Annotated in this window: 38 protein-coding genes and 1 pseudogene (2 of these 39 cut by a window edge); 5 read left to right on the forward strand and 34 right to left on the reverse strand. The window is 28.9% G+C overall.

Going from position 1 to position 57,671, the window contains the following annotated elements; all coding sequences use genetic code 11:
* Window positions 1-318 carry the 3' end of a LicD family protein gene (locus tag ACMC9J_RS01220; RefSeq protein WP_019265383.1) on the forward strand. Its footprint begins 516 nt before the window's first position, so only the last 318 of its 834 coding nucleotides appear in the window; its start codon lies beyond the left edge, outside the window; its stop codon occupies window positions 316-318.
* Here ACMC9J_RS01220 and ACMC9J_RS01225 read toward each other — a convergent pair.
* Window positions 306-1,601: a surface carbohydrate biosynthesis protein gene (locus ACMC9J_RS01225; RefSeq protein ID WP_427003407.1), complete on the reverse strand. Its 1,296-nt coding sequence runs from the start codon at window positions 1,599-1,601 to the stop codon at window positions 306-308. The two genes, ACMC9J_RS01220 and ACMC9J_RS01225, sit on opposite strands and share 13 nt — an antisense overlap.
* A 3-nt stretch (window positions 1,602-1,604) precedes the next feature.
* On the reverse strand, window positions 1,605-2,300 hold the full coding sequence (locus tag ACMC9J_RS01230; protein ID WP_019265381.1) for an IspD/TarI family cytidylyltransferase: 696 nt from the start codon (window positions 2,298-2,300) through the stop codon (window positions 1,605-1,607).
* Between the two features lie 250 nt (window positions 2,301-2,550).
* Here ACMC9J_RS01230 and ACMC9J_RS01235 point away from each other — a divergent pair, with 250 nt between their 5' ends.
* Window positions 2,551-2,979: a hypothetical protein gene (locus ACMC9J_RS01235; protein WP_427003408.1), complete on the forward strand. Its 429-nt coding sequence runs from the start codon at window positions 2,551-2,553 to the stop codon at window positions 2,977-2,979.
* Here ACMC9J_RS01235 and ACMC9J_RS01240 read toward each other — a convergent pair.
* The 26 genes and pseudogenes from ACMC9J_RS01240 to ACMC9J_RS01365 all read right to left on the reverse strand — a co-directional run bounded on the left by ACMC9J_RS01240 (window position 2,976) and on the right by ACMC9J_RS01365 (window position 49,299).
* The gene (locus ACMC9J_RS01240) at window positions 2,976-3,116 is read right to left on the reverse strand and encodes a hypothetical protein (RefSeq protein WP_019265757.1); all 141 of its coding nucleotides are present in this window, start codon (window positions 3,114-3,116) and stop codon (window positions 2,976-2,978) included. The two genes, ACMC9J_RS01235 and ACMC9J_RS01240, sit on opposite strands and share 4 nt — an antisense overlap.
* Before the next feature lie 424 nt (window positions 3,117-3,540).
* Window positions 3,541-4,506 carry an NAD(P)H-dependent glycerol-3-phosphate dehydrogenase gene (locus ACMC9J_RS01245; RefSeq protein ID WP_019265378.1) on the reverse strand — a complete coding sequence of 322 codons (966 nt, stop codon included), beginning with the start codon at window positions 4,504-4,506 and terminating at the stop codon, window positions 3,541-3,543.
* Window positions 4,507-4,551: 45 nt separating this feature from the next.
* Window positions 4,552-5,601 carry a pseudaminic acid synthase gene (pseI, locus tag ACMC9J_RS01250; protein ID WP_427003409.1) on the reverse strand — a complete coding sequence of 350 codons (1,050 nt, stop codon included), beginning with the start codon at window positions 5,599-5,601 and terminating at the stop codon, window positions 4,552-4,554.
* A gap of 3 nt (window positions 5,602-5,604) precedes the next feature.
* The gene (locus tag ACMC9J_RS01255) at window positions 5,605-7,002 is read right to left on the reverse strand and encodes a GNAT family N-acetyltransferase (protein WP_427003410.1); all 1,398 of its coding nucleotides are present in this window, start codon (window positions 7,000-7,002) and stop codon (window positions 5,605-5,607) included.
* Window positions 6,999-7,829: a cytidylyltransferase domain-containing protein gene (locus ACMC9J_RS01260; protein ID WP_427003411.1), complete on the reverse strand. Its 831-nt coding sequence runs from the start codon at window positions 7,827-7,829 to the stop codon at window positions 6,999-7,001. The genes ACMC9J_RS01255 and ACMC9J_RS01260 overlap by 4 nt, the downstream gene beginning before the upstream one ends.
* A gap of 4 nt (window positions 7,830-7,833) precedes the next feature.
* Window positions 7,834-8,985 (reverse strand): UDP-4-amino-4,6-dideoxy-N-acetyl-beta-L-altrosamine transaminase, encoded by a 1,152-nt coding sequence (pseC, locus tag ACMC9J_RS01265; RefSeq protein WP_094516197.1) that lies wholly within the window; start codon window positions 8,983-8,985, stop codon window positions 7,834-7,836.
* Window positions 8,986-9,981, reverse strand: a complete 996-nt coding sequence (gene pseB / locus ACMC9J_RS01270) for a UDP-N-acetylglucosamine 4,6-dehydratase (inverting) (RefSeq protein WP_303999824.1) — start codon at window positions 9,979-9,981, stop codon at window positions 8,986-8,988.
* A 230-nt stretch (window positions 9,982-10,211) separates the two neighbouring features.
* Window positions 10,212-28,148 (reverse strand): isopeptide-forming domain-containing fimbrial protein, encoded by a 17,937-nt coding sequence (locus ACMC9J_RS01275; protein WP_427003412.1) that lies wholly within the window; start codon window positions 28,146-28,148, stop codon window positions 10,212-10,214.
* A 698-nt stretch (window positions 28,149-28,846) separates the two neighbouring features.
* Window positions 28,847-30,337, reverse strand: coding sequence for a sodium-dependent transporter (locus tag ACMC9J_RS01280; protein WP_427003413.1), 1,491 nt, complete (start codon window positions 30,335-30,337; stop codon window positions 28,847-28,849).
* 31 nt (window positions 30,338-30,368) lie between these two features.
* Complete coding sequence (locus ACMC9J_RS01285) at window positions 30,369-31,865, reverse strand: sodium-dependent transporter (protein ID WP_427003414.1); 1,497 nt, start codon at window positions 31,863-31,865, stop codon at window positions 30,369-30,371.
* A 233-nt stretch (window positions 31,866-32,098) separates the two neighbouring features.
* On the reverse strand, window positions 32,099-32,635 hold the full coding sequence (locus ACMC9J_RS01290; RefSeq protein WP_304129432.1) for a nucleic acid-binding protein: 537 nt from the start codon (window positions 32,633-32,635) through the stop codon (window positions 32,099-32,101).
* Window positions 32,628-33,356 (reverse strand): ImmA/IrrE family metallo-endopeptidase, encoded by a 729-nt coding sequence (locus ACMC9J_RS01295; protein ID WP_019265368.1) that lies wholly within the window; start codon window positions 33,354-33,356, stop codon window positions 32,628-32,630. The genes ACMC9J_RS01290 and ACMC9J_RS01295 overlap by 8 nt, the downstream gene beginning before the upstream one ends.
* A gap of 1 nt (window position 33,357) precedes the next feature.
* Window positions 33,358-33,705, reverse strand: a complete 348-nt coding sequence (locus ACMC9J_RS01300; RefSeq protein WP_019265367.1) for a helix-turn-helix domain-containing protein — start codon at window positions 33,703-33,705, stop codon at window positions 33,358-33,360.
* A 525-nt stretch (window positions 33,706-34,230) separates the two neighbouring features.
* Window positions 34,231-35,517, reverse strand: coding sequence for an ATP-binding protein (locus tag ACMC9J_RS01305; protein ID WP_427003415.1), 1,287 nt, complete (start codon window positions 35,515-35,517; stop codon window positions 34,231-34,233).
* 205 nt (window positions 35,518-35,722) lie between these two features.
* Window positions 35,723-36,067: pseudogene (locus ACMC9J_RS01310) on the reverse strand (stage II sporulation protein M); the annotation flags it as partial.
* A gap of 188 nt (window positions 36,068-36,255) precedes the next feature.
* Window positions 36,256-38,526 (reverse strand): protein kinase domain-containing protein, encoded by a 2,271-nt coding sequence (locus ACMC9J_RS01315; RefSeq protein ID WP_427003416.1) that lies wholly within the window; start codon window positions 38,524-38,526, stop codon window positions 36,256-36,258.
* An 81-nt stretch (window positions 38,527-38,607) separates the two neighbouring features.
* Window positions 38,608-39,702 carry an AAA family ATPase gene (locus ACMC9J_RS01320; protein WP_427003417.1) on the reverse strand — a complete coding sequence of 365 codons (1,095 nt, stop codon included), beginning with the start codon at window positions 39,700-39,702 and terminating at the stop codon, window positions 38,608-38,610.
* On the reverse strand, window positions 39,695-40,450 hold the full coding sequence (locus tag ACMC9J_RS01325; RefSeq protein ID WP_427003418.1) for a DUF6414 family protein: 756 nt from the start codon (window positions 40,448-40,450) through the stop codon (window positions 39,695-39,697). Before ACMC9J_RS01325 ends, ACMC9J_RS01320 begins: the two co-directional genes overlap by 8 nt.
* A gap of 438 nt (window positions 40,451-40,888) precedes the next feature.
* Entirely contained in the window at window positions 40,889-41,128 is a 240-nt protein-coding gene (locus ACMC9J_RS01330; RefSeq protein WP_427003419.1) for a hypothetical protein, read from the reverse strand.
* A gap of 1,275 nt (window positions 41,129-42,403) precedes the next feature.
* The gene (locus ACMC9J_RS01335) at window positions 42,404-42,667 is read right to left on the reverse strand and encodes a hypothetical protein (RefSeq protein ID WP_427003420.1); all 264 of its coding nucleotides are present in this window, start codon (window positions 42,665-42,667) and stop codon (window positions 42,404-42,406) included.
* An 871-nt stretch (window positions 42,668-43,538) separates the two neighbouring features.
* Window positions 43,539-44,486, reverse strand: a complete 948-nt coding sequence (locus ACMC9J_RS01340) for an ornithine cyclodeaminase (RefSeq protein ID WP_427003421.1) — start codon at window positions 44,484-44,486, stop codon at window positions 43,539-43,541.
* A 35-nt stretch (window positions 44,487-44,521) separates the two neighbouring features.
* Window positions 44,522-45,643: a 2-aminoethylphosphonate aminotransferase gene (locus ACMC9J_RS01345; RefSeq protein WP_427003422.1), complete on the reverse strand. Its 1,122-nt coding sequence runs from the start codon at window positions 45,641-45,643 to the stop codon at window positions 44,522-44,524.
* Between the two features lie 4 nt (window positions 45,644-45,647).
* Window positions 45,648-46,778, reverse strand: coding sequence for a phosphonopyruvate decarboxylase (aepY, locus tag ACMC9J_RS01350; RefSeq protein WP_427003423.1), 1,131 nt, complete (start codon window positions 46,776-46,778; stop codon window positions 45,648-45,650).
* A gap of 6 nt (window positions 46,779-46,784) precedes the next feature.
* A complete protein-coding gene (gene aepX / locus ACMC9J_RS01355) occupies window positions 46,785-48,092 on the reverse strand; it encodes a phosphoenolpyruvate mutase (protein WP_427003424.1) in 1,308 nt (435 codons plus the stop codon).
* A 1-nt stretch (window position 48,093) separates the two neighbouring features.
* On the reverse strand, window positions 48,094-48,819 hold the full coding sequence (locus ACMC9J_RS01360) for a phosphocholine cytidylyltransferase family protein (RefSeq protein ID WP_427003425.1): 726 nt from the start codon (window positions 48,817-48,819) through the stop codon (window positions 48,094-48,096).
* 96 nt (window positions 48,820-48,915) lie between these two features.
* The gene (locus ACMC9J_RS01365; RefSeq protein ID WP_427003426.1) at window positions 48,916-49,299 is read right to left on the reverse strand and encodes a LicD family protein; all 384 of its coding nucleotides are present in this window, start codon (window positions 49,297-49,299) and stop codon (window positions 48,916-48,918) included.
* 159 nt (window positions 49,300-49,458) lie between these two features.
* On the opposite strand from ACMC9J_RS01365, the gene ACMC9J_RS01370 reads away from it, so the two are divergent.
* The gene (locus ACMC9J_RS01370; RefSeq protein WP_427003427.1) at window positions 49,459-50,325 is read left to right on the forward strand and encodes a LicD family protein; all 867 of its coding nucleotides are present in this window, start codon (window positions 49,459-49,461) and stop codon (window positions 50,323-50,325) included.
* Between the two features lie 5 nt (window positions 50,326-50,330).
* On the opposite strand, the gene ACMC9J_RS01375 is transcribed toward ACMC9J_RS01370, so the two are convergent.
* From ACMC9J_RS01375 to ACMC9J_RS01385, 3 genes are read right to left on the reverse strand one after another with little or no spacing between them, the layout of a single operon-like run.
* Window positions 50,331-51,647 (reverse strand): Gfo/Idh/MocA family oxidoreductase, encoded by a 1,317-nt coding sequence (locus ACMC9J_RS01375; protein WP_427003428.1) that lies wholly within the window; start codon window positions 51,645-51,647, stop codon window positions 50,331-50,333.
* On the reverse strand, window positions 51,647-52,723 hold the full coding sequence (locus ACMC9J_RS01380) for a pyridoxal-phosphate-dependent aminotransferase family protein (protein ID WP_427003429.1): 1,077 nt from the start codon (window positions 52,721-52,723) through the stop codon (window positions 51,647-51,649). The genes ACMC9J_RS01375 and ACMC9J_RS01380 overlap by 1 nt, the downstream gene beginning before the upstream one ends.
* Window positions 52,724-52,780: 57 nt before the next feature.
* Window positions 52,781-53,821: a LicD family protein gene (locus ACMC9J_RS01385; protein WP_427003430.1), complete on the reverse strand. Its 1,041-nt coding sequence runs from the start codon at window positions 53,819-53,821 to the stop codon at window positions 52,781-52,783.
* 180 nt (window positions 53,822-54,001) lie between these two features.
* Between ACMC9J_RS01385 and ACMC9J_RS01390 the strand changes: the two genes are divergently transcribed.
* The gene (locus tag ACMC9J_RS01390; protein WP_303999237.1) at window positions 54,002-54,721 is read left to right on the forward strand and encodes a class I SAM-dependent methyltransferase; all 720 of its coding nucleotides are present in this window, start codon (window positions 54,002-54,004) and stop codon (window positions 54,719-54,721) included.
* A gap of 16 nt (window positions 54,722-54,737) precedes the next feature.
* On the opposite strand, the gene ACMC9J_RS01395 is transcribed toward ACMC9J_RS01390, so the two are convergent.
* From ACMC9J_RS01395 to ACMC9J_RS01405, 3 genes are read right to left on the reverse strand one after another with little or no spacing between them, the layout of a single operon-like run.
* Window positions 54,738-55,124 (reverse strand): hypothetical protein, encoded by a 387-nt coding sequence (locus ACMC9J_RS01395; protein ID WP_427003431.1) that lies wholly within the window; start codon window positions 55,122-55,124, stop codon window positions 54,738-54,740.
* Window positions 55,125-55,134: 10 nt separating this feature from the next.
* A complete protein-coding gene (locus ACMC9J_RS01400; protein ID WP_427003432.1) occupies window positions 55,135-56,109 on the reverse strand; it encodes a glycosyltransferase family 52 in 975 nt (324 codons plus the stop codon).
* 2 nt (window positions 56,110-56,111) lie between these two features.
* The gene (locus tag ACMC9J_RS01405) at window positions 56,112-57,164 is read right to left on the reverse strand and encodes a glycosyltransferase family 8 protein (protein WP_019265353.1); all 1,053 of its coding nucleotides are present in this window, start codon (window positions 57,162-57,164) and stop codon (window positions 56,112-56,114) included.
* Window positions 57,165-57,248: 84 nt separating this feature from the next.
* On the opposite strand from ACMC9J_RS01405, the gene ACMC9J_RS01410 reads away from it, so the two are divergent.
* A protein-coding gene (locus ACMC9J_RS01410; RefSeq protein WP_368500037.1) for a hypothetical protein crosses the window boundary here: on the forward strand, window positions 57,249-57,671 show its 5' portion. It continues 69 nt past the right edge of the window; the window shows 423 of its 492 coding nt (coding positions 1-423); its start codon is at window positions 57,249-57,251; the stop codon falls past the right edge of the window.

Here is a 57,671-nt window from a genome sequence, read left to right on the forward strand (position 1 = left end):
GGGCATGGCTTTTTAAAACTATTTAATATTTCAAGAGAATCCTTATTTGATAAAACCCATAAATTATTGGATAAATATAATGATAAAGACTGCAAATATGTTTGTGATATTTCAGCTCTTCACCATCCGCAAATTTATAAAATAAGTGATTTCAAACCTGGAAAAACAATAATGTTTGAAGATGTTGAAGTTCACTGTCCAAATAATCTTGACAGCATTCTTACACAAATTTATGGAGATTATATGAAGTTACCTCCAGAATCTGAAAGATATAATCATATAACTCAAAAAATAGATTTTGGCCCCTATGAGGACTGATTAATAATTTCTCTTATTTTCTTAGCATTTTTTTCATAAATTGACCTGTTATCTTTAGTTTTGGATGTTGATGACTTGTTTTTAATAGCTGATTTGATAACTGCAGGAATTAATTTCGGAACATCAAGAGATCTTTTAATAATGAACTTTAATCTGTGGAATCTTGACGGATTCGGATAGAAATCATGCTTAAACGAATCATCATTAATCATTTTTTCTGCATAATCACAAATTCGCTCATAAGCCAGCTTATCTCCAAAATCATAATACTGATCAATCATTTCACGAGAAACCGGGAATTCTTCAGTGTTTTTAAGGGTGTTTAACTTTTCAAATTCCTCGTAAGTGCTGATTGTTTTAGCTCCAACAAGCAATGGATTATCAAAATCAGGATTCAACTCAACGGGCCTTAAAATATTACACTGTTTTTCCAGCAAGTAAACATCAATAATAGAAGTACTTATAACAGTGTTTAAGTAATCACATGGCCTGATCCATTCCTGAATTGCATATTTATTGATATAATGGAAATTAGGATATTTTTTATCTAAAATACTGATTGTAGAATCTTCATCAAGTACATTAAATTCAACAGGATGAGGGCGGTAAATAAATTCCTTTTCAGGATGTGTCTTTAGGAATTTCTCAAACCATTCCATTACAATAGCTTTTGATTCAACATTCCATTTTTGCATATATTTACCGTCATCCAGATTATGATTCATACTCATTAAACGTTTAGAGTCTTTTTCATTAAATGTGAAACTTGAAATAAATAAAATCCATTCCTTGGATGAATCCAAATTAAATTCACTGGCCAGCTGATTCTTAGTTTTGAAAAATGAATCAAATCTGTGATTTGAAAAATCAGTTTTAATATCACCAGTAACAGGTAAATTCTTTTCCTCAATTCCTTCAGCCATCATATCCTGTTTTATCTTTTCACTCCAGCAAACATGACTGGCTTTTTTCATATACTCCTTAGGATAATGAGCCTTGGAATCAAGAATTCTTTTAGCTATTACCTGTTCATACCTTAAATTAAGTATTTTATCTATTTTAGGTTTGAATCTGACAGTATATCTTTCAATGTCATTATTGTTATAACCTGCCTGACCAATCAGTAGTTTCGGTTTATATTCTTTTGGAAAAATAAGTTCCCTGTAATTATAATACCCCAATATATCAACAGAATATCCTCTTTTTTCAAATTCTGCTTTTAAAAGATTAGCATTATTTAATTCCCTTTCCGGAAGTTCATAAAAGATTACAATATCTGCCATTATTTATCCCCTTAACATCGCATTAGCTATTTTAATATCTGATGGTCTTGTAACTTTAAAATTGGTTCTATCCCCTTCAAATAAACCAATTTCATGACCTCTCATGTGAAACAAAATCATAGCTTCATCTAATTTGTCAATTTCTTCATCGGACAAATCACTGTAAATTTCAAGGTAATGATTTATATTAAATGACTGTGGCGTCTGAGACTGCAGCAAATACTGCCTGTCCGGAACATCAGTTAATATTCCCTGTTTTTTAGATTCAAATATTACATCTGTAGCTGGAATAACTGCACTGGCTGCTCCATACTGTTTTGCATACCTGATACTGTCTTTAATTAACTGAGGAGTTACAAATATCCTTGCAGCATCATGAGTAACCATTATTGAATCTTTAGGATAATCATTTTCAAGAGTGTAGTTAATGGAATTTAAAATTGTATCACTACGTCTTTTTCCACCTTCTATAACAGTGATTCTTGGGTCTGTTAATTCATATTCTTTTATTACATCTTTAGTTTTATTAATGCATTCTTTTGGTGAAGATACTATAATTTCATCCATTTCTTCAACTTTTAAGAAAGCTTCCAAGGAATGTATTAAAATTGGTTTATCAGCTATTAAATAAAATTGCTTAGGCATTCCAACATCCAAACGGGTTCCTATACCTCCAGCAAGTAGTGCAGCACATATCATTAAAGTTAGATTTTGTTATTTTTTATATTTATAATAATGTATTTCCAAACATTCATTCTGCAATTACTAAAATTAAGCTTTAAAATATGCAAAACTATAAATTTTATCTAAAAATCAGTGCCTAATCTTAAAATTGATTTAAAATAGAAAAATTGCATTGAAACTGAAAAAAGAAAGATAATAATGAGTTATTAAGAAATAAAATTTAAAAATTGCTGAAAAACATAATGTACATTGATAAATTTTTTAAATGGAAATAAAAGAGCAGAATATATCAATTCTAACAGATTCAATGAAATTAAAAATCTTAGAAGATGAAGAAACTAAAAAAGAAATATGCAATGAGTTAAACATTAGTGAAAACAATGAATTGCCTGCAATTAAAATTAGAAGATTTGCAATAGATAAAAAATATGCCAAAAAAGGATTAGGTTCACATATACTTGCTAATGTATTACTTTCAATGCTTAAACTATCAAAAACTAAAATAGGATTTAGAGTCATTATTGTTGAAGCATATGCAATAGCATTAGATTTTTATATTAAAAATAATTTTTACACACGTGAAAGTGATAAGGAAATCCTTAAAAAAATAGATATGATAAAAAAACAAGACCCAACAAGGTGTTTTAACATATATTTAGATTTAAAAGATATAAAAGAGGAACCAAAAAATTAAAATAAAACAGTTCTTTGATTCCTAATTTTTTTTGCAAACTCCCTATCTTTTTCAGTAGGCGGTTGTTGCATCTTTTTTAAAACAGCAATAGCATCTTTACCTTCAAAAACAGGAGTTTTTCCAATAGGTTTAGCCATACTAATCACTCCTTAAAAATATAATATGTAATAACCTTTTTATTAATTATTATTTAAATAATTACTGGTTTTACATATATAACTTTTGTATTACATTTTCAAATTTGATTTAAATTCATCAAAAATGCTCAAATTATCTAAAAAGTCTGTAAAATTAGATTTACAAACAAAACTCTTAAATTTAAACTATTTTCAATACTATTAACTTAGATAAGTAAATAATAAAATATTCTGTTTAAACCAAAAAGAACACATATAACAATATATTCTATAATCAATATTATTAAGCTTTAAAATATATAAATCTGTTGATTACACATTAAAAATAGCTATAAAAAACTGTTTAACCTTAAATTGATTTAAAATAGAAAAATTGCTTTGAAACTGAAAAAATAAAGATAAAATAGATATATTATGAGATTAATTATAATTTTTCCCATAATGCATAAAATGCTTTTTTAGGACTTTTTTTCAAAATAATAACATCATAAACAAAATTAACAGTTAAACATTCAATATTTAACTTATCACAAATTTCCTTAAGAACAATAGTCGTGTTTTTTCCTTCAAAAAGCACTCCTGTCTGCTCATCCAGATATACACCCTGACCGTACCAGATACCCAAAGTATGATTTCTACTTACATTTAATGTAGATGCTGTTATAATATCTCCAAATCCGCAATAATCATCTACTGTTGATCTGTTTCCACCTAATTTCTCAATAATACATTTAGTTTCATTATAACTTTTGGTGAAAACTGCAAATTTAGCATTGTCATTAATGCCCATTCCTTTACAGATTCCCTGAGAAATAGCTAAAATATTTTTAATGATACCGCAAAATTCAGTTCCAATAACATCATGATTAGTGTTAACTTTAAGTTTGGGAGTTGACAATACATTTTTGACTATTTCCAGATCTTTTTTCTTTATACTGGCTATTGTAGTTGCAGAAGGCAGGTTTTTCATCATTTCAGAAGCTATGTTCGGTCCGGATAACACTACTGCAGATCTTCCGGTTTCCTCTTCAATAACTTCACTCATTCTTTTATTTGTCTTGTTTTCAATTCCTTTAGCTGTGCTTACAAAAATACACTTATCTGAAACTATGTCATTTAACTGAACCATTGTCTGGCGCATAACTGATGAAGGAATACATAAAAATATAACATCAACATCCTTCAGGTCACATAAATCATTGACAGCCATAATATTTTTATGCAGTTTAACACTTGGATGATACTCGCAGTTAATATGACCTTCATTTATATCATCACAGATTTCTTTTCTTCTGGCATACAATAACAATTTATTAGTATTTGGTGCAATACACTGAGAAATAGCTGTTCCCATTGCTCCAGCACCTATAACTCCAACATTCAATGACATTAAGCACCTCTTAAAATTATATATTAATCCTTTTTTAATTTAAATTTATTTGTTTACAAATTCCAGTTTAAAAGGAGTTCCTCTGTCAATATCTTCAGCAGCCTTGCATCCGATAATTTCTGCTAAATATTTAGGATGCAAGCCAAAACCCGGCCGTATTGATTTGACATTGTCTTTTGTTATGATTTCCCCTTTTTTGATGTCTTTAACTGCAAATAATGATCTTGAAAACACCCTGTTTGCATTCATTTTATCAGATAATTCATAACTAACTTTGCCCAGAGCTTTTTCAACATTTCTTATTGAATCAACCATCTGTTTAAATTCATCAGGTTCCATAGAAAAGTCTGAATCCGGCCCTTCCATAGTTCTGTCTAAAATAAAGTGTTTTTCAATTATTTTAGCTCCCATAGCTACAGATGCAACAGCAACGTCACTGCCTAAAGTATGGTCTGAAAGTCCGACAACTGTTTTGAAGTTTTCTTTTAAATCAGGAATTGTCTTAAGATTTATTTCTTCCAATGGGGCGGGATAAGCTGAAGTGCACTTTAAAACAGCTATTTTATCATTACCTGCATCCTTGCATGTTTTAATGGCCAAATCAATGTCTTCTTTTGAAGCTATTCCTGTTGAGATTATAACCGGTTTGTTTTTTCCTGCTACATATTCAATTAACGGAATGTCTGTAATTTCAAAAGAAGCGATTTTATAAGCACCTACATTCATATCTTCTAAAAAATCAACTGAAGTTTCATCAAATGGTGAAGAAAATACAATTAACCCCAAATCTTCAGCTACCTTTTTTAGTTTAGGCTGCCAATCCCATGGCATAAATGCATCCTCATAGAGGTTATACAATACCTGACCGTCCCATATTGTTCCCTGTTTTATCTGAAAATACTCATTGTCACAGTCTAAAGTTATGGTATCCGGAGTATAGGTCTGAAATTTAACTGCATCTGCACCAGATTTTGCCATTGCCTCTATAGTTTTAACAGCTATATCATAATCATTCATATGATTTGCTGAAAGCTCAGCTATTATAAAAGCCGGATGTCCATCCCCAATCATTTTATTTTCAATTTTAAATTCCATAATTCAGCCTCTGTAAATAAATCTTAAAGCACTGCCGTTTCTGATTTCACATTCTTTTTTAAATCCCATAGCCTCAAAAAATGAAACTGACCTTGCATTGCTTTTTTTAATATCTGCAACTAAAGTATCCTGATTATAATTTTCCTTAATATAAGTTATTCCCTTATTTAACAAGTATTTAGACAATCCTAATCCTCTATACTTTTTATTTAAGCTAATGCTAATAACAGGATACTTTTCATCAAAATCAAATCTTAACTGACCAATAATATCTGAGTCATATTCCAAAACCAGAAATTCTGTTGTATTATCATTTAATATCCCATTAAACCATTTTTTATGAGTTTCCAAATCTATTTTATCGCAATTAAAAGAGCTTTTTCTTACTTCTTCATCATTAGCTATTTCAAATATTTTAAGACAGTCCTCTTTTTTAATTTCTCTGAAAACAGAATTTTTCCTGTAATAACTGTTTAGAGCGGTTTTAGCTATTCTTATAGAACCTTTACCATCAACTGCACTAACACCCATATTTTGCTTTTCTTTTCTTAAAGCAGAATCTTTAAGCAGCTCCAGTTTAGCTAAAATATTTTCTTCTAAATTATCATCGTCCCAGAATCCTGCAAACTCAATGAAACCCTGCTTTTGCCAGTTTTGAATATTGTTTATCTGATTGTCAACAACTCCAACAGCAATTGTCGGAACACCTACTCTTGCAAGTTCATATAATGTTTGGCCTGCTGATGAAATAGCCAAATCTGTGCTTTCCATAGCATCAAGCATTTGTCTGCTGTCTGGAGAATAAATCAGTTCATCATCAAACTCCTCGATTTCACCAACATTATCAAAGCTGTTTCCTATGATGACCTTTTTTGCAAAATCCTCATTTTTCAGCAAATTCAGGATTTTAGGAGTCAGATTTCTTAAATCATTTCCGCCTAAAGTAATTAAAACATTTTTTATTTCATCATTAACATCAGTTATCTTTGCATTCCAGAAGTCCTCTCTAAGGGGAATGTATTTTGATCCGTACAGCGCATCTTTTCTTTTAGTTGTTGCAAGGATTGTTCCGTTTACAACTATCCCCTCAGGATAATCTAAACGATCATTATCATCAACATAAATAGCTAATGCGGCTGTTTTAGCTATTTTTCGGTAAAATTCAAGTGGTGCATGATATGAATCTATAATAACAATATCATCATCAGCAAATTCCATATTCTGCCAGTCATAAATAGCATAGTTAATATTTTGCAAAATTGCATCAATTGATTTGTCCCCATTAACAATAAATTGAGGTGTTATGCAGAATTTTCTAAAAGCCTGATATATTGAGCTGCATCTGGCTACATGCCCAAATCCATAGTTTTTTCCGCCTTCAGTCAATATTATTACATTCATATTATCTTTTCAATATACTGTTTAGCTCTGTCCAAATCCTGTTTTTCGCATAAATTAAGAACTTCATCCAATTCTTCTTCTAAACTATTGCAAACCTTTTTTTGAGTTATTTCAGAGTTTATATCTTTTAAATAAGGTTTACTGCTAAATAATTCCAAAATATCATCCAGAGAGAAGAATTCATTTTTATCATATAAATTATCATAAACACTGCAGAGCAGAGCATAATCCTGAGGAGTATCTAGTGTAATCCTAATATCAGAGTTGTCGTTTTTTGTTTCATATTGCACTATTTTAAAGTCTTCAGGATGTGTTTTATAGATAAATGGAGTTACATGTTCCTTTTCAAATTTATCAGTGGCATTTTCATATACATTTTCCAAAACATTGAAGTTAATTACCTCAGCATCAATTCCTCTTGGAAATCCTCTGGTTAATGTATTTGAAGTATAATCTGCATTGGAGTCTATATGTTTTTTGACAATTTCATCAATTATATTTGCATCGGCACATGGACAGTCACTGGTTATCCTGACAATAACATCCAAGCTGTTTTCCAAAGCAGCATTATAATATCGTTCCAGAACATTTTCCAGACTGCCTTTGTAAAACTTAATGTTTTCTTTTTTAGCTACTTCAACTATTTTTTCATCTTCATCATGTGTTGTTGTAGCTATTATTATTTCATCAATAAGTTCAGATTTGGCTACTCTTCTAATAACCTGTTGCAGTACATTTATTTTGCTATTGAAAGGTAATGGTTTTAAAACTTTTTGCGGAAGTCTTGTTGAAGAGGTTCTGGCCTGAATAATTGCTCCAATTTTCATTTTTTTAATACTCACTAAATACTTTGTAAAGTTTTTCTTGTACAAACTCTAAATCTTCATCAGTTAATGTAGGGTACATTGGTATACTAAGTTCTCTTTTGTAAAACTCTTCATCTACTGGACAAAGTCCTTTATTAAATCCAAGGTTTTGATAGTAAGGTTGTAAATAAACAGGTATATAATGCACCTGAACACCTAATCCTTCAGAGCGTAATTTTGAAAATATTTCCTTTTTATGATTTGCATATTTTTCTTTTAACAAAATCGGATATAAATGATATGCAGACTCACCGTCAGGATTTTCTTTAACAACGTCAAAATATGGATTGTCTTCAAACATCTCATCATATTTTTCAGCTATTTTTCTTCTGTTTTCAACAAAAGAATCTAATTTTTTAAGTTGTGATAAACCTAAAGCACATTGAATGTCTGTTATTCTGTAATTGAATCCTAAGTGCTGCATTTCATAATACCAGTCACCGTCACGAGGATTTACTAAATTATTTTTAGTGATTCCATGAGATCTGAATAACTGAAGTCTTTCATAATACTCCTCATCATTTGTAACAATAATTCCGCCTTCACCGGTTGTAATGTGTTTAACAGGATGAAAACTGAACATTGCCATTTCAGAGTATTTTAAAGAGCCTATTTTTTTACCGTCATATTTTGCACCAAGTGCATGTGCACCGTCTTCAATAATCTTAGCATTATTATCTTCAGCAATATCAGCTATTTCCTTTAAGTTAACAGGATTACCGCTATAATGTACAGGAGCTATTAACTTAGTATTTTTACTGACTTCCAGTTTAGATGCATCAATGTTTCCAGTTTGTTTTTCCACATCACAGAAGTTGACTTTAGCCCCTAAATATAATCCCGCATTAGCAGTAGCTACAAAAGTATTAGGAGTTGTAATCATTTCATCTCCCTTTTCAAGACCTAATGCAAAATAAGCACCGTGCAGTGCAGAGGTTCCTGAATTAAAAGCAACTCCATATTTAGCTCCGACATAATTAGCTATTTCCTCTTCAAACTCAGTTATTTTTGGTCCCTGAGTAATGAAATCTTCACTTAATACTTTTGTGACTGCATCAATGTCTTCCTGGTCTATACACTGTTTTCCATAAGGTAAAAATTTAGAAATAGAAATCACCTAGTATACAATATCTATGTCTTTTAGAGCTTTTCTAATCTCTTCAACAGATAGCCAGACAGAATTATTATCAGAAGAGTAGTAGAACCTATCTTCTACTTTTTTTCCACCTTCTTTTATATTAACATCTTCCCACCATTCCAAATCAGGATAAATTATATAATAATCATCATATTCATAAGCAGATCTTGAATCTTCCTTAGTTATCATTACTTCATGGAGTTTTTCACCAGGTCTAATACCTACATCTTCAAATTCACAATCAGGAAGCATGGCTTTTGCCAAATCAGTTACTTTAAATGAAGGGCATTTATGGATAAATAATTCTCCACCTTTAGCATCACCAATAGCTTTAATTACTAAATCAACTGCTTCATCAAGAGTAATCCAAAATCTGGTCATTCTCATATCAGTAATTGGTATTTTAGTTTGACCTTCATCAATTAAAGTTTTGAAAAATGGAATTACAGATCCGCGACTGCCTGAAACATTTCCATAACGAACTACTGAAAATTGAGTGTTTTTAGCTCCAACATAAGCATTAGCTGCTATAAATAGTTTATCTGAAACCATTTTAGTAGCACCATATAAGTTAACCGGATTAACTGCCTTATCAGTAGATAATGCCACTACCTTTTCAACATGTTTGTCAATAGCTACATCCACAATGTTTCTGGCTCCATCAATATTGGTTTTAATAGCTTCTAAAGGATTGTATTCAGCTGCAGGAACTTGTTTTAATGCAGCTGCATGAACAATAATATCTACACCATCACAAGCACGTGCAAATCTTTCTTTATCTCTAACATCCCCAATAAAGTAACGCATTACTTTTTTATGTTGGGCAAATTGTCTTTGCATCAAATATTGCTTGTATTCATCTCTTGAGTATATAATAATTTTTTTAGGATTATACTGTTCTAATACTCTTTTTGTAAACTTTTTACCGAAAGAACCAGTTCCTCCAGTAATTAAAATAGTTTTATCATTTAACATAACGAAACTCCAATATTAAATTATTTATAGGTTTATTTTTGAAAATATATAAAGATTATTAGAAGCAAGTTTCTATCTTTATAATAAAATTGTATTTGATAAATAAAAGAGTATAGTATTGTTAATTTTTTATTTAATGATAAAATTAGTTTAAAATAAAAAAATAACTATTTAAAATTAGTTTAAAATAAAAAAAAGAAAAAATAAGGATTTATAAAAATCCTTTAAATTTATTTTTTCCTTCTGGAAACTCCAAAACCGAATATTCCAAAGATTAAAACAACCAATAAAGCAAATAATGGATTTCCTGTTTTTGCCATTGCAGCAATATCCATTGTAACTTCATCAGAAATCATAATATCTTTATCAGCCGGACCTACAGGAGTAGGAACAGGAGTTGGAAGTGGATTTACAGTAACTGAAATATTATCATAATTGTTAGACATATTCAAGTCAACTGTACTTCCATTTACAAATACTTCATTAGATATTATACCTGTTTTTAAAACAATACATGTAATTTCCAATGTAGCATTGCTTTTGTTAGTTAAATTGCCAATTGTCCAAATACCTGTTGTCGGATTATATACTCCTACGCTTGCTTTATATGAAACAAATTTAAGAGCATCTGATAATTTATCTACTACATAAATATCTAATGCTGTGTCAGGACCATTGTTTTTAACAATAATAGTGTATATGATTTTATCTCCAACAGTTACTACATTAACATTTACTATTTTTATAACAGATAAATCTGCTGTTTGAGGAACAGTAATATTAACAGTAGCATTGTTGTTAGTTAAGTTAGGATCATAACCAGTTCCATTTACACTTACATTGTTTTGGATAAATCCTGTTTTAATTATTTTTACAGTAATAACTAATTTAGCTGTTTCATTATTAGTTAAATTACCGACTGCCCAAATACCATTTGTTAAATTGTAATATCCTTTAGAAGCATTAGCTGAAATGAATTTGAAATTATCTGCCAATATTTCAGATACTTTAATGTTAGTTGAGTTATCCGGACCGTTGTTTCTTACAATTATTGTGTAGGTTATTTCATCACCATAATTTGGAGTAAGATTATCTACTATTTTAATAATTTCTAAATCAGCGATATTTACATGTATTGTAGTATTTGAAGTGTTTCCTTCAGGATGTTCATCACTAGTGACATTTACACAATTGAAGATATCCTGACCGGTTGTACCTAATATTGCAGCATAAATATCTACAACTATCTTACTGCCAGTATGCATATTTCCTAATGAAATAATTTGAGTGTAATCAGTTAAATTACCTCCATTTATTCTGTAGGTTGCAGATTTAACATCCAACAATTCAGCATCTAAAATATCTTCTAAATTGACATTCAATGAATCTGAAGATCCACCAGCAATAACAGTAATGACAAAGTGTGCTGTGTCTCCAGGGTTAAGTGCTTTGATTTCAGCATCCTTAATCACAACCAAAGTAGTATTAGCCATTACATTAACTGTTTCATTATCTGTAAAGTTACCTCTAGCATCATCAACACCAGTAGTAATATTAACAGTATTTAAAACATTACCACGAACAGAAGCATTAACTTTAGCTCTGAAATACACAGTTATATTAGCACCTGCATTAATATCACCTAAACTGACAGATTCATTGTAATCCAACCAATCTACACCATTTAATGAATATTGTAAGTTAAGCAATTCATTACTGTTGAATATATCTTTTAGAACAACATCACTGGCTACAGAAGGACCGTAATTGTTTATAACAACAGTATAACCTACATTTTCACCAGCAACAATTATTGTTGAATTTGCAACTTTTACAATGTTTAACAATACTGATTCAGGAACATTAACACTAACAGAATCATTATTATTAGTTAAATTGGTATCATGACCAGTACCGGTAACATTAACATTATTGGTAATGTTTCCAACCTTAATAACCTGAACAACAATTTTCAAAGTTACACGTTCATTAGCATCCAAATCACCAACAAACCAAACACCAGTATCTGGGTTGTACTGACCATTAGAGCTGATGAATTTAACACCGTCAGGCAATAAATCACCAACAGTAACATTAAATGACTTATCAGGACCATTATTAACAACAACAATAGTATACTCAATCATATCCAAATACTTAGGAACAGAATTATTTACCAGCTTATCAACAGCCAAATCAACAATCCTCACATGAACACTAACATTAGAAGTATTACCTTCAGGATGCTCATCACTAGTAACATTAACTAAATTGAAAACATCTCTATCAGCAGTATCCAATACTCTAGCCCAAATATCAACAGTCACAGTAGTACCAGTAAGCATATTACCTAAATAAACATTACCATTATAATCTGCTAAGCCACCTCCATTTATAGAGTATTTAGCTGAATTAATATCTAACAACTTATTATCCAATATATCTCTCAAGTTAACATTCAATGAATCAGATGATCCACCAGCAGTTACAGTTATTATATAATGTATAGTGTCTCCTGGGTTTAACTCCTTAATTTCAGCATCCTTAATTACAACCAAAGTAGTATTTGCCATTACATTGATTGTTTCATTATCTGTAAAGTTACCTCTAGCATCATCAACACCAGTAGTAATATTAACAGTATTTAAAACATCCCCACGAACAGAACCATTAACTTTAGCCCTAAAGTAAACTGTTATGTTAGCACCAGCATCAATATTACCTAAATTAATAGCATCATTGTAATTAAACCAATCATTACCGTTTAATGAATATTGTAATCCAAGTAACTCTTTAGCATTATAAATATCTTTTAATACAACATCACTGGCAACAGAAGGACCATAATTGTTTATAACAACAGTATAACCTACATTTTCACCAGCAACAATTATTGTTGAATTTGCAACTTTTGTAATGTTTAATAATACTGATTCAGGAACATTAACACTAACAGAATCATTATTATTAGTTAAATTACTGTCATGACCAGTACCGGTAACATTAACATTATTGGTAATATTTCCAACCTTAATAACCTGAACAACAATTTTCAAAGTAGCGGATTCATGATTATCCAAATCACCAACAAACCAAACACCAGTAACCGGGTCGTATTGACCGTTAGATGAAATGAATTTTACACCGTCAGGTAATAAATCACCAACAGTAACATTAAATGACTTATCAGGACCATTATTAACAACAACAATAGTATACTCAATCATATCCAAATACTTAGGAACAGAATTATTAACCAGCTTATCAACAGCCAAATCAACAATCCTCACATGAACACTAACATTAGAAGTATTTCCTTCAGGATGCTCATCACTAGTAACATTAACCAAATTGAAAACATCCCTATCAGCAGTATCCAATATTTTAACCCAAATATCAACAGTCACAACAGTTCCTGTAAGCATATTACCTAAATCTAGACTTCCAGTCCATGAACCTTTATTTACACCATCAACAGCATATGTAGCACCAGCAACATCTAACAATTTAGCATCTAAAATATCTTCTAAGTTTACATTCAATGAATCTGAAGATCCACCAGCAATAACAGTAACAATAAAATGAACTGTATCACCAGGATTTAACTCCTTAATTTCAGCATCCTTAATCACAACCAAAGTAGTATTAGCAATTACATCAACTGTTTCATTATCAGTAAAGTTACCCCTAGCATCATCAACACCAGTAGTAATATTAACAGTATTTAAAACATCACCACGAACAGAACCATTAACTTTAGCTCTGAAATACACAGTTATATTAGCACCTGCATCAATATTACCTAAATTAATAGCATCATTGTAATTAAACCAATCATTACCGTTTAATGAATATTGTAATCCAAGTAACTCTTTAGCATTATAAATATCTTTTAATACAACATCACTAGCTACAGAAGGACCATTATTAGTAACAGTAACAGTATATCCAACATTTTCACCTGCAACAATTATTGTTGAGTTTGCAACTTTTACAATGTTTAATAATACTGAATCTGGAACAGTTACACTAACAGAATCATTATTATTAGATAAATTAGTATCATGACCAGTACCGGTAACATTAACATTATTAGTAATATTTCCAACCTTAATAACCTGAACAACAATTTTCAAAGTTGCAGATTCATGATTATCCAAATCACCAACAAACCAAACACCAGTATCTGGATTGTACTGACCATTAGAACTAATGAATTTAACACCATCAGGCAATAAATCACCAACAGTAACATTAAATGACTTATCAGGACCATTATTAACAACAACAATAGTATACTCAATCATATCCAAATACTTAGGAACAGAATTATTAACCAGCTTATCAACAGCCAAATCAACAATCCTCACATGAACACTAACATTAGAAGTATTTCCTTCAGGATGCTCATCACTAGTAACATTAACCAAATTAAAAATGTCCCTATCAGCAGTATCCAATACTCTAGCCCAAATATCAACAGTAACAGTAGTACCTGTAAGCATATTGCCTAAATAAATATTTCCATTAAAGTCACTTAAAATACCACCGTTAATAGAGTATTTAGCTGAATTAATATCTAACAACTTATTATCCAAAATATCATTTAAGTTAACATTCAATGAATCAGATGATCCACCAGCAGTTACAGTTATTATATAATGTATAGTGTCTCCTGGGTTTAACTCCTTAATTTCAGCATCCTTAATTACAACCAAAGTAGTGTTAGCAATTACATTAACTGTTTCATTATCAGAGAAATTACCTCTAGCATCATCAACACCAGTAGTAACATTAACAATGTTTAAAACATCCCCACGAACAGAAGCATTAACTTTAGCTCTGAAATACACAATTATATTAGCACCTGCATTAATATCACCTAAACTGACAGATTCATTGTAATCTAACCAATCTATACCATTTAATGAATATTGTAATCCAAATAACTCTTTAGCATTATAAACATCTTTTAATACAACATCAGTAGCTACAGAAGGACCATTATTAGTAACAGTAACAGTATATCCAACATTTTCACCAGCTACAATAACCGTGGAATTAGCTACTTTAGAAATATCCAAAATAACACAATCCGGAACACTAACAGTAACAGAATCATTATTATTAGTTAAATTAGTATCATGACCAGTACCGATAACATTAACATTATTGGTAATATTTCCAACCTTAATAACCTGAACAACAATTTTCAAAGTTGCAGATTCATGATTATCCAAATCACCAACAAACCAAACACCAGTATCTGGATTGTACTGACCATTAGAACTAATGAATTTAACACCATCAGGCAATAAATCACCAACAGTAACATTAAATGACTTATCAGGACCATTATTAACAACAACAATAGTATACTCAATCATATCCAAATACTTAGGAACAGAATTATTTACCAGCTTATCAACAGCCAAATCAACAATCCTCACATGAACAGTAGTATTGGAAGTATTTCCTTCAGGATGCTCATCACTAGTAACATTAACCAAATTGAAAACATCCCTATCAGCAGTACTTAACACTTTAGCCCAAATATCAACAGTCACAGTAGTACCAGTAAGCATATTACCTAAATCTATGCTTCCAGTCCACATACCTTTGTTTACACCGTCAACAGCATATGTAGCACCATCAACATCTAACAATTTAGCATCTAAAATATCTTCTAAGTTTACATTCAATGAATCTGAAGATCCACCAGCAATAACAGTAACAATGAAATGAGCTGTATCACCAGGATTTAACTCCTTAATTTCAGCATCCTTAATTACAACCAAAGTAGTGTTAGCAATTACATTAATTGTTTCATTATCTGTAAAGTTACCTCTAGCATCATCAACACTGGTAGTAATATTAACAGTGTTTAAAACATCCCCACGAACAGAACCATTAACTTTAGCCCTAAAGTAAACCGTTACACTAGCACCAACATCAATATTACCTAAATTAATAGCCCCATTGTAATCCAACCAATCTACACCATTTAATGAATATTGTAAGTTAAGCAATTCATTACTGTTGAATATATCTTTTAGAACAACATCACTGGCAACAGAAGGACCATAATTGTTTATAACAACAGTATAACCTACATTTTCACCAGCAACAATTATTGTTGAATTTGCAACTTTTGTAATGTTTAACAATACTGATTCAGGAACATTAACACTAACAGAATCATTATTATTAGTTAAATTACTGTCATGACCAGTACCTGTGACATTAACATTATTGGTAATATTTCCAACCTTAATAACCTGAACAACAATTTTCAAAGTTGCGGATTCATGATTATCCAAATCACCAACAAACCAAACACCAGTATCTGGATTGTACTGACCATTAGAGCTGATGAATTTAACACCGTCAGGTAATAAATCACCAACAGTAACATTAAATGACTTATCAGGACCATTATTAACAACAACAATAGTATACTCAATCATATCCAAATACTTAGGAACAGAATTATTTACCAGCTTATCAACAGCCAAATCAACAATCCTCACATGAACAGTAGTATTGGAAGTATTTCCTTCAGGATGCTCATCACTAGTAACATTAACCAAATTGAAAACATCCCTATCATCAGTATCCAATACTCTAGCCCAAATATCAACAGTTACACTATTTCCAGTAGCTATTGTGCCTAAACTCACACTTCCAGTCCACATACCTTTGTTTACACCATCAACAGCATATGTAGCACCATTAACATCCAATAAAGTTGAATCCAATATATCTTTTAAAACAACATTTAATGAATCTGAAGATCCGCCAGCAGTTACAGTTATTATATAATGTATAGTGTCTCCCGGGTTTAACTCCTTAATTTCAGCTGTTTTATCAACTTTTAAAGTACTGTTAGATATTACATTTACATGTTCTTCAGCACTAAATATTCCTCTTGCATCATCTGTGTCTGTTGTAATATTTACTATATTGTGCACAATTCCTCTTGTAGAAGCATTCACCATTGCTTTAAAGTAAACAAGTATGCTGCTTCCAGAATTCATATCACCTAAATTAATTTTAGCTCCTTTAGTATATGGAATCCATGTAATATTATCTAAAGAGTATGCTACAACAGTTAAATCTTTAGTTTGATAATTATCAGTTAAAACCACATTAGCTGCAGTTGAAGGACCCTGGTTTGATACAAGTACCTGATAAATAACTTCTTCTCCAGCAACTACATTTTTAATACCGCCAGTAATGTTAATAACACCGCCAATAGCTACTTTGTTTACATTTAATATTACACAATCAGGAACTGTTATTGTAATATTATCATGGTTATTAGTTAAATTTACATCATAACCGCTACCAGTTACATTTGCATTATTTGTAATAATTCCAGGGAAGATTGCTTGTGCTGTTATAGTTAAAGTTGCACTTTGACCTTTAGCTAAATGACCAATAAACCAAATTCCAGTTACAGGATTATAATTTCCACTTGCACTAATAAATCTTAAAGTATTTGGCAACATATCACGAACAGTAACATTAAATGAATCATCTGGACCATGATTTGTTACAACAATTGTATAAATTACATTGTCTAAATATTTGTAAATCACTTTATCTGATGTTTTGTTAATAGCTAAATCAACAGTATTTACATGAACTGTTTTATTAGATTCATTAATGAATCCTTCTTCATTTTCAACAATAGCTTTGTTAAATATATCTTTATTTGCACTGTTTAATGCTTTAACTTCAATAGTTACAGTTACTGAATTTCCTGTTTTTAAAGTTCCAATATTATATGAACCGTTCCATTTTCCTACATAATTTCCATTTACATAGAAAACAGCATTTTGAGCATCCAATAAGCTTTGATCTAATTTATCAGTTAAAATAACTCCTAATGAATCAGATGAACCTTCAGCAGTAATTACAATTGTATAATTGAATAAATCTCCAGGATTAATAGCATCAACATTTGAAGTTTTATTAATAACTAAAATTGAGTTATCAATAGCTTTGACTGTTTCATTAGCTTCAAAGTTACCTCTTGCATCTTTTATGTCAGTTGTGATTCTAACAGTGTTGTTAATTAATCCTCTTGTAGAGTGATTTACAGTTGCTCTAAACAGAATCATTACTGCTTCATTTACATCAATGTCACCTAGTGCAATTCCATTATTATATTTTACCCAGTTGCCGTTTGAATTATATTCCATGTTAAGCAATTCATCAGCATTGAATAAATCAGTTAAATAAACATTAGTTGCTACAGAAGGACCATAATTAGATACAATTACAGTATAAGTTATTTTTTCACCAGCAATAACCTCTTTATATGGTTTTTCAGATATTACTCCATCAGTAACTACTTTAGTAATATTTAAGATTACACAATCCGGAACAGTTATATTAACACTTGCATTGTTATTTGAAAGGTTACTGTCATAACCAGTGCCATTAACTGATACTTTGTTTTCAAATTTGCCAATATCTATTGTTTCAGCAGTAATTGTAAGAGTAGCTATTTTATTAGAACCTAATTCACCAACATTCCAAATTCCAGTAGTTGGATTATATGTACCTGTTGATGTTATGAATTTTAAACCATTTGCCGGCCAAATATCTTTAACAACAACATCTGCAGATGCATCAGGACCATTATTAACAACAGTGATTGTGTAAGTTATTATTGAGCCATATAATGGATTTGCATTATCAACTACTTTTGTAATAGCCAAATCAACTAAAGGAGTTACTTTAATTGTTTCAGAATCATTATTATTTGAGATGTTTGAATCAAATCCAGTACCATTAACTTTAATATCGTTTATAATAGTTACATTTGATTTTGCAGCTTTTGCTATAAGAGTAATTAAAACTTTTTCGCCATTAGCTAGTTTTTCACCATTTATTGTGATTTTATTATTGGATATACTAAGAGTCCATCCACCAGGAACATTAGCATTAATAAATTCCAATCCTTCCGGTAAGTTGTCAGTAGCTATAATATTAGTAGCTATTCCCGGACCATTGTTAATAATTTCAATAACATACTCAACATTATCTCCATAATTATATGTTTTATTTTGATGATTAGCTGTTTTGTTAATTGCTAAATCAATTACATTAATTGGAACAATGTTTGTATCATTAGCTGTTTTGTTATCTGAATTAATTACAGATGCAAAGTTTGTAATGCTGTTTAATTTTCCAACATCAACATATGCTTTGACTGGAACTGTAATTACCACATTAACAGTCGTTCCAGAAGAAAGAGTTCCTAAGTTTACACTTCCTATCCAAACACCTTTATCTATTCCATTTATAGAATAAGTTGCCTTATTAACATCAAAGAATATTTCACTTAATTTATCAGTTAAAATAACATCTAAAGAATCTGACAATCCTCCAGCAGTTATTTGAACAGTATATTTAATTACATCTCCAGGATTTACAAGAGCAGTATTAACTACTTTTGTGATATCTAATGTAGTGTCTCCTTTAACATTTACAGTAACATCATCTTCTAAAGTACTGTTTTCTCTTAATTTTGTTGTAGAGTTAATAATAGCTTTATTTATTATATTTCCACGAATAGTTGTTTTAATAAATCCTTCAAATAATATTGTTTTACTTTGACCATTAGCTAATGTTCCAATATTAATAGAAGCATCATAACGAGTCCATGATTGACCATCTAAAGAATACAACATATTAGTTAATTCGGAATCATTATAAATATCTGTTAAAATAATATCACGTGCATATGAAGGTCCATTATTAGTAATTACTATTTCGTATTTAATAATTTTACCAGCAATTGCTTCAGTAATATTGATTTTAGTAATATGTAATTCAGCTAATGTAGTAACATTTTTAATGTTTGTAGCTTCATTATCCTCAAGTTTTAATTCACCAGTGGTTGTGTTGACTCTGACAGTATTGTTTAATATTGTATCATCAACAATACTTCCATCTAAATATCCTCTAATATAGACAGTTTTAGAAGCTTTAGAATTGATACTTCCTAAATCAATAGGATTAGTGTAAACATTCCAAGTTTTACCATCTAAAGAGTATTCTAAATTAGTTAAATATTCTGAATGATAATATTCATTTAATTTAACATTTTGAGCAGTATCTAGTCCGTTATTTGTAATTATAATTGTGTAGTAAATATCTTCACCAGCTATAACTACTTCATTATTACAGTTTTTAACTACACTAAGATCAGCTTCAGTAACATGAACTTCTTTGGTTGTTTGAGTAGTGTATGTCCTATTATTTGAATTTGTTCCATTAATTGAAACATAAGCTACATCAACTGAGTTTATAAAGTTTTGGCCAATTGGTGAGTATTTTACTCCATCTATCTCCCATTCAGCAAATGAAACTTGATATGTAAAAGTGAATTTGTCACCAACAGTTAAATTAAGACCAGTAATTGTAAATGTTCGTGTATTTTCATCGAATTTAACAATCCATCCATTTGATTTGGAAGTTGAATTGATACCAGAGTATTTTAAACCTAATGGCAGCACATCTTTAATTGTAATATTATATGCCATTCCATTTCCATTATTTGTAATTACAATTGAATAAGTTGCATTTTCATAGTATTCATATTTTTGTTTATCTGATGTTTTAACAACACTTATATTAGGTTCAGCTATTTTAACTTGTGCATTAGAATTATCTATTTTATCATCATTTAAATATAATTCAACATTATTAGATTTAATAGATTGTGCTTTGTTAGATTGATCATTTAAGACAACAGCAGATAAATTAAATATGATGTTGTCAGAATATTTGTAAGAGGTAGTATTTCCAAAGTTTATAGTTACAAGGTTTCCATTTACACTGACATCACTGATTAAAGTACCATTTGATAAAATAACTGAATTTTCAAGATATTCAAATCCTTGTGGAAGGATATCTTTAACCTGCAAATTAGTGTAATTACCTTTAGGTAACTTTACCATAATTTGATAAGTTACATTTTCACCAATAGTTGGTGTAAATATGTTGCCGTCTTTATTGCCAAGTGTGGTTCCAATTACTAATTTAGTAATAGTCGGCATTTTAGTTTTTAAAGTATCCTTACTTTCATTATAGTAAATTCTACCATGATCAGGTGCAGAATATCCGACAACATAAGCCATATTTACATACTGACTTCCAATTTGGATATCTGACCTTATAACAAATGAATATTTTGCATGAATTATATCTCCAGGATTTAACTGAGCCACATCAATTTCAACATGAGAACCAATCCATCTGATTTTAGCATCAATTGGATTTCCATCAGCACCAGTTACTTTGACAACCACATTATCTTCACCCGGTGTTTGACCAATAAATGAAGCAAGATCTTCCAAATCATCAATAATAGTCACTTCAAATAATGGAGTTTTACCGTTGTTTTTAACAATTACATCAAATGAAACATGATCTAAACCTTCAACTTCAGTTACATTGAATTTTTTAGTAATGTCAGCTGTAGGTTCTACAATTGTAACCTTAGCACTAGATCTGCCCATAGTCTTATCATTTAAGAACAATTCCACATTATTGACTTTTACAGCACCTGCCTTATTGGACGGATCAAAAATTGTAGGTCTGGCAGTTAAATTAATAGATAAAATACCATTTGCAAAGCTACTAGAATGAACATTGTTAACTGTAATAGTTATATCATAATTATTTACATTTACAGTCCAATCTTTACCATTTACTAATTTTGTACCATTTACATAAAATGCATCTGCACCAATATACTCAAATCCCTGAGGCAAAGTATCCTTAATCACCAATTTAGTATAATTACCAACAGGCAAAGTTACATTAACACCATAAATTACCTTTTCACCGATAGTTACATTATCCCTACCATTATCAATAGATGAATCAACAACCCATTTAGTAATTGCAGGAAGTTTAGTTTTTAAAGTGTCCTCATCATAATTATAGTAATTTCTACCGTGATCAGGTGCGGAATATCCGACAACATAAGCCATATTTACATACTGACTTCCAATTTGGATATCTGACCTTATAACAAATGAATATTTTGCATGAATTATATCTCCAGGATTTAACTGAGCCACATCAATTTCAACATGAGAACCAATCCATCTGATTTTAGCATCAATTGGATTTCCATCAGCACCAGTTACTTTAATAACCACATTATCTTCACCCGGTGTTTGACCAATAAATGAAGCAAGATCTTCCAAATCATCAATAATAGTCACTTCAAATAATGGAGTTTTACCGTTGTTTTTAACAATTACATCAAATGAAACATGATCTAAACCTTCAACTTCAGTTACATTGAATTTTTTAGTAATGTCAGCTGTAGGTTCTACAATTGTAACCTTAGCACTAGATCTGCCCATAGTCTTATCATTTAAGAACAATTCCACATTATTGACTTTTACAGCACCTGCCTTATTGGACGGATCAAAAATTGTAGGTCTGGCAGTTAAATTAATAGATAAAATACCATTTGCAAAGCTACTAGAATGAACATTGTTAACTGTAATAGTTATATCATAATTATTTACATTTACAGTCCAATCTTTACCATTTACTAATTTTGTACCATTTACATAAAATGCATCTGCACCAATATACTCAAATCCCTGAGGCAAAGTATCCTTAATCACCAATTTAGTATAATTACCAACAGGCAAAGTTACATTAACACCATAAATTACCTTTTCACCGATAGTTACATTATCCCTACCATTATCAATAGATGAATCAACAACCCATTTAGTAATTGCAGGAAGTTTAGTTTTTAAAGTGTCCTCATCATAATTATAGTAATTTCTACCGTGATCAGGTGCGGAATATCCGACAACATTAGCCATATTTACATATTGACTTCCAATTTGGATATCTGACCTTATAACAAATGAATATTTTGCATGAATTATATCTCCAGGATTTAACTGAGCCACATCAATTTCAACATGAGAACCAATCCATTTGATTTTAGCATCAATTGGATTTCCATCAGCATCAGTTACTTTAATAACCACATTATCTTCACCCGGTGTTTGACCAATAAATAAATCAAAGTCATCTAACCCATCAAAGATAGTTACATTAAATAATGGAGTTTTACCGTTGTTTTTAACAATTACATCAAATGAAACATGATCTAAACCTTCAACTTCAGTTACATTGAATTTTTTAGTAATGTCAGCTGTAGGTTCTACAATTGTAACCTTAGCACTAGATCTGCCCATAGTCTTATCATTTAAGAACAATTCCACATTATTGACTTTTACAGCACCTGCCTTATTGGACGGATCAAAAATTGTAGGTCTGGCAGTTAAATTAATAGATAAAATACCATTTGCAAAGCTACTAGAATGAACATTATTGACTGTAATAGTTATATCATAATTATTTACATTTACAGTCCAATCTTTACCATTTACTAATTTTGTACCATTTACATAAAATGCATCTGCACCAATATACTCAAATCCCTGAGGCAAAGTATCCTTAATCACCAATTTAGTATAATTACCAACAGGCAAAGTTACATTAACACCATAAATTACCTTTTCACCGATAGTTACATTATCCCTACCATTATCAATAGATGAATCAACAACCCATTTAGTAATTGCAGGAAGTTTAGTAGTGAAACTGTCTTTTGCAGTATCAGTATAATTTCTACCATTAGAAAGTGCAGAGTAACCTATAACATTAGCTATGTTAGTATAAGTACTGCCTATGACTACATCTTCCCTTACTTTAAATGTAAATCTATAAGTTAATGATTTGCCTATACCAAGTTCAGCAATATTTATGCTTACAATATTGTTATCCCATGTTGGAGTTACAATAACACCACCAGATGTAACATTGACACTGCCACTGACAAACTTGTTAATCAGATCACTTAAATCATCACTAAGTGTTACATTAAATAATGGGGACTGACCATTGTTAGTTACAGTAATATCAAAGTATAGTACATCTCCACCAATAACAGTACCTACATTGAAGTTTTTAGTAATATCTATGACCGGTTCAACAACACTAACAGCTGCATTAGATACAGATTCATGATCATTCCAAGTAAGTACTGCTTTATTAGTTTTAACAGCACCTGCTTTGTTATTGTTAACATTCAAAACAGTAGCATTTAAAAATGCATGGAATTGACCGCCATATTCTTTAATAATTTCATCTGCAAATTCAGAAGCAAATGTTAATTCCACAATATTTCCATTTACAGTTACAGTATAATCCTTACCTTCAATAGCTTTATTTTGAGTATTTCCTTTGTAAACTACAATTGAACCATCAATGTATTTTAAACCCTCTGGAAGAGTATCAGTAACTTTTAAAATGTCGTATTTTCCAACAGGCAATATTGCAGTTATATTATAAGTTACATTTTCCCCAATAGTTACCTTATCTTTACCATTTACAATAGTAGTGTTAAATACTGTTTTATTTACCTTAGCATCATAAGTATGTAAAGTACTGCTTGCCTGGCTGGAATAATTTCTTTTTTCATCAAATTTAGTTTCATTGAAAATAGAATAATAATCTACTTTAGCTATATTTTTAAATTCTTTTCCAATAACAACATCACTTTTTACATCAAATGTGAATTTAGCACTAACACTTTGGCCAGCTAAAAGTTCACCAACATTTAATGTAGCTATATCATTATTCCAACTGAAAATAATTTTACCTGTTTCATTGCCTTTTAGTATAGTTACACCTATATCACTTCTACTATTTACAAAGGTTTTGATAAATTCTGTTAAATCATCTGTAATAGTAGTATTATGAGCAGTACCTTTACCAGTGTTAGTTATAGTAATTGTGAAACTAGCTTCATCATTACCTTGAACTATATTAGGTTCAAATATTTTACTTATGTCTATTTTAGGTTGATATACATTAACATAAACAGTGTTAGAAGTTAATGTATTATTTGTCCAAGTAATACTTGCATAGTTACTAGTTGTTGCACTATCTGCACCAATCGGAATAACATTTTCATTATTAACAACAGTATAATATGCATTAATAATTAATTGATTATTTTTAGTATAATCTGGTATAATATCACCATTAAAGTTAATGGTTAAATAACTTTTTTCAGGATGAGTAGTACTTGGAGTATAAGTTACTGTATATGCATATTCAGGAATAACCACACCCTCACTAGTAGTTATTGTAAAGTTAGTATACTTAATTCCATATGAAGTATCTTTAATAACTAAGTTTGGAATCCTTAAGTCGGGGAAGTTTACGGTTATTCTATAAATACCTATTTCACCAACAAACAGTATATTAGTATTGTCAGTAACATTAGATCCAATGAAGTCTTTTGTAATTTCTAATCCTTTAGCTATAATAGTTGCATTATCCCTATACTTATCTTTGTTATTTGCAAAGTTTGTACTATTAGGATATGCTGCAAAGTTTGTAATCCATACATTGTTAACAATACTTTCCTTTGGGATTAAATATTCACTAAACCTGACAGTATATATAATACTGCAAGAAGTGTTTTGAGCTAATTGAGATATCATATATCCTTTTGTAAATAAGTCATCTTTAAATGCAGTAATATCAACAACAGTTCCATTTGAGTAAACTAAACTAACAGCTTTGACATCTGCTTTTGTAATTCCATTTGAAGTTGTTTTGTTAACAAAATCATCAGCTACAATTATATCATAAGCAGTAGAATGACCTGTGTTAGTTATAGTTATATTATATTTAACATCAGTTGCATTTTCAATATTTTCTAAAATTTTTGTATCATTTACATGCTTTGTAATTTCCAATTCAGGTTCATTAGTAAGCATCAGTACAATATTTGAACTTGCATATATTACATCAACAGAATCTTTAAATTTCATTTCAGCAAGATTAGCTAAATTAAGCTGATCTGCCATAGGTTCTGAGGATACCTGAACTGTCAGCCATAATTTAACATTCACATGATTAGCCAGATTATCCAAAGTATTTCCAAAACTAAATGAAATTGCATTATTGAAATTATCTATATTAATTTTAGGAATAATAACTTTACCGGTGTTTTCATCATATAAAAATCCACTATTGTTTGCATAAGCCCAGTATCCACCTTCAGGAATTACTCCAGTAGTAGAATTAACTAAATTAAATCCTTTTAAGTTAAATAATGGAATTGGTAAATAATCAGTAACAGCAAAATCATGTACAGAACCTGTAGGGAAATAAATATCCAATGCAAAAGTTATGTTCTGACCAGGATAAACTTTATAAAAATCAGCAGGACTTATGATTTCACCATTAACTGCAACAATATCTTTCTTAAGTGTGACACTTGGAACTTTTAATTGTGTATAACTGCTATCAGAAACCGTATTGGTTGTATTTAAAACATCAGCTGATGTTTTAATATGATTAATAACTAAATCATTTGATACAACAGAAGATCCGTTTGAATAATAAATAATAACTTTTGTAGCAAAATTCAAAGATCCTACCATTGCACCTTCATTAATACTTCTGTTTGTATAATATCCGCCTGTTAAGCTTGTACTTATATTGTTATCTTTCAGGAATTTTGAAATGTAAAATGTAACTGATTTATCAATGCTTCCTAAAGAAACAACATTGTAATAACTTTCATTTAATTCATATGTTTTTCCATAAACTGATAAAACAGGTTTATTCTCAGTTAAGAACTTTTGAGCTGAACCTACTTTATGAGTGTCAAATTTATCATAAATTACTAAATTATCAAAAGCAAAGTAATCAGAAATCTCAAAATCAACTTTATAATTAATTGAATTATGAGGAACAACAGTATATGTTCCATCAATAGGTGTGCTTAAAATTTCTGCATATTTTTGAGTAGCTAATGATTTTAAATATACATTATAACTATCAGATACATCATAAGTATTATTAGCATAAGTATAATCCATATTTACAGTATTTTTAGCAACAGTACTTACACCAGTTTCAGAATCAATAATAGTTATATTATCATCTGTACTATTATCAAATTCTGGAGCATATGCTTTATACCTTAAACTAAGACTTGTACCACTTAAATCTCCAGTAGCTTCTTTTAATTTTAAAATTATTTTTCCGCCAGTTTTATTACCGTCAGGTTTTTCAACAGTATATAAACTGGAATCTATGATTTTTCCTTTGGAGTCATATAAAACCAGACTGCCCAAATACATTATATTAGATGGAAGTACATCTGCAATAGTGATATTTTCAATTTTTGCACCATTAGCTATGTTAATATTTACATAATACTCAAATGGGAAATTTGAACCTGTAGCAGTTTCATCTTCATGAAGGTTTGAATCTTTATCTATTTTAACAACAACCGGATTTACCCAGCCTGTGACAGTTTCTCCATAAATTGGAGGATAATTCACCGGATCATCAATATGACCGTTCCCATATCTAAATACAGGAGTAACAGTGAAATTAAGTAATTTTCCTATCTCCAAAGCCCCAATACTTGAAGTAACATTTAAAACAGCATCTGGAGCATCAACCGGGAAACTACCTAAAGGATACTGAAGAATATAAAAAGTACTGTTTACAGGACCATGTACTTCTTTTTTAGTAAATGGATCAATTAATGTATATAAACCTGTTGCATTATTATAAGTACTTTCATCAAATACTCCAACTTTTATCGGAACTATATTTCTATTAGAAAATGAAACGGTAAATTGTGTTAATTCTTCAGGAGCTATTAGCTGAACATAAGGCTGAAATCCAGTAACATCTCCTAAATTCTTAAATACCATTTGGAAGTTAAAGGATTCATTGATAAATACATCTGCAGGATTATTAAAAGACATATCATTACCATTTTCGTCTTTTAAACTAATATCTGGAACAGACGTATTATCATTTTCTACAATAGGACCTTCTTTAATTGGAATATCCCAAATAGAATTATCTCCAATAACGACTTCTTCACCATTATCATTTATGATAAGTTTATCGTAAGTTAAATTAGCATTTTCAACAATAACTGTATCTGAATTCCCATCAACATCCACTCCCTGAATATCTAAAGAATCTGCTTCATTAACACCATAAACTGAACCACAAAAGATGAATAATAGACTAGCTATTACTAATACTTTTAAAAAATTCATCTTAACACCAATATACTAATTTAAACAATAAATCTAAAATTATACAATTATATATGTCTTTTAAGATATATATAACTTCTATATTTTATTAACCTGAAAAATAAATTTTTTAAACAGCACCAAAAAGAAAAATAAGAGAAAGATAATAATGGTAAACATATTACCATCATCATATAACTAAACACAACAGGTGAATTTGATATTTAATTATTTTAAACAGCCAGTAAATTAATTAATTAATTGATTTGTTTAACATAAATCATAAATCCATCCTCTTCAAAGCTAAATTCAAATTCTACATCCATTGAATTTGCCTCCAATAATAGATTTTTTAAATGTTTAGATTTTTGTGAAACTCCAGTAAAATCACTATCATAATTTCACAATAATTATTTAATGACTTTGTTTTATTTATAGTTAACTGTACAAAAATTAAAGATAATTTTAATTAATGTTCATTATTTTACATGTCAAAATTGACATTTTAGCTATTCATTCAATTTATACAAAATAGGAAAATATAGAAGTTTAAAATACCAAAATAATAATCCACTTCCAATAACTTATAAAACAAAGCTGAATTAGCTAATTTTGAAAAATCAGAATTATTAATTATTAAAAATTATGTAAAGCCAAAAAATAATGCTTCAAACTATAAAACAGAAAGTTTAAAAAAATAAAATAAAAAAGAAAAGACATTAAAGTCTTTGCTGTGTTTCATCCCAATCTTTGGATTTTGCAGGTAATTTCTTAAGTATAACAGTAAAGCCAATTAGAATAACAGCTAAAATAGCTAAAATACTTAATTCTACAATTGAACCTGAAGATATAACTCCAAACAACCCACCAATCCATACAAATCCTAAAACAATCGGAATGATATATTTAATTGCAACTATCCACCATTTACCAATTTTTAAGGTTTTACTATTTTTATTAAGTGATGGAATGATTTTACTTGCATCAAATATCCATGCAAACAATATACATTCAAATATAACCCCAATCAGCAGAGCTATCTGATTTAAAAATGTATCAGCTATTCCCAGAATATATGAACCCATAGCTGTTGCATAAATCATTGAACAGGCCCCACCAATAATACATAAAACAGTTACTGTTTTATTACGTGACCAGCCAAACTTATTTTGAATAGATACAGATACCGGTTCAAGCAATGCTAAAACACTTGTTATACCGGCCAAATATACTGTAAAGAAGAATAACGGTCCGATAATATTAGCTATACCACCAAGCACATTAAATACTTCAGGATATACAATAAATACCAAACCTGTCCCCTGAGTTACCAAATCAGGTACTGCCACACCGCTTTGAAGTGACATATATCCGAGAATTGAAAACACACCAATAGCTGCAAAGTTTTCAAAACCGCAGTTTGCCACTGCAACATACAAAACATTTGAAACCAGATCAGAGTCATCCTGAGCATAGCTGGCATAGGTAAATGCAATACACATTCCCAAACTTAGGGAGAATATAATCTGACCAAATGCAGCCATCCAAATATTAAAATCAGCAAGCAAACTCCAGTCAGGATTAAAGAGCTGTGAAAGTCCGATACCTGCTCCAGGTAATGTCAATGAAAATATTACAATACCAATCATTATTATAAATAACAGAGGCACCAGTGCTTTTGAAACCCTGCCTATTCCGTCTTCCAGGTTTCTGTGTGAAATAAACCACAATATAAACCATCCTGCAAGAATTGATACAGCTATTACCGGCACAACACTTGCAATACCGCTGACAGATTCTGTTGATTGCAAAAATGTATTTGTAAAGTAATTGTTGGGATCTGCTCCCCATCCCTTAAATGCAGAGATAATTACATAAAATCCGTCCCATCCGAGAATGGAAATATAATAAACCAGAATCATAAAAATAGCTACCGGTAAAAACCAGCCTAAATATTCCCATTTCTTTGAAATGCTTCTAATTGCCTTTGGAAAAGAAGATTTGAAATTATATCCAACACCATATTCCAAAATCAGAAATGGAATACCTAAAATCAGTACTGCTGTAATATATGGAATGTAAAATGCTCCTCCACCATTGCTATAGAGAACATAAGGAAATCTCCAGATATTACCAAGTCCGACTGCAGAACCTATCATAGCCAGCAGAAATGAGATATTGCTTCCCCATTCATTTTTTTCATTTGCCATAATATCACTTCAATAAAAAATTAAAATAGGATTAAAGTCTCTGTTTGACTTCATCCCATTCGCCGGATTTTGCAGGCAGTTTAGTAAATATAAATGTGGCACCAAGTAATATTACAGTTAAAATAGCCAGAATAGCCAATTCCAACATGGACCCTGAGGAGATAACTTCCAAAATTCCTCCAATCCATACAATTGCAATGAAAATCGGCAATACATATTTAACTACAACAAGCCACCATTTACCTAATTTAATTGATTTGCTTTTTGCATTGAGTTTAGGAATAATGTTTTCTGCTTTAAATATCCAGGCAAATACAATACATTCAAATATAACACCAATTAAAATAGCTATCTGATTAACAAATGTATCGGCTATTCCCAGAATATATGAACCCATAGCCGTTGCATAAATCATTGAAACCGCTGCACCGAAGACACATAAAACAGTCATGGTTTTATTACGTGACCAGCCGAATTTGTTTTGGATGGAAAATGATAAAGGTTCAATTGTTGATAAAATACTTGTCAGACCAGCTAAATATACTGTAAAGAAGAATAACGGTCCAATTACAGAAGCCCAATCTCCAAGTACATTAAATACAGTAGGATATACAATAAATACCAAACCTGTTCCCTGAGTTACCAAATCAGGCACTGCCACACCGCTTTGAAGTGACATATATCCGAGAATTGAAAACACACCAATAGCTGCAAAGTTTTCAAAACCGCAGTTAGCTACAGTTACCCACAATGCATTGGAAACCAAATCTGAATCATCCTTGGTATAGCTTGCATAGGTAAATGCAATAGACATACCTAAACTTAATGAAAATATCATCTGACCAAATGCAGCCATCCAAATATTGAAGTTAAGCAACAAACTCCAGTCAGGATTGTACAGCTCTGCAAGTCCAATACCTGCACCAGGTAATGTTAAAGAGAAAAGTACAATAAAAATCATTATAGCAAATAATAAAGGTACTAAAACTTTAGAAACCCTACCTAAACCTTTTTCCAAGTCAGTATGGGAAATGACCCACATTATAACCCATCCTACAAGCATTGCAATAGCTACAAAAGGCACAAAAGTACCAAGACCACCTAAAGTATCATTTACCTGAAGGAAACTGCCTGTGAAATAGGCATTTGGATCAGCTCCCCAGCCTTTAAATGCTGAGATAATTACATAAAATCCGTCCCAACCAAGAATAGCTGAATAATAAATAAGAATCATGAAAACAGCTACTGGTAAAAACCAGCCTAAATACTCCCATTTCTTTGAAATGCTTTTAACCGCTTTTGGAAAAGAAGATTTAAAATTATATCCGACACCATATTCCAAAATTAAAAAGGGAATCCCCATAATCAAAATTGCAACAATATATGGTATGAAAAATGCTCCACCACCATTACTGTACAAAACATAAGGATATCGCCAAATATTTCCAAGTCCAACTGCCGAACCTATCATAGCCAACAGAAATGACAGGTTACTTCCCCATTCGTTTTTATCTTTCGTTTTCGCCATAAAAAATCAACTGCGATAAAATTAAATTTATTGTTATTAATTCAACATTATTACTTTAGTAGAAAATACTATATTAATTATATACATTTAATTCAGAGATTAAGTGAATAAAAATTAGTTAAAATTTAAAATAAGTTGAATAAAATTTTATGAAAAAAATAACAGGTTATATAAAAAGAATTTGGAAAAAATATGATTCTGGAAATTTTAATAAAAAAAGTTTAAGTTAATGATTAACTGCATAATGGATCATCCCATTTGTAATACTCTATAAATGATTTTTTTGGAAGTTTAACATATTTTTTTAACATGTCCTGCCAAATTTTTTCAACTTCATCACTAGAAACATATTCTTTTTTAAAACAATCCAATAAAATAGTTGCAGTTGTAATATGGCACAAATTATACTTCTTTACATATTTACAAATATCTCTAAAATTATTACTTGCAAGAATTCCATTATTAACTATTGCAAATGCTATAGTACTTAGTTCACCTTTACCTCCATCATCATCTTCAGTGATAAATGTAATATAATATTCCATAACTTCATCATCTACATCAATATCTTTAACAATGACAAAACCTTCATCTACCAAATTACTAAATCTTTCATATATACACTTTGGAGTTTTATCATTTAAAAATTCTATATTTACTTGTGCTGAAACAATTATGCTGGAAAATTCCTTTTTTAATAAATCAATTCTATCTACTACTAAAAAAGAAGATAAACAATCAGTATCATAAAAAACTGGTTTATTATTCATTTAAATCTTGTCTCCCACATTTGTTAAAAACCAGATCACCCCTGCAACCATCAAGTAATAATTCCCTCTTTTTACCATCAGAAAGTCCGCCTAATTCATCAATATGATTAATCATCTTAAGATAATTGCCTAAAACAAAAGGAATATCCTCTTTAAAAGCAGGTTCATATAAATCATTCAAAAAACCTCTTTTTTTAGATTCATTACTTAAATTTATGTTATTGTATTCATCTACTGAAAATCCTAATTTATTAATGCGAAATAAAAATGCTTGATGACTAATCTGAAAATATTGTTCAGCAGCAATAATATTATTCAAATCCCAATGATTAATCTCATTGATTTTCATGTATCTCCTTAATCCTTCATCAGTCATTAATAAAAATGATGCAAAAGAATCTGCTTCAACTTCAGAATCATTTTTATCATCATTACAAATAATAATATCATTAATATCTTCAAATAATAAATGATATAATTCATGAGCTAATGTAAACTTTTGTCTACCTTTAGAATGATTTGAATTAATTCCAATAATAGGTATATTTTCTTCATTAATACACAAACCACTAGTATTTTTAGACATAGGATAAATCAATATTGATAATTTAGAAAATTTAGACAAAACAATTGAAAAAATATCTAAAGGCCCATAAGCATCAATTTCCCAATCTTTTCTTAAATCAACAGCCAAAGAATTTAATTCCAAATCAGATTTCAAGTTAACCCTCCAATTCTTTTTGTTTTTTATGTAAATATTTCAAATTTTTATATAGCTTATTTATTGATGCAATACATTTTAAATCCGCAACATCAATCTTTTTACTACGAAATGCATAAGACTTTGGATGAAAGCTATCATCCAAACCCAAAAGATACTGTTCACTACATCCAAATAATGCACAAAGTTTATCTAAAATTGTTAAAGACATTGGTCTTTTTCCAGCAGCTATTTGAGATAAATATGGTTGAGATATGTCTAAATATTCTGCTAAATTTTTTTGACTTACTCCCATATTCTCCCTTAAAAATTCCATCCTTTCTCCAACAATTTTATTATCAACCACCATATTTATGCCTCCTATAAATATCTAATAATATTTTGTAATAAAAATAATATAAATTTTTTTATTTTTTATTGCAAAAAATATTAAAAAGAATAAAAAATAGTTAAATTACAGATAACAAATTTAAATTAAACTAAATTTATAAATAATACTTATAATAGTTAATTAAAATCAAAAAATATATTTTTGATAAAGATGCTGCTGAATAAATAATCAGATATTACTAAAAATTAATTATCCTAATTTAAATAATTTTATTTGCAGTTAAACCTATCTAAATTTCCATCTAAACATTCCCCAAGATTTATTTTTAAAATATATACCACCACACTAAACATTTTAATATTAAGTTCAATAAGTATATATAGTTTGTTTAAGTGATTTTGAAAAATTGATACGAAATAATAAAATTGTAGTGATTTGAAAAAAAGACAGGTTAATCAAAAAACCATGCCATAATAAACATTCATAACTTCTGCAATAATTAATAAAAATAATATATCTCACCAATTAATCCAGAAAAAACATTTATCGCAAACATCCAATCGGTATAACTTTTACACCGTCAGCTCTAGTGTATGCCATTTCACCACCAGTTATAACAGCTAAAAAACTTGGTTCTTCCAAATCAATTTTTTTGTTCTTAACACTATTTTTAATTAATTTTCTTAATTTGAGTAAATTTTCTGCTCCCTTATCAATTTCCATGTTGCCTAATTTAAATTCTATTAATGCATATCTCCCATCACTTAAATATACTACGCAATCCGCTTCAAGACCGCTGTCATCATTGTAATACAATACTTCTCCATTAACTGAACTTGAATAAACCAATAAATCACGTATGCACAAGTTTTCAAATATGAATCCAAAGGTTTCAAAGTCCTTTAATAATTTTTCAGGAGTTAAATTAAGACTTGCTACAGCTATTGACGGATCTATGAATTCCTTTTTAGAAGATTTTCTGATAGTATTTGCCGATCTGATATTTGGTGACCATCCATGAATATTTTGAATAACATATAATCTTTCAAGAGCATCAATATACGAATTATATGTAGGTGCTGATATATCCCCATACTCTGTTTTTATATCTTTCATAAGTGTTTTTTTAGTTGCCAGTGTTGAAATATTTCTGGAATAAGATTTTAAAATAGCTTTTACCCTTTGAGGACTGCGTTTAACTCCATCCACCTTTGAAACATCACTATTGCATATTATATCAATGTAATTTGCTACAACAGCCAATTGCTGTTTTTTTGTTTTTTTGTTTAGTGACTCCGGCCAGCCACCTCTGCAGGCAACAAATATCAAATCAGATATTGATAAATCTGAAGTTATGCCGTCGATGTTTAAATCTTCATCATTAAATAAATCCATCAGTGATATTGCTCCCGTAGATTCGCCGCTTTCATATAAACTCATTGGTCGCATTACGATTCTTTTTATTCTGCCTGCTCCTGAATGCATAATTTTACTTTCATCAACTATTGCTGAATCTGTTAGAATATACAGTCCATCTTCATCTGATTCATCTACCAAATATCTTACTGCATCCCACAGTTCCGGTGCCATTTGCCATTCATCAATTAGCATCGGTTTTTCACCTTTTAATAATTCTATAGGATTTGTGTCTGCAAGTTTTAAATAAGATTTTCCATAAACAGGATGCTGTAACTCTTTTAAGCTATTACATTGTTGTTTAGCTGTTGTAGTCTTTCCACACCACTTCGAACCAGTTATTAATACTGCACCCATGTATTCTAACGATTCTTTTAATTCCCGGTCTGTATATCTCGGCAGATATTTTTTCATGACAATCCCTTTTTTATACTTTTCATCTAATTTATTTTATACTTTTCATTAGATTTATTTTATACTTTTCATCAATACACATTAAAAATGTGAAAATTCCACAAATTATGATGATTTAAAATAGCAATTTACTTAATAAAATCATTTCAAAAAAAGTGTAAAGCAATATAAAAGATTTTTTAGCTAATTTAAAAAATAGGGTTAATCAGAAAAATGAATCAACCCAAATACCAATATGTTCAGTAACATGGCCTTCAATAAGTGCTGCAATAATCAGCAGAAAACAGGAAAACACCATAAGAACAACAGACTGTTTTAAATAAATCCTGTTTAACTTCCAGGAATTTTTAGCTCTTAATTTAAAACCCGGAACCTCATTTCTAGTAGTGTCAATTGTTTTTAAAAATCTCCATATAAACAGAAACAACAAAACACCTGCTGCTGATTCAAAAATCAAAGCAGGAATTTCAAAGATTTCATGAGGAACAATTAAAGCAATAAACATCAGACTCATGCGAAAAGGATCCATACTTACTACTTTTCCGCCAACAGAATACTCGAAATGGCTAAAAAGAATATAAAACGGCATGATGAAAAATCACCGTTACTGATATGCAACATCAGAAAGACAGATAAGCTTCATGATATTAAACCTAAGGTATAGTGGACCTAAACAGCCAACATTATTTGATTATTAAAAATTATTAATATGCATAATAGTTTTTATAGGAGTAAATTTTAACAACTATATTTATATAAATCTCTATATTCAGAATACTTATCTAACATAATACCATAACTCTCATATTCCATAGCTTTGATTTCATCACCTAACTCAATATAACAATCTCTAATGTAAAAATAAACCATTAACTCAACTTTACCATATTTTAAAGATAATTCAAAAAAATGTTTTGCTTTGTTATAGTTGTTTAGACGCCAACAAACTTGACCATGTAAAAAATAAATTTCAGCATCGTTTTTAAATATTTTAGAACTGAATTCTATTCTTTTTAATGCTTTATCATAAGCTTTTTTATCTACATAATATTTAATATAATTCAAATGAGCATATCTATACTTGGGACTCAATCTCAGTGCGTGATGAATGTCTCTAATATGTCTTTTTTCATTAAATGTAAATTTAAGGTTATATGCTTCAGTTTTTTGTCTATTTGAAGATGATTTTTTAATCACATGGTTAAGAAGACGGTTAGTATAATGAATATCATCATCACTAATCAAATTTGCTTTTAAAAGATAAGATTCATATTTACATTTTTTAGACCCAGATATTCTTAATTCTTCAAGAATATTTAATGCAAACTCCTCATAGCCATGTTTATAAAAGCAAGGTGATGTTAAAATTCTCATATCATTTTTATTATCTGAAATGGACATTAAATCCTCATAAACTCCTTTTGCTAAATTAAATTTACTCATAGCTAAATGTAAATCCAATAATAAATATTTTGAGTAAATATCATCATGTTTTACTAAATATTTTGATAATTCTAACAAAGATTTCATTTTATCAAATTCTGAAAATATCAAAGATTTATCAAGAAACCTTCGCCCATCATCTTTTTTTTCATCTATTTTCGCAAATAATAATTCTGCTTCATCATAGTGACAGTTCTCACATACTAATAATGCTTTACTATATAATGCTTCATAAAAGTTAGGAAAAACTTCCAATACTTCATCGTAATATTTACAACTATTTTCATAGTCACCTAATAATCTATAACAATTGCCTAAATTTACTTTTGCTTTTACAAAATATTTATTTTCAATCAATGTTTTCTCATAGTAATCCATTGCATCAAAAATTTGATTTAAAGAATGATATGCATGACCTAGATTAAAATATAAATGATCTTTATAAATTATTTCATTTTCATTTTTAGATAAATTTTTAACAACAATTTCATAATTATCCTTAGCTTTTTCAAATTCACCCAAGTTCATCAAATCAGAGGCATACATGACTCTAGCATTATTATCATTAGATTTCAAAGATTTTTCATAGGATTCTTCAAATAACTTCAATTCCCCATATTCACAATATGAATGACCTAACATTGCATAATATGTATCATCACCAATATCAATCAGCTCAGGATTATATAAATTATCAAATTTTTCATTAAAAATTTTCTCCAAAGCTTTCCTTAATTCTTTAAATGAATGATATCTATTATTAGGATTTTTTTCCAAACATTTCTGAATAATATTATTTAGTTCCGAATTTAATTTGGGAATCACAGTATTTTGGTGTATATCATACCAGTCTTTTGAACCATCATTAACAAATGGATTAACTCCATCATTAACTAATTGATATAGAACAACACCAAAACTATATATGTCTGATTCTACACTTCGTTTACCCATAAAAACTTCTGGAGCCATATATTCCAAAGTTCCACAAGCATCATTTGAATTATAATATTGATTAACAAGTTTTTCATCTGTTGATTCAAACAATTCTAAAAGACCAAAATCAGTTATTTTAACATTATTGAAGAAAATCAGAATATTATCTGGTTTAATATCCCCATGAACTTTAATACCAGAATTATTTATAAATTCCATTCCATGACAAAATTGTATTGACCAGTCTAAAATTTGTTTTAAATTTAATGGATCGTGTAGGTAATGTTTTAAAGTTTGTTTTCCATTTACTGGAACTATCGGCTCTAATATTAGAAAAGGTCTTTCATCAATAATTGTAGCAATTATTGCAGTAACAATATTTGGGTGAGGTTTTAATTTAATCCATTCTAGGGATTCTAATTTAAACTCATCAAAGGCATTTTCTTCATTGATAAATTTATCTTGAAATGTTTTTAAAGCCCAACATTCGTTTGTTTCAATATTGCGAACTAAATAAACTACACCTAAGCCAGATTCGTTATTTTTATTCTTTTGGTTGTTCCCACCAAAAATCATTATTACTTCAAATATTTCGCCTAACACATCACCAATTTTAATATTTCTAATCATGTAAATCCTCTAAACTCTGATAACATCCATTTTATATAACTACATTATTTTCACTTTATCAGCAATTAAATAGTTTATTTTTTAATTCTTATTTAGAATAGAACTTTTATTAAGATAACTCTCAACTAAAATCATATTAATTTGTTCATCAACTAATTTAGATATTTGTCTAGTGTTAACTAAACCATCTGCATATTCTCTAAAAAAGTTAATTATTTTTTGTTTATCAATTAACTCTTTATCTTCATTAATTAATAAGTCATATTTTTCATTAACCTTATTTACAAGAATTTTATCAACAGCATATTTATCTAATTTTTTAAATTCAATTATTTTATCAAATCTAAAAAATAATGAATCACCAATATTATTCCTAATATCATTAACATTAAGGTAATTTGAAGTACAAATAATTATTGAATTTTTTAAAGAAACTTTATAATTTGAATCTTCAAATATTCCTTCATCAAATAATTGATAAAAAGCATCATGAAAAACTTTAGCAGCTTTATCAAATTCATCTAACAATATTATGTTAGATTCACGTTCAAGTAAATCTCTTGCAAAAGATGCTTGCATATGTGCACCTCCAAAAAGATATTCAGAAAATTTATTATTTTGAAACATTGAAAATTGTTTCCTAAATAATTCATCACCTATAATTTCAGATAAAAATTTTGCGGTTTCAGTTTTTCCAACACCTGACATGCCATAAAAAAGTAAACAAATAGGTTTATCGTCGTTATATCCTTTAAGTAAATCATACAATGAAATTAATAATTCATTTTTAACATGGTCTTGTCCAATTATTCTTTCGTTAAATTTCTCATTAATTCTTAAGAACTTTTTTGAGGTTAATTTAGGATAATCATAAACTTTAATTGTGACATCATCATAAGTGTTTTCAATCAGTCGTTTAATATTTTCAGGAGGGTTCTGAAGATAAATTTCACCAAATTCAAATGTTTTCAAAAGGCTATCAAAATTCTGTATAGCACTTTCACTTATCCCAGAATAGTTTTCAGAATATCCTACTAAAAAATCATAAGAATTATAATATCTAGTTTTTTTACCATCAGCAATTTTTACAAGATCATTTAATAGCAAACTATCTCCACAAGGAATAAACTCTTCAAAAGCTTTTTTAGGACCCATGAAAATGTTTATATTAACCATGAATAATCCCCGCTAAAATTACATCATAAACTTTAAGTTTAGTTTTACGATTGTATTTATTTTTTAATTCTTCAATATTATTTGGAATACCTTCATTAGGGTTTAATTCATTGGAAATATCTAACAAATATTCGTCAGTTTCACCTACAAAAATACTATAATATGTTAAATCCATCTTAGTCAAATCAGAAAGAGTATAATTATTTCTAAAAGAATTAATATTAAATCTTAAAACAACTTTATCTTCACCGTCTTCTGCAATCATCTCATAATATCCTTTCCCATCTTCAAATACATTATCCATTGAAGAAATATTAATGGGCAGATTCGTACCATCTGACAAATTATCAGAAAATATCTTTAAGAATGGCGTGAACATCTTAAAATATGCAAAAGAATTAGGGTATGCACTTACAGAATAATTATTGAATTCAATGATTTCATCTGAATTTAATTCTTCAATAAAATCACTCAATAATGAACTAGTAATTGTTTTTTGAATAATTGTGGTATCAGAATCTCCATAACTCAAATTTCCTTCGGCTTTAGCAGTTCCGATTAAAAATGGTAATTTGGCCCATAATTTACCTTTAAGGGATAAATCTTTAATTTTTGTATTTTCATTTAATTCTTTATTCATTTCATCTAATATTCCACCATTTTTAATAATTAAATAATCAGTTGCTGAAATTTCATCAAAATAAATGATTTTAATAACTTTGGATTTATTTTTTTTATCATTACTCATTGTTACACCATCTAATAATACAATAACCTTTTAAATACAAAACTAAATTTTATAAAATTTTATTTTTTAAATTTTTCGACTAACACCAATTATAGAATGTATTTAACTTAAAAATATTCATTTTGTTAAATCAATTTTCTGTTTTTAAAATAATTTCGTGTAAAATCTAATGAGGCAGTAGATATTGCCTTTTACTTTTCATAATGGTTTGTTGATGCCATTTTACTTTTTATTGGTATAATATTTATTAATGCTCGTATAATTATTGTTCAATTAGATACGAACTATAACTGTTCAATTCGTAGTTTGTCTTAAAAGACTCTTTCAAAAACTTTGTTGATTTTCAAAATCGTTTTTTCGATTTTGGTTCCAAATTAGATCTCTGCGATATATTCGTTTTAAAACTCCTCATTTGATTTTGAATGTTCGTTTTCTTGATTATGGGATTGTTTTTTGAAAGGCATTTTCAATTTTGTTACTTGTTTTTTCAATTGCCTTATCTTTTAAGTGATAAATGAAACTTTTATATCCTCTTGGAAAAAGGAATTTTCTAATTATTTTATAAATAAGTAGATAAAAATCATCTTCACGATAAATTAAAGACAGTACTTCATTTTTGAATTCAATATAATCATTTAAATCGAATAAATCTTTAATCATTTTAGTTGTTTGTGACATTCTTTTGTATTCTTCGTCTGAAATACGATTGTTGTCTTTAAAATTTTTTAATTGTTTATTTAAACTTTTTTTTAGTATGAAAAATACATAATTGGTGTTTAAAAACTAGTTTTTGGATAATTGAGGAATATTTTTTATCTAAAATTGTTGTGATTGCTTTTTTATTTTTATTTACTGTAGATTCTCTTAAAAACTTTTCAACAATTGTTTCATCTTCAGTATCGTAAATTATATCAGATACAATACAATTAGAAATAAACTCAAGTAATGTGTGGAGATATTTACATTCTCCATTGATTTTTATCTATTCAACATCAAAGACATAATAACTCAAGCAACACCATAAATCAAATTCTAAAATGTTTTCATTAACAAAAAGCCAATTTTCAATTGTTTGATGTGAAACACTAATTCCAAAAAACTTTTAAAATGATTTACAAGCATTTTTCAAACTTCCCAAATAATCCTAAATTAAATGTTCAGATTCATTTTTCAATTCGTTCGTAAAATTACTATTTATATCAACAAGACTTGTTAAATCAGTTTTTGAAATGTTTTACTGCAACGTTTGCAAATATAACGCTGAACCTTTACCATAGTTTTTCCTATTTCTTTAAATACTAATGTTATTTTTGTAAAATCATATTTAACTACATACAGAGTTCTAAAATGACGGCACCTGGCTAAACTCATTTTAAAATAATAAACCTCCTTTTTAAAACTTAAATCAAAAGATTTTAGGGTTTTTGACAGAATTTAAAAATTTTCACAAAACGAGAATCTGAAAGGACAAATCCATCATCAAAATCACAAAATATATATTGTTTAACATCTAAAATATTATTTAAAGTAAATTTTTTTGATTTTGCATGATAAAAACTTTTACTCCAACCTTTTATTAAATTTAACTATTTTTAAACATAATTACAAAATCAAAACTAAATTTCCTCAAAAAATTTTAAATCAACAAAGTTTTTGAAAGAGTCAATATAATTAATATCAAATTACCAGCTATACTTATAACTATTTTCTAATTCATACTCCTAGAATTTAAAGAAAGAATTACCCAAAACATATCCCATAATTTCCAATAAATTACCTGACCACATTTAAATATGTTCAGCATTATACCTGAAACTTTACATCAATAAGTAATATTACATTATATAATAATTAATTTGTTTAATTTATTTAAGTAATCATCAGATAAAGTGCTATAAGTATAAAATTTTGTGTTTGATGTAGTATTAGACCAATAAATAACATTTCAAGATTTCATTCAGTGATTTTACGAAAACATGAAGTTATTTCTAAAAATTTTAATTGAAATTCATTCAATAAATGTTTTTGAGAGTAAATTTCATTAATTTTATCCAAATCCAATAAATTAATCATTATAAAATCATTAACTGCAGGTTTATGTTTTCCCATCTTTAAAATTTCATTTTTAATTGATAAAAATGATTCTATTTGTTCTAAGTCCAAAATAGTTTTCTTACCAATTACATTTAATAAATCATTGCTAAATAGATAAGTCATTAAGTCAGAGCATCTCTGTTAATTTCATCATTATTAAAAGTAATTGGAAATGAATCTATAATTAACCAGAATATTGCTAAAATATTTATTGAAGATATAAAATGCTTTTCAAACCGTTTTAATTTATAGTTATGAAAATCATCATCAAGATTTGGCTAAATTATATATAAAAATTTTCTCTACCCTTCACATATTATAATAATTCCATAAAACTTCATTATTACATTTAATGAATTACAAATTGCTGATTTAATAGCATGGTTCTATTCTCAAAAAATTGAACATAACAACAATGAAGTTGTAACTATTTGAAGATTAAAGAACCTATACAATGCACCATTCGTCTAAATATTATAATTAACTCTTTTTTTAGTTACTTTGTTAATTGATTAAATATACATCCGATACATTCTAAAAAATTAAAAAATAATTAAGCATATATAAAACTCATTAATTTAGTGAAATCAGCAGAATAATTTGCTGATTTTATAATGTATTGTATATTAAAAGATTTTATGAAAATAAAAAGGTAAATTATATTAAGTAATAGTAAAATATATACAATTGAAGTTAAATTCTGAACTGCTTCAAAAAAATATTTTATAAAAGCTTTGTGTTGATTAGGTGGATAATTGTGTAGGAAATTTCTCCACCTTTTCTATGTTGGACGGGGTTTTGTAAAAATGATAGGTTGTGTAACCCCGTCCACTTATTCTTATTTTATGAATTAGCTAGTGGATAATTAGTTTTTTATTTATTTGAAGATTTCTATACTTTATCAACTAAAAATTGAAAAAGTCTGAAAAAGCTTGTTTTGTTTTAAAAAAAAAGAATTTGTAGAAAAAACAGATTATTCCCAATAATATAAATACTAAAAATCAAACCAAAACTTTTCATTAGGGGCTTTTAAGTCTATTTTTTCAGTAGTTTCAACCATTTCATAGATTTTACTTGCAAAATAAATATCATGTATGGAAATACCAATATTATATGCAATAATTCTTTGTTTATCACTTGTTCTACCTTTAGCTTTACCAGTTAAAATATCTGTGACTTCATGACATTCTTTGAATTTATCAAAATATTTAAAATGTTTTACATGCCCTATATCATCAACAAATACTTTATCAAAGAATAAATCACAATTTGTAAAGCCTAAAGTATGTATAGGTACAACTAAGCAACCTTCTTTAAAGCAGTCATCAGAACATACATCTTCTTTAATTGTGGTAACTGCCGAAATTATTACATCACTATTTTTAACTACCTCATCAGCATTATCTTCATAACAGAAATCAATATTGTTAAATTGATTAAAATCTTCTTTGAAAAGTTGATGCTGATTTTTGTATTTTAATAATTTTATTTTAAAATTTCTTTCAGGAAACAAAGCAAGTAAAATTTTTAATGTTGCTCTTGCTGTATTTCCAAGCCCAATTATTCCTATCTCTTTAAAATCATCAGTAGCTAATAATTTTATTGAAAGAGCTGCAACTGCACCAGTTCTTACAGCAGTGATGAAATTTGCATCCATCAATGCTAATGTAGATCCATCTGTTAAATCATATAATAACAAATTACTATCTAAACTTGGTTTTCTTTTAGGATATCTTGTTACAATTTTAACTCCCGCCCTATTAAGTGTTGGAATAACTGACGGCATAATATTATAAAAAACACCGTCAATATCTGGTTTCATACTAATTTTAGGAGGCAGCAATGTAGTATTTTTATTTTGAACTACTTCCTTTGCCCATTCATAACAATCTAATGGAGACATATTTAATTTTTTAATATCTTCAAATGTTATTATTTTCATTTAAACACCTCTAAAATCTTTAAATTTAATATAACTTAATATTGAACTGGAATTGTGACATTATTACTTTTTAATGCTTCTTTTAAAACTATTAAAAAGTTGTCAATATCTTCAACATCAATAGCTCCTAAAGAACAAAGTCTAAATGTTTCATTATCTGATATTTTTCCGGGATATATTGTAAATCCCCTTTCCTGACAATAATCATGAACTTTATCAAAGGACCAATTATCATCTTTTGGATATAATACTGAAGCTACAAGACCAGACTGAATTTCTGGTTTTATTGCTTCTTTAAAACCCAATTCTTTTAATCCCTCTTGGATTCTGGCCATTACTCTTTGATGACGATTCCATTTATCTTGTTCACCTTCATCATAATACTCTTTTAATGCTTGTATAGCTGCATATACTGTTTGTACAGGTGGTGTAAAATGCATTTGCCCTGTTTTTTTAAAGTAATCATATTGTAAATATAAATTACAATAATATGATCTTTTAGGATAATTTTTTGATTTACAAATTTCTTCCTCATTTCCTATGATAAATGAAAGCCCTGTCATTCCCATAATACCCTTTTGAGCTGATGCCATACAAAAGTCAATATTGTCTTCTTCCATATCTATTGGTATCATAGCTAGTGACGATGTGGTATCTACTACAAATATTGCGTCGTAGTCATGTGCTAATTGACCTATTTCTCGAATAGGATTTAAAACTCCAGTTCCAGTTTCATGGTGTGTTGTATAAACCATTGCAATATCTGGATTTTCATCTAATGCTTTTTTTACATCATTTAAGTTTGGTTGTTCGTAAACTGATGATTTTAAGTTAATATGTGGCATTCCATAATATTCACAAACTTCAACTGCTCTGGAACTATATGCACCATTATTTACAATTAAAATCTTTTTATCTTCAGGCAGTAATGAATTTAAACAAACATCAATATTTACTGTTCCAGATCCACAAAATAATACTGTTGTGTATTTTGCTGGGTCTGCATGAACTGTACCTAATAAATCTATTCCTAATTGGTACATTTTATCTCCAAATTCTTCTTCACGCGGACAAATATCAGGTACTATTTGTGCCATTTTAACTGTATCTGTAGTAGTTGCCGGGCCGGGATTTAATAATACATTTCTTTTAACCATATTATCACTTTTCTAAAAATTTCATTAATGCTTCTTTATTTTGAATTGGTGTAGTTGTAGGTCTTCCAAGATCTTTTCTATTGCCTTTTTTTACTTGTATTTCTAACATTATTGGACCTTTTTCACCATTAATTTTATTTAATACTTCTTTTAAAGACATTCTATCTTTAATACTAAATACTTTTTTATAATTTAAAGCCTTTGCAATTTCGGGAATGTTTATTTGTAAACCTACTGTTGGTTGACCTCCAACTGAATCATGAGCTCCATTGTTAAATATTATATGAATATAATTTTCTGGATGTTTACTTCCAATAATTGCCATTGAGCCCATGTGCATTATAGCTGCTCCATCTCCATCAAAACAGCATATTTTATGGTTTGATTTTTCTAGAGCGATTCCTAAAGCAATTTGTGATGCATGACCCATAGATCCAACAGTTAAGAAATCCTTTTCGTGACTTTGATTGCTGTTTGCTCGGTATTCAAATAATTCTCGTGAAATCATACCAGTAGTTGATACAATTACGGCATTTTCATCCAGTGAGTCTGCAACTATTTGAATAGCTTCTTCACGAGACATTTCTAAATTTTCATATTGTTGATTATTTTGAAGTTTATAATCTTCAAATGTATCTTTTTCAACAACAAATGCAAAAGATTCTTTTGTTTTAGTCATATATCCAATTACATCATTTAATTGATTTGTAAATTCATTTTCATCTTTACTTAATATTGTATACTTTATTCCCATTGTTTCAAGTAAAGGAAGCGTTACTTTTCCTTGTTTTATATGTTGAGGTTCGTCATGAACTCCAGGACGACCCCTCCAACCAATAATTAAGAGTATTGGAATATTATAAACTTCTTTATCTGTTAATGAAGCTAATGGATTGATAATATTACCTTCACCTGAATTTTGCATATAAACAACTGGAATTTTACCAGTAGCCAAATAATGCCCAGTAGCTAATCCCATTGCTGCCCCTTCATTTGCTGCAATAATATTATGATTTTCATCTTTATTATCTTCAATATACGCACAGATATTTTTTAATAAAGAATCTGGAACCCCCGTAAAGAAATTTATATTGTTTTCCTCTAATTTATCAATAAAAAATTTTGGAGAAATCATAATAATTCAATCCTTCTTATTTCCAGGAATTAATGTTAAAATTTCTTTTACAGGCATACATAACTCATTTGCTTCATAAGAACGTTCATTTTCTAAAATTGACTTAGCACACTTTACCATTGCAGGATAAGCACTACGAAGCATATGATTAGCATAAATCACAATATTAACTCCCCAAGAAGCAAGTTCTGTTTCTGTAAACTGATTATAAGTAGTTGGTACAACAACAATTGGAGTTTCCTTATCTTCCTTACGGAATCTTTCACAAAATTCTTTAACATCCATACCATTATTATTTTTACTATGAATCATTATCCCATCAGCACCCGCTTTAACATAAGCAAAAGCGCGTTTTAAAGCATCATCAATGCCTTTACCTGCAATAAGTGATTCAATACGTGCAATAATCATAAAATCTTCAGTGACTTGAGAACTTTTACCTGCACTGATTTTTTCAGAAAATCCCTCAATGGTGTCTTGTTTTTGAACTGCATCAGTTCCAAATAAAGAATTTTGTTTTAAACCAATTTTATCTTCAATAATAACTGCACCAATACCTAAACGTTCTAAAGTACGTACTGTAAATACAAAATGCTCTGTTTTACCTCCGGTATCACAATCAAAAATTACTGGTTTAGTAGTGACTTCTAAAGTATCATTTAAATCATGTAATCTAGTAGTTAAATCAACTGCTTCAATATCAGGTTTACCTTTAGATGTTGAATCTGTTAAAGAAGAGGACCACATTCCATCAAATTGTCTAATTTTTCCATCAACTTCAACTGAAATTTTCTCAGCAATTAAACCCGTTAATCCACAATGAGACTCTAATATGCGTACAATTGGTTTAGCATCAATTAAACGACGAAGACGTTTCATACGAACTTCCGGAGTAGTTCCAAACCCTTCAATTTCTTTAGCTAGTTTTGAAGAATTAATACCTTGAGTATAAGGTATTTCAATAACCTCCCCACCAAGTTCTTCCATTACCTTAAAAACTTCTTGACGAATTTTTTTATTAGCTCCTTCTTTCCAGTCATCCCCATGAATAATATAATCAGGTTTAATTTTTTTTAAATTACTGACATAACTCCACTCATCTTGAGGAACTACTTTCGAAACACCGTTAATATTTTCAACCACTTCTTTACGTTGGTCATAAGTTAAAACTGGTAAACGTTTATGAGTTGCAATAGCTTTATCCGTAAATAAACCAATTATCACATCACCATATTTAGCACCTTCATTAATAATATTAATTAGACCTGGATGCATAATATCTGCAATCATACCTAAATAAACTGTTTTTGACATCTTAACCCTCCATTTTAGTCATAATGTTTTTTTCTGCATAAACTAAATCCGCTTCATCATCAATTTCATACCAAAGTAAATCATCTTCTTTGAGAACAAATAAAGGCATGACATGTTGAGACATGAAAAGTAATTGGTATTCATATCCCAATTCTGGTTTTTCATTTATAATTTTAGAATATTCTTCACACATCAACTTATAAAACTTGTTATTTAACTTATGAATACCAACTAATTCTCCATTTGGTTGAATAGTTGTTTTATCTGTAGAACAGTCTTTTAAATTACCCTTTTCATCATATTCCACATAATACTGATCTTGAAATTTCATTACCTGAGTTATTAACATGATATTTTCATGTTTATTTTTCATTAACGAGGTAATAGCTTTCTTTTCAAAAACTAAATCAGATTCAAGTAAATAAAAATCATCCCCTCCAATTATATCCTGCATATTATACAAAGTATACATACTATTAGTTTTTGCATAATTTTCACTAAAACAGCATTCAATTTGAGGATATTGTTCTTTTAACCCTTCAAAACATTCTTTTTTATATCCCGTACCTATTATAATACGTTTTATACCACAGCTAATTAACGTTTCAATAGAACGGACAATCATAGACTTTCCTGAAACTTCTATGAAAGCTTTAGGTATTTTTTCTGTTTTTGCTCCAAATCTTCTTCCAAGACCTGCAGCCATAATAACTGCTGTTTCTATCATGTTTTTTACCTATTAATAACCAATACATATTCAAATTCTTTCTTTAGATTAAACTCTAATTATATACATTACATCAAATTTCATTAATATTCAGTTTTAATAATCTCCAAAATCAATGAAATTATGAGCATGATTAGACCTCTCTTCAATAGGAGGCAATTTCATATAATCGCCGTAAATACTTTTTAAAAAAGCATCATAATCATTAGGGACATTAACTTCAATTGATTCGAATTTAACTTTTTTAAATGGTTTAAATATGTCTTTAGAAAATACTGCAGTGTATGTTTCTGCATTAATATCATATACCGAATCACAGTTTTCATTCAAATATTTTAAAACCGTGTTTCTGTATCTTTTTTTAAACCATTGCGGAGTAATATGAAAAATCTTAAAAAATAGTTTAATACATTTACCTAACATTTCCTTATTTTTAGAAATATAAACATCATTTGTTAACTCTTTTAAACATTTTTCCATCCTACTGCCAAAATAATTGCTTGCATTAATACTATATCCCCATTAAATATTATATTTCTATTTATAAAATAAATAAACAGTTTTAAATTCATTACCTAAATACCATAATATTTATGTAATTAATCATATATAAATTAAAATAATAATTAGAGGGAAACAATGGCGATTATAAGAATACCTGAAAAATTTAATAAATATGACCCTGAAATCTTAAAACATATTCAAGATTTAAATTTAATGATGTTAACTGATTTTATTAAAATATGTGAAGAAAATGATATAGAATACTTTGCAGATTCAGGTACATTGATTGGAGCTGTAAGACATAATGGATTTATTCCTTGGGATGATGATGTTGATTTAATTCTATTAAGGGATCAGTACGAAAAATTATTGGACATATTGGAGAAATTACCCCAAGATAAATATGAATTATTAAGTTCTAGAAATAAAAAAGGTTATTGTAGACTCTATTCACAATGGAACTTAAAAGGAACAAAAACTGAAGAATATTACGACAATAATACTGATTTTACACTAGGTTTAAGTTTAGATATATTCGTATTAGACAACATCCCTGATGATATAAATAAAAGAAAAAAATTCTTATTTAAATGGAAACTTTTAAGAAAATTAATTTGGATTTATGAAATAACAAACAGTGAAGCATACATATCTAAAAATAAAGAAAGAATTGGAAAAGTTATTAAAATTATTTTTAAATTATTTAGAATAAATTTTCAAAAAATAAAAAAATATGGAACCAACTTTGTGGATAAATATCTTAATGAAAAATGTGACTGTGTATGCAATCTTAGTACAACTTACAATACCCCAAGAATAATACCTAAATCTTCATTAAGACCTGCTAAAAAAGTCAAATTTGAAAATATTGAAATTAATGTTCCAAATGATTATGACACATATTTAACTTTATTATATGATAAAAATTATATGGAAATACCTCCAAAAGAGGATAGATACAATCATATTTATAATACTGTCGATTTTGGACCTTACAAATAATTCCATCATAAATTATTAAATTTATTATTATCAAAAGCTTCCATTACTGAAGATATCTCTTTAGAAATATTAACATCAACATATGAGCCTGTTTTATTTAATTCAATTGATTTTATAAATGCTACAAGTTCATATCTTATACCTTCACCATCTAACTGGTAGAAATATTTCTTATTTTCATTTTGATTTTCAAAACGCACTTCAAAATAGTCTGTTTTCCACCATGGAGCAGGAACATAAATATATCCTTTTGTTCCAGATATTATTAATTCCCCTTCAGATTTAACTCCTTTTCCAACTTTTATAGAAGCTACTGCATTTTGATATGTGAAATCTATTTTTGTAAATAAATCAAAATTCTCTGCACTGTCTAACAAAAGAGAATTAATGTTTTTATTTTTATAGTCAGTTCCAAGCAATTGGAAAACCGGCAATAAAGCTGTTGGACCCCATGCAGTTATACTGTTCCAGTCATCACCAGACCTATCTGCTAAACTGGTACAGGTTGCATCAACTGATATTACATCTCCAATTTTTCCTTTTTTAGCAAGTAACAACAATCTGTTATAAGCAGTTGAATATGCTGTTTTAATTGAATCCATTAAAATCAAATTATTCTTTTTAGCCAGTTTGAATAATTCACAGAGCTCCTCTTCTTTAAGAGCAATTGGTGATTCACATAAAACATGGACTCCATTTTCAAGTGCCTTTTTTGCTTGTTTGTAATGTTTTGATGGATGAGATACAATAAATATTGCTTCAACATTATCTATTAATTCATCAAAATCCCGAGTTAAAATTAAATCATCCTCAAAGTCTTTAAGTTGATTTTCATCATCCGAACATATTCCCTCAACAGTTAATCCGTTAACATACTGGCTTTCATTGTAAAATTTGTTTAAAACTAATCCTTCACCAACTAAACCTAATGTAACCTGTCTATCTTTTGATCTTATATCTGTACTTGAAACTCCTTCAGTTCTCTCTAAATAAACAACATCACAATATTCATTAAGATAATCAAATTCACCAACCCAATCAGATCCTACAGTGAAAATATCAATATCATATCTTTTGATGTCATCTATTTTTTGACCTTCATATTCTTCTATAATAATTTCATCAGCCAGTCCTGTTGCCCTTACTGATTCTATTCTTTCCATTAATGACTGCTGTACATTGATTTTTCCCCTGTTTTTATCAAAGTCATCAGCAGTAACCCCTACAATTAAATAGTCTCCAAGTGCTTTTGCCCTTTCCAGTAATCTCTGATGACCATAATGAAATAAATCATATGTACCATAGGTTATAACTTTAATCATTAGAATAATCCTCTTTTTTGAATATCTCTAAGTGCATCAATCAAAGTATCATTATCTTCAGTAGATAAATCACCCATATGTCCAACTCTAAAAATCATGTCTTTTGATAAATCATCCCTTGCTGTACTAACCCATATATCATATTCATTTTTTAATATTTCAACAAGATTTACATCAAGAATTTCTTTAGAGTGAACAGTAGTAACTGCATTAGATAAGCATTTACATCTAACTTCAAATGGAAATTCTTTAATTTTATTTCTAAAATCATTAGCTAAATTTGTAGTTCGCTCAATTTCAACTTTAACTCCACCATCATTTTTAATTTGATTCAATCTTGCATTAATCTGTAACAAAATAGTAATAGCTGGAGTATATGGTGTTTGACCTCTCTTAGCATTTAACAACATGTCTTTTAAATCAAAATACATTGATTTACATGAATTATTGTTCACCCTATCTACAGCACGTCCAGATAAAGTTATAATAGCAATTCCTGGAGGGCATGCCAATGCTTTTTGAGAACCTGTTATTACAACATCCACTCCGTGCTCGCTCATATTAATATAATCAGCTAAAAAAGAACTAACTGCATCGACAACTAAAAATAGATTATTTCTTTTACAGAAATCACTTATTAAATCAATATCATAATGAACTCCGGAACTTGTTTCACAAATATTAACCATAAATGCAGTATAACCTTTATCATCATACTCTTCCAACATTTGGGAAGTAAGACATGATCCAAAATCTATTTTAATATCATCACAGTCAATATTATGGAGTTTACATAAATCCACAAATCTTTGACCAAATCCTCCACCATTGACTACTAATACTTTATCATTTTCTGTAAAAACATTCATCACAGTAGCTTCCATACCAGAAGTTCCAGATCCCGTTAAAAATATGACTTTGGAATCTTCATCTGCAAAAAGCATTTCTTTCATCAATTTTTCATTCTCAAGAGTGATTTTAGAAAATTCAGGAGTTCTAAAATAAGGAGTTTGTTCACTTCCAACTTTTAAAACTAAATCACTACTCATAACCGGACCTAAAGCAAAATTCAACACAATATCACCTATTAAATATTAAATTAACATTATTAATAAATCTCAAAATAACCTCATTTATTCAAAATCAAAATTATCATTAATTTCTTTTAAATAACTAATAGATTTTGAAAATGATTTATCCATTTCCTCAAATGAACTAAATTGATGTTCTATAAATGGAACTAAACTATGATTTTCAATAATCTTTGGAATATGCATGAAATTCTTACCAAATTGAACTTCCAAGGTATGTTTAATATCTTTAGGACATTTAAATTCATATCCTTCAAATTTTATTGTTTTCAATGGAAATATCTTATCAGTTTCATAAATCAAATCAGAAGTTAACTGTAAAACATCAATTGAATCTGCAAAATACTTTGTCTTAGTATTAACTAACCCCAATTCTTTTTTTACTACATTAAATTCGTTCCAAAAAACTTTTTTACCATTTTTAACATCCTGATTAAACTTATATTTAGTTGACACATAATCCTTTTTAAAAGATTCCAACTTTTCTTCTAAAAGGTAATCTTTCGGAAATAGATCAATCTTAACATAAGGTTTTAGCCATGCAATTTGTAAAAATGAAAATTTATTATCATCTAAAAAACCATTTTCATCATCAACATCATAAACACTTCTAAATCCTTCAAAATAGTTCTTTTGATTTTCAATAAGTAAAGACAAACCACAATTTTCTTTGAAGTATTCATATTTAGAAATTTCTTCTGGAAGAATTTTAATTAGTTTTTCATAGTCTTTTCTCATAATAGACAAATCTATGTCATCATCCCATGGAATAAAACCACCATGGCGAACTGCGCCAATTAATGTACCTCCTTCAAGCCAATAATCAATATTATGCTTTTTACAGACATTATCTACAAAACGAAGCAATTCAATATACAATAACTGAACATTTCTTAAATTACCTTTTATTCTTATATCACAACTAGTAAACAATAAATCCAATAACTGATTTTGTGAATTTAACTGATTAGATTTTTTATTTAAATTTTGTAACTTTTTAGGAATCTTTAAAAAGAAATCTAAAATATAATTATTATATTTAATAGAATCAGGCAACTTTGCATAAATTTTTTCAAAATCCATAAAAATCGATCCAATGTTTATTGAAAAACACACTAACTAAATTAACACTATGTCAATATAAATATAAATAATTTATTAATATCAAAATTTTAAAAAATGTATATTTAAACTTTAATTTTTAAAGCTGATAAACTAAAAATATTTAAAGTATTTGAACTAATTCAATATTAAGTGGTCAACATGAGTAGAATTTATGGAAACATTGAAGAAATAGACTCTGAAAAAATTAAAAAATTTTTCAATAATCGGGCTAAAAAAGACGAAGAAGCACTGCTTGTTAAAACTGAATTTTCAGACAAAGAAAATGTTGAAAAACGTCAAAAAGAAGAAAGTGAATTATTATTAAATAAAATTGATTTTGAAAATAAAAAAATTTTAGAAATCGGCTGCGGAATTGGCAGATGGGCTGAAGTTTTCCATGACAAGTGCGACAGTTATTTAGGTATTGATTATTCTGAAGATCTAATTGAAATAGCTAAGGAAAATTATAATTATGATAACTGCCATTTCCAGGTTTTATCCGCTTCCCAACTAGATACTGCAGATTTACTAGTTAATGCTCCTTTTGATATTGTTATAATTACTGGAGTATTAATCTATTTTAATGATGATACTATTAAAAAAATGATTAAAGATTTAAATAGCTTATGTGCTTCCAATAAAACAATTTACATAAGAGAAACTCTTTCATTTTTAGAAACCAGACTTACTTTAAAGGATTTCTTTTCTGAAAATCTGGAAGCTGATTATAATGCAATTTACAGAACTGATGATGAATTTTTAGACTTTATAAACGGAATTGATGGAAATATAACCATTGAAACTGGTGAAATATTTGATGAATTAAAAAATTTCACTGAAACTGGATATAAATACTTTTTAATTAAATCTGTAAATTAATTATAAGTATAAATAGCTACTCCTCGTAGCTATCCTCATAACCTGTTTCCAACCAATAATATTCATCAGGATATGCCTCTTTTAGTTTCTGATTGGCATAATCAGGTCCTCCGGGAGGGTTGTTTGCACAGCTGTGACATACTTTTCCCTGAGTGTACTCATCATTAGCTTCACTAGCTGAAAGAGCTTTTCCACAAACTGCACAGTATCCGTATGATTTTTCTGTTTTGACATCAACACTACTTTCAACAACTTCCCTGTCAGCTTCAGTTGTATTATTATTTGTAATATTTACCTCATCAATACTTTCAGGTTCACTGAATAATGTAGCTGCAATAATTCCTCCGCATAAAACAGCTATAACCAAACAAACTACAACAATCACTTTTTTACTTAAATCCATAAACTCACCTTTAATCTTTCAAACCTTTAATCAAACATTCCAAAGCCTCACGGGATTTTTTAACATGACTGGAATTTATATCTCCCCAGTAGGTTTCTATTTCACTAGCTGGAAAGTGAAGAACTGCTGTTGAAGAGATTGTAACTGTTTTTTCTATTTTAATTCCCATCAGCACCAGCAGCTCTACCGGAAAATGCTTATCCAAAACAGTATTGTCTGGAAAAATTTTAGAATAATCTTTAACTTCCCGAGGATGTGGCTTTATTATAATATTGGGATATTTTTCAACAATTTCAGAATATATCATCATTTCCTCATTTAAATCCATTAAATTGTCTTCACTAAATGCCTGTGTAATCAATAATACATCAATATTTTCCAGATTACTGAAATTGAAAATTTTTAAAATCTTTAAATGATCTTCCAAAGACAGATTCTCCCACAATGCATTTAAATCAATTATTTCTGCTTTAGATGATACATCACAAAAACCTTCATAAGTCAGATAAACCTTTTTAATGTTTTCATGTGTTCCGTATCCTGATTTGGATCCTTTAATATACAATCCCAAAAAGTTAAGAAGCCTGTTTGAAATAAAGTTACTTTCCAGTTTTCTGTAATTAGCAAGACCATCTTCTATAAGGTATGCATTTTCATATTCATAAAACATATAAGAAAACTGCGTATGCCCATGACCGTATATCTCAACATCATCTCCAACAAACAGCATCAACAACCTAAGTTTCAGAATGCCGTAAAGCTGTCTGAAACACACTCCCAAATTCATAACTGCAAATTTAATTAAATTATCATCAGCACAGAATTTAAAACGGGAAGATGGAAAATAAACATGATTAATATTTTTTCTAATATCTTCAGGAACTCCTGATGAAAATATAAACAAATCATCATCGGAAACTCCATTTATTAAAAAATACAAAAACAGAGAGTATACTGTATCAACTGTACAAATTCTTTTAGTCATTTTTACCATCTCTCAATATCTGTCAGATTGTCAACTTCCATTTTATTTCCAACTATCTTTTTAGCCAATTTATCCGGAATCACTTTGCAAATCAGAAAGGAAGTTAATTTGTTTCTGGCTAAAAATCTGTTGAATCTTTTTATAAGTGCTACATGGTGATAGTCAAATACTTCGTCAAATTCAAAGTCAGCTAACTCAAAATACTTTCTATATAATTTATTGTCTTCATGATGCCTATTTAACCATGGTCTGTTAAATATTTCACCGTTTCCTACACAAAAATGCTGAAATACAGGGTTTTCAATTGCATCATCCAGAACTTCCCTTGAATAGTAATTCTTTTGTATGTTTCCGTTTAATTTGAAGGTAATGTCATAGTTAGTATTGTGGAGGCTGCCTTCAAGATTATATTTAGGATTTAAAATAAGGAGATTTTTGGATAAAACATTGTTGATTACTCCCTGATCCATTCCAAAGTGTTTGCCTCTTAAGTTAAACTCAACAAGCTTTTCTAAAAACTGATTTTCAACATTTTCCTGTCTCCATCGCTTAAGGTTGATTAAAAGCATTCCAGCATTAATGTAGGAATCGTCTTCATTTAAGTCTATGGCTTTTTTAACCTCAGCAGTACAGTTCAGCGCCAAAACTCCAGCTGCCAGATAATTATTTAAATCCAGATCCCAGATTTCCTTAAATGAACCTAAAACCAAAGCATCACAATCCAGATATATTACTTTATCTACAGTTTCAGGAAGGAGACTGGCTATAAATAATCTGGAATAGGTAGCCAGTGAAAAATCCCCTTTAACACTCATTTTATTTAAAGTCAGATTATATTTTTCCTCAATATCTGCAACATGGATAAATGAAATATCAGCACCATAATCATGAGCTATTTTCCTTATTTTTTCCTTATTGATTTTTTTGATTCCGCTGTCCAATACAAAAATTTCTATTTCATCAAAATCACCAATATTATTTTTTAATAGTGAAACAAGACAAATAGCCAAGTATGGTGAATAATTATCATCACATGCAAAACTTACATTTAACATTATTAATGCTTTTGAAAATAATAATATATAATTATTATTAGCTTAAACAAAAAGTTGATTTATAATAGTAAACAAAACAAATCTATGGAAAAAAATACTAAAATAATTATGATTCTGTCTGCTATAATTTGTATTTTGCTTATTTGGGGATCACTGTTTTTTGCAGATAACTATCCTCAAACATTTGAATGTGATGAGTTAAAAATTACAACACCTATTGATGGAGGTTACTATGATGATTCCTTCGGTTCATTGTCTTTAAGTGATGAAAACCAAAGTAATGTCATATTTATTGCAATAAGTCCTGATTCAGAAGAAAGGTTTAATCAGCTATACAATGATGAAAGCACGATTACAGACACAACAGCAGATTACCAGCTTGACGGCTGCAGCAACATCAGTGTCCAGATGGGTTCATTTAAAAACAAAAAGGCAATTATTGTTTCATATACCTGTGATGGCAGCAATCAGAAAGATTATTTCGTTCCTGTAAACAGTAAAGTAGTT

It is taken from the genome of Methanobrevibacter intestini (assembly GCF_047402955.1).
GTDB classification, from domain to species: Archaea; Methanobacteriota; Methanobacteria; order Methanobacteriales; family Methanobacteriaceae; genus Methanocatella; species Methanocatella intestini.

Coding starts and splice junctions, on each gene's coding strand:
- ACMC9J_RS01225 (WP_427003407.1), bottom strand. CDS start 1,601: ATGGCAGATATTGTAATCTTTTATGAACTTCCGGAAAGGGAATTAAAT.
- ACMC9J_RS01230 (WP_019265381.1), bottom strand. CDS start 2,300: ATGATATGTGCTGCACTACTTGCTGGAGGTATAGGAACCCGTTTGGAT.
- ACMC9J_RS01235 (WP_427003408.1), top strand. CDS start 2,551: ATGGAAATAAAAGAGCAGAATATATCAATTCTAACAGATTCAATGAAA.
- ACMC9J_RS01240 (WP_019265757.1), bottom strand. CDS start 3,116: ATGGCTAAACCTATTGGAAAAACTCCTGTTTTTGAAGGTAAAGATGCT.
- ACMC9J_RS01245 (WP_019265378.1), bottom strand. CDS start 4,506: ATGTCATTGAATGTTGGAGTTATAGGTGCTGGAGCAATGGGAACAGCT.
- pseI (WP_427003409.1), bottom strand. CDS start 5,601: ATGGAATTTAAAATTGAAAATAAAATGATTGGGGATGGACATCCGGCT.
- ACMC9J_RS01255 (WP_427003410.1), bottom strand. CDS start 7,002: ATGAATGTAATAATATTGACTGAAGGCGGAAAAAACTATGGATTTGGG.
- ACMC9J_RS01260 (WP_427003411.1), bottom strand. CDS start 7,829: ATGAAAATTGGAGCAATTATTCAGGCCAGAACCTCTTCAACAAGACTT.
- pseB (WP_303999824.1), bottom strand. CDS start 9,981: ATGTTAAATGATAAAACTATTTTAATTACTGGAGGAACTGGTTCTTTC.
- ACMC9J_RS01275 (WP_427003412.1), bottom strand. CDS start 28,148: ATGAATTTTTTAAAAGTATTAGTAATAGCTAGTCTATTATTCATCTTT.
- ACMC9J_RS01280 (WP_427003413.1), bottom strand. CDS start 30,337: ATGGCAAATGAAAAAAATGAATGGGGAAGCAATATCTCATTTCTGCTG.
- ACMC9J_RS01285 (WP_427003414.1), bottom strand. CDS start 31,865: ATGGCGAAAACGAAAGATAAAAACGAATGGGGAAGTAACCTGTCATTT.
- ACMC9J_RS01290 (WP_304129432.1), bottom strand. CDS start 32,635: ATGAATAATAAACCAGTTTTTTATGATACTGATTGTTTATCTTCTTTT.
- ACMC9J_RS01300 (WP_019265367.1), bottom strand. CDS start 33,705: ATGGTGGTTGATAATAAAATTGTTGGAGAAAGGATGGAATTTTTAAGG.
- ACMC9J_RS01305 (WP_427003415.1), bottom strand. CDS start 35,517: ATGAAAAAATATCTGCCGAGATATACAGACCGGGAATTAAAAGAATCG.
- ACMC9J_RS01315 (WP_427003416.1), bottom strand. CDS start 38,526: ATGATTAGAAATATTAAAATTGGTGATGTGTTAGGCGAAATATTTGAA.
- ACMC9J_RS01320 (WP_427003417.1), bottom strand. CDS start 39,702: ATGGTTAATATAAACATTTTCATGGGTCCTAAAAAAGCTTTTGAAGAG.
- ACMC9J_RS01325 (WP_427003418.1), bottom strand. CDS start 40,450: ATGAGTAATGATAAAAAAAATAAATCCAAAGTTATTAAAATCATTTAT.
- ACMC9J_RS01330 (WP_427003419.1), bottom strand. CDS start 41,128: ATGTCACAAACAACTAAAATGATTAAAGATTTATTCGATTTAAATGAT.
- ACMC9J_RS01335 (WP_427003420.1), bottom strand. CDS start 42,667: ATGACTTATCTATTTAGCAATGATTTATTAAATGTAATTGGTAAGAAA.
- ACMC9J_RS01340 (WP_427003421.1), bottom strand. CDS start 44,486: ATGAAAATAATAACATTTGAAGATATTAAAAAATTAAATATGTCTCCA.
- ACMC9J_RS01345 (WP_427003422.1), bottom strand. CDS start 45,643: ATGGTTAAAAGAAATGTATTATTAAATCCCGGCCCGGCAACTACTACA.
- aepY (WP_427003423.1), bottom strand. CDS start 46,778: ATGATTTCTCCAAAATTTTTTATTGATAAATTAGAGGAAAACAATATA.
- aepX (WP_427003424.1), bottom strand. CDS start 48,092: ATGTCAAAAACAGTTTATTTAGGTATGATTGCAGATATTATGCATCCA.
- ACMC9J_RS01360 (WP_427003425.1), bottom strand. CDS start 48,819: ATGATAGAAACAGCAGTTATTATGGCTGCAGGTCTTGGAAGAAGATTT.
- ACMC9J_RS01365 (WP_427003426.1), bottom strand. CDS start 49,299: ATGGAAAAATGTTTAAAAGAGTTAACAAATGATGTTTATATTTCTAAA.
- ACMC9J_RS01370 (WP_427003427.1), top strand. CDS start 49,459: ATGGCGATTATAAGAATACCTGAAAAATTTAATAAATATGACCCTGAA.
- ACMC9J_RS01375 (WP_427003428.1), bottom strand. CDS start 51,647: ATGATTAAAGTTATAACCTATGGTACATATGATTTATTTCATTATGGT.
- ACMC9J_RS01385 (WP_427003430.1), bottom strand. CDS start 53,821: ATGGATTTTGAAAAAATTTATGCAAAGTTGCCTGATTCTATTAAATAT.
- ACMC9J_RS01390 (WP_303999237.1), top strand. CDS start 54,002: ATGAGTAGAATTTATGGAAACATTGAAGAAATAGACTCTGAAAAAATT.
- ACMC9J_RS01395 (WP_427003431.1), bottom strand. CDS start 55,124: ATGGATTTAAGTAAAAAAGTGATTGTTGTAGTTTGTTTGGTTATAGCT.
- ACMC9J_RS01400 (WP_427003432.1), bottom strand. CDS start 56,109: ATGACTAAAAGAATTTGTACAGTTGATACAGTATACTCTCTGTTTTTG.
- ACMC9J_RS01405 (WP_019265353.1), bottom strand. CDS start 57,164: ATGTTAAATGTAAGTTTTGCATGTGATGATAATTATTCACCATACTTG.